Origin of the sequence: Nostoc paludosum FACHB-159, assembly GCF_014698835.1 — a bacterium.
In the GTDB taxonomy this organism is placed as follows: domain Bacteria; phylum Cyanobacteriota; class Cyanobacteriia; order Cyanobacteriales; family Nostocaceae; genus Nostoc; species Nostoc paludosum.
Window position 1 is genome coordinate 115,343 of record NZ_JACJTU010000017.1, and the last position, 43,195, is coordinate 158,537.

The 43,195-nt window shown below is 42.0% G+C and carries 44 protein-coding genes and 1 pseudogene (1 of these 45 only partly in view); 26 read left to right on the top strand and 19 right to left on the bottom strand.

All coding sequences use genetic code 11. From position 1 onward, the window contains the following. Together H6H03_RS18775 and H6H03_RS18780 are read left to right on the top strand one after the other, a co-directional pair. On the top strand, positions 1-1,075 hold the 3' portion of the coding sequence (locus tag H6H03_RS18775; protein WP_190956609.1) for an NADH-quinone oxidoreductase subunit M. The gene continues 428 nt to the left of window position 1, outside the view; only the last 1,075 of its 1,503 coding nucleotides appear in the window; its start codon lies beyond the left edge, outside the window; it ends in the stop codon at positions 1,073-1,075. Between the two features lie 118 nt (positions 1,076-1,193). After that, positions 1,194-2,324 carry a CO2 hydration protein gene (locus tag H6H03_RS18780; protein ID WP_190956610.1) on the top strand — a complete coding sequence of 377 codons (1,131 nt, stop codon included), beginning with the start codon at positions 1,194-1,196 and terminating at the stop codon, positions 2,322-2,324. A 17-nt stretch (positions 2,325-2,341) separates the two neighbouring features. Here the strand turns inward: H6H03_RS18780 and H6H03_RS18785 are convergent, their stop codons facing one another. Continuing rightward, a complete protein-coding gene (locus tag H6H03_RS18785) occupies positions 2,342-3,106 on the bottom strand; it encodes a Uma2 family endonuclease (protein WP_190956611.1) in 765 nt (254 codons plus the stop codon). A 417-nt stretch (positions 3,107-3,523) separates the two neighbouring features. Next, positions 3,524-3,712 carry a hypothetical protein gene (locus tag H6H03_RS18790; RefSeq protein WP_190956612.1) on the bottom strand — a complete coding sequence of 63 codons (189 nt, stop codon included), beginning with the start codon at positions 3,710-3,712 and terminating at the stop codon, positions 3,524-3,526. A gap of 123 nt (positions 3,713-3,835) precedes the next feature. On the opposite strand from H6H03_RS18790, the gene H6H03_RS18795 reads away from it, so the two are divergent. Next, positions 3,836-4,213, top strand: a complete 378-nt coding sequence (locus tag H6H03_RS18795) for a hypothetical protein (RefSeq protein ID WP_190956613.1) — start codon at positions 3,836-3,838, stop codon at positions 4,211-4,213. A 78-nt stretch (positions 4,214-4,291) separates the two neighbouring features. Here H6H03_RS18795 and H6H03_RS18800 read toward each other — a convergent pair whose 3' ends face one another. The 3 genes from H6H03_RS18800 to petH form a co-directional block, all read right to left on the bottom strand. Further along, positions 4,292-5,014, bottom strand: a complete 723-nt coding sequence (locus H6H03_RS18800) for a Uma2 family endonuclease (protein WP_190956614.1) — start codon at positions 5,012-5,014, stop codon at positions 4,292-4,294. A gap of 123 nt (positions 5,015-5,137) precedes the next feature. After that, positions 5,138-6,508 (bottom strand): homoserine dehydrogenase, encoded by a 1,371-nt coding sequence (locus H6H03_RS18805; RefSeq protein ID WP_390842638.1) that lies wholly within the window; start codon positions 6,506-6,508, stop codon positions 5,138-5,140. Between the two features lie 195 nt (positions 6,509-6,703). Next, positions 6,704-7,945, bottom strand: a complete 1,242-nt coding sequence (gene petH, locus H6H03_RS18810; protein WP_190956616.1) for a ferredoxin--NADP reductase — start codon at positions 7,943-7,945, stop codon at positions 6,704-6,706. Between the two features lie 1,558 nt (positions 7,946-9,503). On the opposite strand from petH, the gene H6H03_RS18815 reads away from it, so the two are divergent. Next, positions 9,504-10,508, top strand: coding sequence for a phosphoribulokinase (locus H6H03_RS18815; RefSeq protein WP_190956617.1), 1,005 nt, complete (start codon positions 9,504-9,506; stop codon positions 10,506-10,508). Positions 10,509-10,763: 255 nt separating this feature from the next. Further along, positions 10,764-12,038: a methionine adenosyltransferase gene (metK, locus tag H6H03_RS18820; protein ID WP_190956618.1), complete on the top strand. Its 1,275-nt coding sequence runs from the start codon at positions 10,764-10,766 to the stop codon at positions 12,036-12,038. A gap of 109 nt (positions 12,039-12,147) precedes the next feature. Here the strand turns inward: metK and H6H03_RS18825 are convergent. The 3 genes and pseudogenes from H6H03_RS18825 to H6H03_RS18835 all read right to left on the bottom strand — a co-directional run. After that, a pseudogene (locus H6H03_RS18825) lies at positions 12,148-12,375 on the bottom strand (Crp/Fnr family transcriptional regulator); the annotation flags it as partial. Positions 12,376-13,050: 675 nt separating this feature from the next. Further along, positions 13,051-13,506 carry a pentapeptide repeat-containing protein gene (locus H6H03_RS18830; RefSeq protein WP_190956619.1) on the bottom strand — a complete coding sequence of 152 codons (456 nt, stop codon included), beginning with the start codon at positions 13,504-13,506 and terminating at the stop codon, positions 13,051-13,053. A 297-nt stretch (positions 13,507-13,803) separates the two neighbouring features. Then, entirely contained in the window at positions 13,804-14,685 is an 882-nt protein-coding gene (locus tag H6H03_RS18835; RefSeq protein ID WP_190956620.1) for an alpha/beta fold hydrolase, read from the bottom strand. 507 nt (positions 14,686-15,192) lie between these two features. On the opposite strand from H6H03_RS18835, the gene H6H03_RS18840 reads away from it, so the two are divergent. From H6H03_RS18840 to H6H03_RS18860, 5 genes are all read left to right on the top strand, one after another. Continuing rightward, the gene (locus H6H03_RS18840) at positions 15,193-15,843 is read left to right on the top strand and encodes a DUF4142 domain-containing protein (protein WP_190956621.1); all 651 of its coding nucleotides are present in this window, start codon (positions 15,193-15,195) and stop codon (positions 15,841-15,843) included. Positions 15,844-15,889: 46 nt separating this feature from the next. After that, the gene (locus tag H6H03_RS18845) at positions 15,890-17,041 is read left to right on the top strand and encodes a glycoside hydrolase family 10 protein (RefSeq protein WP_190956622.1); all 1,152 of its coding nucleotides are present in this window, start codon (positions 15,890-15,892) and stop codon (positions 17,039-17,041) included. A gap of 323 nt (positions 17,042-17,364) precedes the next feature. Beyond that, a complete protein-coding gene (locus H6H03_RS18850) occupies positions 17,365-17,883 on the top strand; it encodes a GNAT family N-acetyltransferase (RefSeq protein ID WP_190956623.1) in 519 nt (172 codons plus the stop codon). Positions 17,884-18,004: 121 nt separating this feature from the next. Beyond that, on the top strand, positions 18,005-18,694 hold the full coding sequence (locus H6H03_RS18855; protein WP_190956624.1) for a ComF family protein: 690 nt from the start codon (positions 18,005-18,007) through the stop codon (positions 18,692-18,694). A gap of 73 nt (positions 18,695-18,767) precedes the next feature. Then, a complete protein-coding gene (locus H6H03_RS18860) occupies positions 18,768-19,223 on the top strand; it encodes a PPC domain-containing protein (RefSeq protein WP_190956625.1) in 456 nt (151 codons plus the stop codon). A gap of 134 nt (positions 19,224-19,357) precedes the next feature. On the opposite strand, the gene cobS is transcribed toward H6H03_RS18860, so the two are convergent. After that, the gene (gene cobS / locus H6H03_RS18865; protein WP_190956626.1) at positions 19,358-20,137 is read right to left on the bottom strand and encodes an adenosylcobinamide-GDP ribazoletransferase; all 780 of its coding nucleotides are present in this window, start codon (positions 20,135-20,137) and stop codon (positions 19,358-19,360) included. 526 nt (positions 20,138-20,663) lie between these two features. Here cobS and H6H03_RS18870 point away from each other — a divergent pair. From H6H03_RS18870 to psbM, 5 genes are all read left to right on the top strand, one after another. Further along, positions 20,664-21,116, top strand: a complete 453-nt coding sequence (locus tag H6H03_RS18870; protein WP_190956627.1) for a hypothetical protein — start codon at positions 20,664-20,666, stop codon at positions 21,114-21,116. 215 nt (positions 21,117-21,331) lie between these two features. Beyond that, a complete protein-coding gene (gene tgt, locus H6H03_RS18875; RefSeq protein WP_190956628.1) occupies positions 21,332-22,471 on the top strand; it encodes a tRNA guanosine(34) transglycosylase Tgt in 1,140 nt (379 codons plus the stop codon). A gap of 109 nt (positions 22,472-22,580) precedes the next feature. Next, entirely contained in the window at positions 22,581-22,718 is a 138-nt protein-coding gene (locus H6H03_RS18880; RefSeq protein ID WP_006195022.1) for a photosystem II reaction center protein K, read from the top strand. A gap of 186 nt (positions 22,719-22,904) precedes the next feature. Further along, positions 22,905-23,201 carry a 2Fe-2S iron-sulfur cluster-binding protein gene (locus H6H03_RS18885; RefSeq protein ID WP_099071961.1) on the top strand — a complete coding sequence of 99 codons (297 nt, stop codon included), beginning with the start codon at positions 22,905-22,907 and terminating at the stop codon, positions 23,199-23,201. Between the two features lie 117 nt (positions 23,202-23,318). Continuing rightward, positions 23,319-23,435, top strand: coding sequence for a photosystem II reaction center protein PsbM (gene psbM / locus H6H03_RS18890; protein WP_073639518.1), 117 nt, complete (start codon positions 23,319-23,321; stop codon positions 23,433-23,435). A gap of 221 nt (positions 23,436-23,656) precedes the next feature. Here psbM and H6H03_RS18895 read toward each other — a convergent pair whose 3' ends face one another. After that, positions 23,657-24,508, bottom strand: a complete 852-nt coding sequence (locus tag H6H03_RS18895; RefSeq protein ID WP_190956648.1) for a universal stress protein — start codon at positions 24,506-24,508, stop codon at positions 23,657-23,659. Between the two features lie 521 nt (positions 24,509-25,029). Between H6H03_RS18895 and gatB the strand changes: the two genes are divergently transcribed. Further along, a complete protein-coding gene (gene gatB / locus H6H03_RS18900; protein WP_190956649.1) occupies positions 25,030-26,505 on the top strand; it encodes an Asp-tRNA(Asn)/Glu-tRNA(Gln) amidotransferase subunit GatB in 1,476 nt (491 codons plus the stop codon). Here gatB and H6H03_RS18905 read toward each other — a convergent pair. Further along, positions 26,495-26,770, bottom strand: a complete 276-nt coding sequence (locus tag H6H03_RS18905) for a hypothetical protein (RefSeq protein WP_190956652.1) — start codon at positions 26,768-26,770, stop codon at positions 26,495-26,497. The two genes, gatB and H6H03_RS18905, sit on opposite strands and share 11 nt — an antisense overlap. Further along, on the bottom strand, positions 26,739-27,122 hold the full coding sequence (locus H6H03_RS18910; RefSeq protein ID WP_190956629.1) for a Fur family transcriptional regulator: 384 nt from the start codon (positions 27,120-27,122) through the stop codon (positions 26,739-26,741). Before H6H03_RS18910 ends, H6H03_RS18905 begins: the two co-directional genes overlap by 32 nt. Positions 27,123-27,267: 145 nt before the next feature. Here H6H03_RS18910 and purS point away from each other — a divergent pair, with 145 nt between their 5' ends. Genes purS through purQ form a run of 3 tightly spaced genes read left to right on the top strand, consistent with a single transcriptional unit; the run spans position 27,268 to position 28,413 of the window. Beyond that, positions 27,268-27,546 (top strand): phosphoribosylformylglycinamidine synthase subunit PurS, encoded by a 279-nt coding sequence (gene purS / locus H6H03_RS18915; RefSeq protein ID WP_190956630.1) that lies wholly within the window; start codon positions 27,268-27,270, stop codon positions 27,544-27,546. A gap of 20 nt (positions 27,547-27,566) precedes the next feature. Next, a complete protein-coding gene (locus H6H03_RS18920; RefSeq protein ID WP_190956631.1) occupies positions 27,567-27,743 on the top strand; it encodes a hypothetical protein in 177 nt (58 codons plus the stop codon). Next, positions 27,736-28,413, top strand: a complete 678-nt coding sequence (purQ, locus tag H6H03_RS18925) for a phosphoribosylformylglycinamidine synthase subunit PurQ (RefSeq protein WP_190956632.1) — start codon at positions 27,736-27,738, stop codon at positions 28,411-28,413. The genes H6H03_RS18920 and purQ overlap by 8 nt, the downstream gene beginning before the upstream one ends. A gap of 223 nt (positions 28,414-28,636) precedes the next feature. Here the strand turns inward: purQ and H6H03_RS18930 are convergent, their stop codons facing one another. Further along, positions 28,637-30,520, bottom strand: a complete 1,884-nt coding sequence (locus tag H6H03_RS18930; RefSeq protein ID WP_190956633.1) for an ABC transporter ATP-binding protein — start codon at positions 30,518-30,520, stop codon at positions 28,637-28,639. Positions 30,521-31,163: 643 nt separating this feature from the next. On the opposite strand from H6H03_RS18930, the gene H6H03_RS18935 reads away from it, so the two are divergent. From H6H03_RS18935 to H6H03_RS18950, 4 genes are all read left to right on the top strand, one after another. Further along, on the top strand, positions 31,164-32,186 hold the full coding sequence (locus tag H6H03_RS18935) for a tetratricopeptide repeat protein (RefSeq protein WP_190956634.1): 1,023 nt from the start codon (positions 31,164-31,166) through the stop codon (positions 32,184-32,186). Between the two features lie 146 nt (positions 32,187-32,332). Continuing rightward, positions 32,333-33,274: a GNAT family N-acetyltransferase gene (locus H6H03_RS18940; RefSeq protein WP_190956635.1), complete on the top strand. Its 942-nt coding sequence runs from the start codon at positions 32,333-32,335 to the stop codon at positions 33,272-33,274. Between the two features lie 164 nt (positions 33,275-33,438). Further along, positions 33,439-34,284 carry an oxidoreductase gene (locus tag H6H03_RS18945; RefSeq protein ID WP_190956636.1) on the top strand — a complete coding sequence of 282 codons (846 nt, stop codon included), beginning with the start codon at positions 33,439-33,441 and terminating at the stop codon, positions 34,282-34,284. Between the two features lie 164 nt (positions 34,285-34,448). After that, positions 34,449-35,465 carry a zinc-dependent alcohol dehydrogenase family protein gene (locus H6H03_RS18950; RefSeq protein WP_190956637.1) on the top strand — a complete coding sequence of 339 codons (1,017 nt, stop codon included), beginning with the start codon at positions 34,449-34,451 and terminating at the stop codon, positions 35,463-35,465. A gap of 121 nt (positions 35,466-35,586) precedes the next feature. Here the strand turns inward: H6H03_RS18950 and H6H03_RS18955 are convergent, their stop codons facing one another. Next, a complete protein-coding gene (locus H6H03_RS18955) occupies positions 35,587-37,188 on the bottom strand; it encodes a serine/threonine-protein kinase (RefSeq protein WP_190956638.1) in 1,602 nt (533 codons plus the stop codon). 608 nt (positions 37,189-37,796) lie between these two features. Between H6H03_RS18955 and H6H03_RS18960 the strand changes: the two genes are divergently transcribed. The 3 genes from H6H03_RS18960 (at position 37,797) to H6H03_RS18970 (ending at position 39,533) form a co-directional block, all read left to right on the top strand. Beyond that, positions 37,797-38,534: a DUF3598 family protein gene (locus H6H03_RS18960; RefSeq protein WP_190956639.1), complete on the top strand. Its 738-nt coding sequence runs from the start codon at positions 37,797-37,799 to the stop codon at positions 38,532-38,534. A 302-nt stretch (positions 38,535-38,836) separates the two neighbouring features. After that, positions 38,837-38,977 (top strand): hypothetical protein, encoded by a 141-nt coding sequence (locus H6H03_RS18965; RefSeq protein WP_190956640.1) that lies wholly within the window; start codon positions 38,837-38,839, stop codon positions 38,975-38,977. Positions 38,978-39,290: 313 nt separating this feature from the next. Then, positions 39,291-39,533 carry a ferredoxin-thioredoxin reductase variable chain gene (locus H6H03_RS18970; RefSeq protein ID WP_313931877.1) on the top strand — a complete coding sequence of 81 codons (243 nt, stop codon included), beginning with the start codon at positions 39,291-39,293 and terminating at the stop codon, positions 39,531-39,533. Here the strand turns inward: H6H03_RS18970 and H6H03_RS18975 are convergent. Genes H6H03_RS18975 through H6H03_RS18995 form a run of 5 tightly spaced genes read right to left on the bottom strand, consistent with a single transcriptional unit; the run spans position 39,526 to position 42,754 of the window. Continuing rightward, the gene (locus H6H03_RS18975; RefSeq protein WP_190956641.1) at positions 39,526-39,756 is read right to left on the bottom strand and encodes a hypothetical protein; all 231 of its coding nucleotides are present in this window, start codon (positions 39,754-39,756) and stop codon (positions 39,526-39,528) included. The genes H6H03_RS18970 and H6H03_RS18975 overlap by 8 nt on opposite strands. Positions 39,757-39,764: 8 nt before the next feature. Beyond that, positions 39,765-40,556: a YdcF family protein gene (locus H6H03_RS18980; protein WP_190956642.1), complete on the bottom strand. Its 792-nt coding sequence runs from the start codon at positions 40,554-40,556 to the stop codon at positions 39,765-39,767. Continuing rightward, positions 40,537-40,722, bottom strand: a complete 186-nt coding sequence (locus tag H6H03_RS18985; RefSeq protein WP_190956653.1) for a hypothetical protein — start codon at positions 40,720-40,722, stop codon at positions 40,537-40,539. Before H6H03_RS18985 ends, H6H03_RS18980 begins: the two co-directional genes overlap by 20 nt. Continuing rightward, a complete protein-coding gene (locus H6H03_RS18990) occupies positions 40,694-41,197 on the bottom strand; it encodes a hypothetical protein (RefSeq protein WP_190956643.1) in 504 nt (167 codons plus the stop codon). Before H6H03_RS18990 ends, H6H03_RS18985 begins: the two co-directional genes overlap by 29 nt. A gap of 12 nt (positions 41,198-41,209) precedes the next feature. After that, positions 41,210-42,754: a bifunctional aminoglycoside phosphotransferase/ATP-binding protein gene (locus tag H6H03_RS18995; protein ID WP_190956644.1), complete on the bottom strand. Its 1,545-nt coding sequence runs from the start codon at positions 42,752-42,754 to the stop codon at positions 41,210-41,212. Between the last annotated feature and the right edge of the window lie 441 nt (positions 42,755-43,195).

Sequence of the window (43,195 nt, forward strand, 5' to 3'; positions counted from 1 at the left end):
GTATCTGTTGATAGCGATTTGGGGTGGTGCAAAACGGGGTTATGCTGCAACCAAATTTCTCATTTATACTGCCGTTTCCGGAGTCCTGATTTTAGCAAGTTTCCTGGGCATGGTTTGGCTAAGTGGTTCCTCTAGTTTTGCACTAGCAACCTTGAACGCCAAGACTCTGCCTTTGGCAACACAACTTTTACTGCTAGTGGGAATTTTGGTAGGTTTCGGAATTAAAATTCCCTTAGTTCCCTTCCATACTTGGTTGCCAGATGCTCACGTTGAAGCTTCCACACCGATTTCCGTACTGTTGGCTGGGGTACTGTTAAAGTTGGGAACTTACGGCTTACTCCGATTTGGTATGAACTTGTTACCGGAAGCTTGGAATTATGTGGCTCCTTGGTTAGCAATTTGGGCAGCAGTAAGTGTATTGTATGGTTCATCCTGTGCGATCGCCCAAACAGATATGAAAAAAATGGTGGCGTACAGTTCCATTGGACACATGGGTTACGTCCTGATAGCGGCGGCGGCCGCTACACCTTTAAGTGTGTTGGGTGCTGTCATGCAAATGATTAGCCACGGCTTGATTTCTGCAATGCTATTTTTGCTGGTGGGCGTTGTGTATAAAAAAGCCGGTAGCCGGGATTTAGAAATCATCAGAGGACTCCTCAACCCAGAACGCGGTATGCCGGTAATCGGTAGCTTGATGATTGTGGGAGTCATGGCCAGCGCAGGTATACCCGGAATGTTAGGATTTATTTCCGAATTCATCGTTTATCGGGGTAGTTTTGCAGTTTTTCCAGTACAAACACTGCTGTGTATGATTGGTACGGGGTTAACAGCAGTTTACTTTCTGTTACTTATGAACCGCGCCTTCTTTGGACGCTTATCTGCACCTGTTGTCAACTTACCACGTGTGTATTGGAGCGATCGCCTTCCAGCTGCAATTTTAGCCTTGCTAATTGTGATTTTTGGCATCCAACCGTCTTGGTTAGCACGCTGGACTGAACCAACAATTACAGCAATGATCGATACTCAAAACGTAGTAGCAGTGTCTTTAGATAAGAGAATGGAGAATGGGAAGTAGGGAGTTGGGAGACGGGGAGATAGGGAGAGTGGGAGAGTGAAGAGGACAAGGGGACAAGGAGAATAATTCATAACCAATACCCAATGCCCCAACCCCTATACTTTATGGAGAACTAGCAATGGTAACTATTAGAAATAAATTTACTAACGAACCTTTACCTGAGTTTATTGAACGCCTCCAAAAAGGAGAGGCATTACTCACCGATAGTCCAGAAAATGTGGTGGAAGTAGTTGGTATTCTCAAAAGCTACGGCGTAGTTTTAGATGCCTATTCAATAAATCTGAATTACATTGCTGAGCATCAGTTTTTAGTATTTTTCCCATTTTTTAAATACTTTAATGGAGAAATATCTTTTCAGAAATTACTTCGTCACTGGTGGCACGATCGCATTAATTTTGAATATGCCGAGTATTGCATGAAAGCCATGATGTGGCACGGTGGCGGTGGTTTGGATGAATATTTAGATACAAAAGAATTTCAAGAAAGAGCGCAAGCCGTAATTACAGCTAAATTTAAAAATAATCCCTTAATTTTAGGCATTAATCAACTCTTTCCAGACTTTTTAACAGAACAGTTACGCGTCTCTGCCTACTACAGTGGTTTAGGTCAATTTTGGCGAGTCATGGCTGATATTTTCCTCAGCTTATCAGACCTCTACGACAAAGGCGAAATCAAATCGATTCCCCAAGTAGTAGACCATATTAAAGCAGGGTTAGTGGAAAGTGCGGCCAAGCCAATTACCTATAGTGTCAAAATTAAGGGAAAACTCTATGATATCATTCCCAAAGACGTTGGTTTGACCTTCTTAGCAGACACAGCAATACCTTATGTAGAGGCTGTTTTCTTTAGAGGAACACCTTTCCACGGTACAGTTTCATACAACGCCCAAGCTTATCAAATCTCCCCAGATCAAAGTCGATTCCAATATGGCGCATTGTACGCCGATCCTCTGCCCATCGGCGGCGCAGGTATCCCTCCTACCTTGTTGATGCAAGATATGCGTCATTATCTTCCAGAGTACTTGCATGAAATTTATCGTCGCAGTCTCCGGGGTGAAGATGATTTGCGAGTGCAAATTTGTATAACTTTCCAAAAATCGATGTTTTGCGTGACCACAGCAGCGATTTTAGGACTAGCGCCTTATCCTTTAGATACTAAAGACCCATCCGAGGAAAAAGCGAATCGAGTTTATTTTGCAAAGTGGATGAGTCGCTTAGAAACTTCCCAGTTGCTAGAGGTGAATAAATAGTTGACTTTTAGTCAAAATTATGCGTCTGGTTCAATGCCTAGAGAACGCAATTGAGCAATCAGAATCTCATTTCGTTGGCGTTCTTGTTCAGCGCGTTGACGTTCTTGTTCAGCGCGTTGGCATTCAAGTTCTGCTCTTTCATCGCCAGTCAACAACAAATTACCTTGCAAATCCCACCAACGTAACCAGGGCAATTCCACGTTTTGATAAACTCCTAGCCAAATGCCTAACTCCACTCCTAAAGGAGGTATACGATAATGTCCTCGTTCATTTGCTGCTAATAACTGGTATTGTCCACCAATGAATTCATACACTTCTATACTGGCTTTATTCACTTCATAAATGCCATAAAACGGAGGACGAATTACTTGCTCATAAATCCAAAATTTCCCCTTCCAAGGGGTTGTATCTCTTTCCTCACTCCCATCACCAGAGACGAATTCTAAGACAATTAATGGAGCGATATGTTCTCGCCAAAATACATAAGAACGGCGCGTCAATCCATCGAGTAAGGGTGGGACATTTCCTACATAAAACCAATCCGGTGCTGCTGCTCCTTTCTCTGGAGGATCTGTCAACCGCCAGTAAATACCTAAGTCTTGACCTATACAATATTGGCCTTCTGGATGTAATTGCTGGAGAATGGGTGTAATTGAGTCCGTTAGTAAGATACTTTGGGGATGCTCTTGCCAATTTTTCACAAATGTCCCGTCAGAGTCTGGTAGCTGCGTGTGATCAGGAAATGGGGTGAGATTGGTATCGAGGTTGGTTGCAGAGGCCATAAAGTTACCTTTGCACTAGCTAAAGGTTGTTTTTAGTTTAGCAAAACATCCAGTTTTGGGGAGTAGTAATAGCTGACTACCCAAATTCAATAAACGACTACCCGAATTCAATAAACGACTACCCAAATTCAATAAACGCTTGCCCGAATTCAATAAACGACTACCCAAATTCAACAAACGCTTGCCCGAATTCAATAAACGACTACCCGAATTCAATAAACGATCGCTTTGATTTCTTATACTCAATCTATGTAAAAATATTTAGACAATTATATTTATAAGCATAAAAATAGACTCTAAAAAAGGCATAAGAAAGGCGATCGCCTTCGCGCAAGAATCTGCGTAGGCGTAGCCCGTCGTAGACATCGCCTTCTTTTAACCCCAAAATCGGAGTCAAATATTATCATGGCAAAATGATTAAGTTTTCTTTTTCTTGTTTAGCGCTTCCTGGATAGCTTCTCTACAGAATTGTGCAGGGTCGTCTTGTGCTTTCACTTCATCTTTCATTTTTTCAGTAGCGCGAAAACTAATAGTAGTTGATAGTGGTTCTTCTCTTTCTGATTCAAATGGTCTTAAACTTTCTGGGTTACCTTTTGGATTAGGCATTGTATAGAAATATAAAAATAAGTCTGAAACACTCGTTTGCAACTGTTTAATGTTTATTTGGTGGTTGTCTAACTTTGGCGAGTACAGCAACCACCAATATCCCAATCAAAATGAGACAATTCTATGTTTACACGATCGGAACTCGAAATCAAAACCATTGCTGAACTACGCTTGCTGTGCCAACGTTATGGATTACGACCCACTGGAAAATCAGTGCAGAAGGTAAGCTATATTACATCGTTGATTGCATTTCCAGCGATCGCACTTAACCAGCTACAAGAAGGGAAAGGATTACGAAGATTATCATTTGGTAGTTTTCAGTCCATCGGCGGAGCACTAGATGAGATGAATTCTCCGACCACCGAACAAGCAGCATTAATCAAGGCAAGCTTAGAAGGCAAACATTTGAGCGCACCTAGTCGCTGGGAGCAGGAGAAACTGCTTAACCTGTACAAAGCTAAACTGCTGCTAGAGCAAGTTATGGACTTGTTAGCGGACTAATTTTTTCGCTAGCCTCGATAATCCTTTTGTGAGTCCTCTTCTTAGGGGACTTTTTTTTTAGTAGCTATTGCCAAATAACTAAGCTTCCGGTTCAACCCCAAGCGCTCGCAATTGTGCAGTTAAGCGATCGGCTCTTTGTCGTTCTTGTTCGGCTCTTTCATCACCAGTCAACAACAAATTACCTTGTAAATCCCACCAACGCAACCAAGGCAATTCGACATTTTGATAAACTCCTTGCCAAATACCTAACTCAACTCCCAAGCGGGTAATCGGATAATGTCCGCGTTCATTTGCTGTTAATAACTGATATTGTCCGCCAATTAATTCATATATTTCCAAGCTGGCTTTCTTCACTTCATATATGCCATAAAAAGCCGGATGAATCACCTGTTCGTAAATCCAAAATTTGCCCTGCCAAGGGGTTTTATCTCGTTCTTCACTGCCATTCCCAGAAACAAATTCCAAAGCAATTAATGGGGCAATAAATTCTCGCCACAATACATAAGACCTCCGCGTTTGTCCATCAAGCAACGGTGGTACATTTGGTACATAAAACCAATCTGGTGCTTCTGCTCCTTTTTCTGGTGGGTCTGTCAAGCGCCAGTAAATACCTAAATCCTGACCGATACAATATTGACCATCAGGATGTAATTGTTTGAGGACAGGTGTAATAGAGTCAGTAAGTAAAATGCTTTGGGGATGCTCTTGCCAATTTTTCACGAAAGTGCCATTAGACTCTGGTAGCTGCGTATGGTCGGGGAAAGGAGTCAGGTCTGTAGATAGGTCGGTTGCAGAGGTCATAAGGTATCCTCGCGCAGGAGTGCGGTTTGTTGTTGATTTTAGCAAGCACAGACTTGTCTGAAAAAACTAGGTATTTTAGCCTGCGGGAATATTTCACAAAGAGCGATCGCTATTCATGTAATCTCAAATTACCCGCAGTATGCTGGGAATGCTTTCTACCGCTTCCAGACTTTCAATTTCTGCCAAAGCTTGCCGGAAGTTGCCTTCCCGCACATCATGGGTCACAACTACAATCTCTGCTAGTTCTCCTTGAAAGCCTGTTTGCACAATTGACTCTAAGCTAACCCCATAGTTACCAAAGCAAGTACCTAATTTTCCGATAACTCCAGGTTGGTCATTCGTGAGAAAACGCGCATAAAACCGAGTTATCAATTCTGCCATCGGCACAATTTGGCTGTATTCGTGATGTCCGCAAGCTAATAATGGATTCAGCGAACCGATTTCGGATTGATTTAATTCCTTAGTGCTGACTGTTTGCGATTTTAAACTAGCGGCTAAATTCAAGATATCTGAGGCTACAGCACTGGCGGTTGCACCAGCACCTGCACCAGGGCCGAAAAACATCACTTGTCCAATGGGTTCTCCTTCCACAAGAATGGCATTATAAACCCCGTTAATGCTAGCCAAAGGATGCGCTTTTGGTACTAAAGTCGGATGAACTCTCACTGACAGAGGAGACAGGGAAAATGTCCCCGCGTCCCCGCGTCCCCTTGTCCCCCCATCCTCTTGTGAGGGTGTAATTCTATTAGCGATCGCTAACAATTTAATCACAAATCCCAACTTTTCGGCGTAGGCAATATCTGTTTTGCTGACTTGCCGAATTCCCTCGGTATACACATCTTTGAGGTTAATACGTCCACCAAAACCCAAAGATGCCAGGATGGCAATTTTATCAGCTGCGTCTAAGCCATCAACATCGGCTGTGGGGTCAGCTTCAGCATAACCCAAGCGTTGAGCATCAGCTAAAACATCGCTGAAGTTGCTGCCTTCTGTTTGCATCCGGGTGAGGATGTAATTAGTTGTACCGTTAACGATACCTGTTACAGTATGAATGCGGTTAACACTTAAAGACTGCTTCAGAGGTTGAATTACCGGAATTCCACCACCTACAGCGGCTTCTAACATGACGTATACGCCAGCTTGATTGGCTGTAGTGAAAATTTCTGCACCATAGCGGGCGATTACTGCTTTATTGGCAGTGACTACGTGTTTGCCATTATTTAAAGCTTGGAGGATGAGCGATCGCGCTGGTTCTAGTCCCCCCATAACTTCGACTATTATATCCACCGCTGGATCGTTGACAATAGCTTCTAAATCTGTAGTTAATACATCCGTAGATAATTCTACTGTACGGGGTTTATCTAGCGATCGTACTCCCACCCGGTATATTTCTATTTCTTGCAACAACGGGTGACGGCCAGTTTTATCTTGTAACAACTGCACTGTACCCGTTCCCACGGTTCCTAATCCCAGTATTCCTAGTTTCACACCCACAACTTTTGCACCCAATTTCACCAACAACAATTGTAGGTAGAGCATATAACGCCCTACCTACTGATTATCCTTCTTCCTTCGTCTTTTGTCGTTTGTCGCCTCTTACAAAGTTCCGATCTGAGGTTTCCTCAGATCGGACTTTGCACTTAGTCATTTGTCCTTTGTTTTTTGAATAACTAATGACCAATGACTAACTTAGTAGGTTTCTACGTGCCAGCGATGATCTTTCTTGAGTTGCTTCTGGTAATCACTCCAGGTGACGCCTTCTTTTGCAGCAGCAGCTGTTAAGGCTGCATCGATACCATCTTCCATACCGCGCAAACCGCAGATGTAGGTGTGGGTTTTTTCATTTTTAATTAATTGCCACAATTCATCAGCATGTTCCGCTACGCGGTCTTGAATATACATTCTACCGCCTTGAGGATTTTTCTGTTCCCGGCTGATGGCGTAGGTGAGACGGAAGTTATCAGGATATTTTTGTTGAATTTCTTCCAATTCTTCCTTATATAGAATGTTTGGACTTGTAGGTACGCCAAATATTAGCCAAGAAAATCCTTTAAATTGGTAATCTGGGTTAGCTGCTCTTTCAGCATCTTTGAACTGACGCCACAGATAAGCCCGCATCGGCGCAATACCTGTTCCGGTTGCCATCATGATAACATTGGCTTCCGGGTCGTCGGGTAACAACATTTCCTTACCCACTGGCCCTGTAATTTTCACATCTTCCCCAGGCTTGAGGAAACACAAGTGCGTAGAGCAAACACCGTAGACTGTTTCGCCACTTTCTGGGTGCTTATACTCCAGTTGGCGGACACACAGTGATACCGTCTTATCATCTACATCATCGCCATGACGAGTTGAGGCAATGGAATACAATCTGAGTTTTTCAGGCTTGCCGTTCTTGTCTAATCCTGGTGGGATAATGCCGATACTTTGACCTTCTATGTACTTGAGATCGCTACCAGACAGGTCAAACTTGATGTGCTGAACAATACCAATTCCGCCTTCTTTGACTAACGGCTCATTAGATATTACCTTGCCAATAAACGGAGCATTGGGACGGTAAGTGTTAACAGGAACGTCACCTTTTTTGGCTTTCGCTTGAGTCATGGTGTTGCCTTTCTTGTCCTTGTTCTTTAGCTGTTCTTCAGCTTTAACTTCAGTGTTACTATTCACAGGTGTGGCTTTACCATTAACTTGCCCTAAAGCAGCTACGGGCTGAATGCTAACAATAGTGCCGCCTAGACGAGTGATACGTCGCATTTCTTGATTCATGCGGTTGTAAGGCACTCTGATGAACACACTGCCACTTTTACGAATCGGGTAGTTCGTTTGATCGGTTTCTTCACTCTGACGCAGACCTACCACTTCATAGAGGAAGACGCGGCTACCTAATTGTGTGTTGGCAGCACCCTCAACAGCACCTTGATTGTTCATTCGTTCTACCACTCCGATATTTACTTAACCGTTTTTCAAAAAAAAACTATTCCCCTACCTTGCCAGCTTTAGTTTACCGGATTTTCGTTTCACAAAACTGGCTTTCTGGAAAAACGGCATCATTTATCGATGCCTTGCTAAGTACACTCACCGAAGACATGCAGGCATAGTAAAAAACACACCTGTTCACCTTCTAAGGTAAAGGATAAGTCTTTTGGAGAATGTTAATAATGAATCAATTTAATCTTTTCTTCGTTAACTACCACCGATACTTTTTTGCTAACTTTTGTCTACAAATAATAATGCTGCACAATACAGGACAGGGCATATCAATAGATGCACTTAAAAGCATCTTATCCTTGGCCTTACTTGGCGAAATCTACTACTCTCATGAAATATTCTTAGCTATATTTATTACTTCCTCATGTCTAACTACATGACTAGTACAACTTGAGCTAGGAACATAACGGCAGAGAGAACTGTGATTTAAGCAACTATAATCAGTTTTACTTGATGTGAAAAATCTGTCAACCTCTATCAGTAGGTTGCTATTACAGTTTGTAATTTTACTTTCGGGTCTCAGCCTGAATCGAATTACTGCTAATCCCTGTGTTTTTTGAGCAAAAGCAGCTGCTTACTGCATCTTTCGTAATTTCCTCGCTATTAGCAAATTTATTTGCTGTTTTATCTATAACTTGGCTACCTTGAAAATAGGGAGTAGGGACTAAAGGTGGGGAAAATAAACTTTCATTGCTTCTTGTGAGTGCAACTGATGGAGTCTCTTGCAATATTCAATATAAGAAGTTTGTATTAGTAGTATTTTCACTTAGGGTTAAAAGCGATCGCCTAAATGTATATCTGGTTATAATTTAAGCTGCCAAGAGCATTTCAAGCAGTACATCTTTTCGTCTTGGCTGTTGACTGTTGATGATTCACAAGTTAACCATCAGCCTCAACCAATTCAAAACGTAATAGCTTACTATTTTTGTCAATGAATCGTTGAATGTTAAGAACACTCAGGTACTTATTAATTTACACCCAAGAATTTTACTAATGCAAGTTAGGGAGTCATTCGTTGGATAGATTTTGGTCTTAAATATCTTGAGCCTTTAGGCGCTATAGAACTTCAGAACGTCAAAAACTTTGTCCAAGAAATTAATTATACCATTACAACTCCATCGCATAAAGTCACAACTAGCAGACAACAGAGCAGTGCAACACTTACGGGTATTATCGATCCCTCTTTGGAAATTAACAGATCAATCATCAAAATGATTAGTGAACCAAACTAATTCTTGTTGATATCAAATCTTGTATGGGATACCCCCTTCTGTTAAAATCAAATATACCACTAGGATTAAATACTTACCGGCACTTAAGATTCAGGCTAGTCTGATGAGTAGCAACTTATGAGTTTTGAGTTTGTTGTCTACTTATTGATGTCTTATAGCAGTGCTGGGTAGCAAGAACGCAGGATAAACCAAAGCGGTAAACTCCTGGCTTCAGAATCTGCTGTGTGAAAAATTATTGACACAACTTTAGTATTTAGAGGAGATTTATGACAACTAAGCCGGAACGCGTGGTACTGATTGGAGTAGCCGGAGACTCTGGTTGCGGTAAATCTACGTTTTTGCGTCGTTTGATAGATTTATTTGGTGAAGATTTAATGACAGTCATCTGTTTGGATGACTATCACTCCTTAGATCGCAAACAGCGCAAAGAAACAGGAATAACTGCGCTAGACCCCAGGGCGAACAATTTTGACCTAATGTATGAGCAAATTAAAGCGCTCAAAAACGGTCAAGCAATTGATAAGCCGATTTATAACCACGAAACTGGCTTAATCGATCCGCCAGAGCGGGTAGAGCCAAATCATATCATAGTGGTTGAAGGGCTGCATCCTTTATATGATGAAAGGGTGCGATCGCTAATCGACTTTAGCGTTTATTTCGACATCAGTGATGAAGTCAAAATTGCCTGGAAAATCCAGCGAGATATGGCTGAACGCGGTCATCGTTACGAAGATGTCCTAGCACAAATCAATTCGCGCAAACCTGACTTTGAAAAGTTTATCGAACCACAAAGAGAATTTGCCGATGTAGTTCTTCAGGTATTACCCACAAACTTGATCAAAAACGACACTGAGCGCCGAGTCTTACGGGTACGTATGCTCCAGCGGGAAGGAAAGGAAGGCTTTGAGCCAACCTACCTATTTGATGAAGGATCGACAATTAACTGGACTCCCTGCGGACGCAAACTCACCTGTTCTTACCCTGGTATGCAACTCTACTACGGTTCAGATGTCTACTACGGTCGCTACGTCTCAGTATTAGAAGTGGATGGTCAATTTGACAACCTAGAAGAAGTCATTTACATCGAAACCCATCTCAGCAATACATCAACCAAATATCAAGGTGAGTTAACTCACTTATTACTCCAGCACCGTGAATATCCAGGTTCCAACAATGGAACTGGTTTTTTCCAAGTGCTTACAGGTTTAAAAATGCGTGCTACTTATGAACAGCTGACAGCTAAAGAAGCAAAGTTAGCAGTTCAAGTTTAAAGCAGCAGGTTTGTGTCAAAGCTTGCAGGGGCACTTTTCGGAATGCCCCGCTTTTTTTTGTATTCTTCAAAACGTTTTGCGTAGAAAATAATTAGCAGAAATTTTATCTTCGTTACTTATAGTTAGTAGTTTTAATCGATCTTCAAAAGACACTAACGACTCCGGTATAAATGTTGTTATGATTTCATAAATTAGGTAGCTCAACTAAATACTCACATTTAGTTAGCGAAAATACTCAAACAAGGAGGACTACCTTTGTCTCGTCGATATTTATTTACCTCCGAGTCAGTCACTGAAGGTCATCCAGATAAAATCTGCGATCAGATTTCTGATACCATTCTTGATGCCCTACTGACACAAGACCCCAGCAGCCGTGTTGCTGCTGAAGTAGTAGTTAATACTGGCTTGGTGCTAATTACAGGTGAAATCACCACCAAAGCCAATGTAAATTTTGTCAATCTCGCCCGCAAAAAAATTGCTGAAATCGGCTATACAAATGCTGATAACGGCTTTTCTGCCAACAGCACCAGCGTTTTGCTAGCTTTAGACGAACAATCACCTGATATTGCCCAAGGCGTCAACACCGCCCAAGAAACCCGCCAGCAAGATAGTGATGAACAATTCGACACAATTGGCGCTGGCGACCAAGGTATAATGTTCGGTTTTGCCAGCAACGAAACACCAGAATTGATGCCATTACCCATCAGTCTGGCTCACCGCATTGCTCGGCGATTGGCAGCAGTTCGCAAAACAGGTGAATTGTCATACTTGCGTCCTGACGGCAAAACCCAGGTAACTGTAGTTTACGAAAATGGACGTGCTGTAGGGATTGATACCATCTTGATTTCCACCCAGCATACAGCCGCTATTGGGGAAATCACAGATGAAGCGGCAGTACAAGCCAAAATTAAACAAGACCTATGGTCAGCTGTAGTTGAACCTGTTTTTGGCGACATTGACGTTAAGCCAAATGACGAAACACGCTTTTTAGTCAATCCCACAGGCAAATTTGTTGTCGGCGGCCCGCAAGGAGACTCTGGTCTGACAGGACGGAAAATAATCGTTGACACCTACGGTGGATATTCACGACATGGTGGCGGTGCTTTCTCTGGCAAAGACCCCACCAAAGTAGACCGTTCTGCTGCTTATGCGGCTCGGTATGTGGCAAAGAATATTGTTGCTGCTGGATTGGCAGAAAAAGTTGAAATCCAACTTTCTTATGCTATTGGTGTAGCACGGCCAACTAGTATCTTAGTGGATACCTTTGGTACTGGCAAAGTAGACGAAGAAACCTTACTGGAATTAATCAAGCAGCACTTTGAGCTGCGTCCAGCTGGGATTATCCATAGCTTCAACTTACGCAACTTACCAAGTGAACGAGGCGGACGTTTTTATCAGGACGTCGCGGCTTACGGTCACTTTGGACGGAGCGATTTAGACTTACCTTGGGAACAGACCGATAAAGCCGAATTATTGAAGCAGGCAGCAAATGAGTTACTTTCGGCTGCTGCTGCTCAGGCATTAACTTAAACTGATACGAGGCTACAAAAAATTAGCTTGTTTATCTGAGGTATTGTCAAAAAGTTGACAATACCTCATTTTTGACATTTTCTCCAACCTCAAAAGCTACGGTAGCAAAGCGCCATGCAGGTACAATCTTTCCATTGACCTCTGTGCTTGGGGAATCAACTCCACGACGGTTACACTCCCGACCAAAAGCAGCGATCGCGCGAGGATGAGCTAGGAAAAAACGGGATTTGCGCCGCCGACAGAGCAATTCATCAAAATCATCTGGAGTTGGTGGGCCGGTGCGGGTAAAGATGCGTTGCTTGAGATCGGCATTGTGCAACAAGCCGAAATCAAGATTAGTTCTTTCCCCTCTGCCCCTCTGCTAACCACCATGCAAAGTTTCCTTGGCAGACTACTAAATTTACTTTATTTGCGATCGCTTGTGTTAATGCAAAAAATAGAATGCTCCTAAATCTAAATAACGAGCTATGTACGTTTGTTTGATTTGAAGTTCCTAAACTGAAAGACACAGCATATAGAAGGGGCTAAGCACCACTATAATATAGTGGCAAACTTTGACACTCGTTTTGACGCTTTGCTATTGCCGCAACCAGTTTAAAGAACTATTTAAGTCATTATTTATTTGCGATGCTGGCAGATAAATTTCCACGATTTATTGTGCTCTCATAATTTTTCATAGTTAAACAGAAAAAGCAATCCGTAGACTAAAGCAGTTAAATTAGCGCTTAAGTAATTAATTGAAAAATAATCAGACAGTTAAGACAGTTAATTCAAATAAGTTAAAACATTTAAGGCAGTTATTAAACAATAATTACTAATTGTAAATTTTTTAATAATAAAAAAATCCCTCTACCTTTATGATTGTCAAATAACTACAAGGTAGAGGGTTTTATTTATCTTAATATTTTTGGAGGTGTAGTTTTAGTGAAATTGCTTGCAAACAACAAGTTTTTAATTAAAAATCCACTAAAACCTATGTTGTGTTTATTTGAGCCTGCCTGTTGAGTTGAGCCTATTTCCAATCGGGAATCTCGGCATCTTCTCCACCAATACCGATTCCAGTGTTAAATATTTCGGCATCAGTGAGATTAAGATCGTTCATTGATGCTTTATACACATTAGAATCATGAATCGTAGCGCGAGTGAAATTTACCCCGTTGAGATTGGCTTGCTTCATATTCACATTGGTGACATAAGCTGATGTTAAGTTAGCACCTGCCAGGTTAGCACCAGTCAAATCTGCACCTTCAAGGTTCGCCTCTGCAAGGTTGGCTCCTTGGAGTTTCGCTCCTCTTAAGTCAGCACCAATCAAATGAGCGCCACTGAGGTTAGCCCCCGATAGATCGCACTGGATACATTCCCCAGTCGAAAGCAGTTTTTGTAAGTCCTGCGGATTTTCAGCTCTAACCGAGCTAATGAAAAATAGGGGAGTTGCTAAGGCTGTGGCCGCTAATAGCTGGAGTTTCATAATTTTCCCCCTTGATTATCAAGTTGCGTCCGTTCTTTACCTCACACTTCTATTATCTCACCAAACTTCTTCTGCTTACAGATTGACCTGGCAAGTTTCTTGTGTTAAAGAACCAAGGATGAGGGAAAAACAAAAAATCCGATTTATTCTAATTTTTGCCTATTTTACTGGAATAAACCTGGAAAATCCGCTGTCATTAAATTAGTGTTAAATCTTTTGAAAAACTCACACTAATCAGCAGACTTTTGCTCAATGAATAGGTATTTATACTTTGAAGATTAACCCTTTAGTTTAAGCTTAACAAATACTTTCAGTCTTAGTTTGAAGAAATTCTGCCATATACTGATTCACCAATTCTGGCTGTTCTTGTTGTACCCAATGACCACAATTAGGGATGTATTTGATTTGAAAGTCCCTCACATAGGCTGTGGTGTCATAAGTTAGTTCCTTGCCAAGGGCAGTGTCATTTTCTCCCCAAATCATTAGCGTTGGTACTTCCAAGATTCCCCGATTTGGATTGATGATTCTCTGGTCAAAAATATTGCGGTAATAGTTCAACATTGCTGTAAGAGCACCGCGTTTTGCAGCAGCATCTTTATAGGCATTAATATCTGCTTGCGTAAAAGCATTTTTATTAACTGCTGTGCCTTTAAAAGCCGTTTCAATTGCTTGGTAATCTGAAGATTGTAAAATTAATTCTGGTATCCACGGGAGTTGAAAAATAAATATGTAATAACTACGTAGTAATTGTTGGGGAGTACGTAAGCCTTGGGCAAATTTGGCAGGATGAGGTAGGTTAATGATAATTAATTGCTCTATCATTTCGGGATGGGCATAGGCAAAATTCCAAGCGATCGCTCCTCCCCAATCATGTCCAACTAAAACACATTCTTCGTATCCTAATCCTTTAATTACTCCCTCAATATCTTTGATAAATTCATCCATCACATAAGCTGATTTATCTGTTGGTTTATCACTATCGTTGTAACCCCGCAAATCAAGAGCAACGACTTTAAAATCTTGGGCAAATTGTGGTATTTGATGCCGCCAAGAGTACCAAAATTCAGGAAATCCATGTAACATTAACATCAATGGCCCTTCACCTTGGGTAACGTAGTGTAGCTTTATCCCATTGGTAGTTATGTATTCGTGTTGCCAAGAAGCTTGTATTACAGACATAATTAATAGAATTTAAATTTTATAAAGAGTAATATTACATCTAAGATAATTTTCAGCCAGACAACATCTATTGAAAGACAGTAGTAAGATAGCAATTTTTCTGAGAATTAGCTCGTTCTCATTAACCCTAGTATTACCATCGATCGCTAAGAGATGGCTTTTATTCCTTGAGTATCAAAGGAAAAGGCGACACCCTATTCAACCTACTACAAATAACTGAATTTTCGGTAACCCTCTTCAGTTATAAAGACTTCTATTCTGCGTCAAGACAAATTCAGCCGCAGGATAGGTATTTTCGGAGAACATTTTTTTTACTATGCAATCTGCACTTGTAAATCCGAGACTGAGTTTAATTAATCAGCTTTTTTTGTATTTGGTGGCGATTTAAATTTGATATCTTCAACACCAAAGATCGCATTTAACACTCATGTATGGCTAAGTTTTCCATTCTGAATTGCTGCAATTTTGCTTTGTATGATACAGCTTTATCTCAGGAGAACATTGATTATGCCTAACTTCAAAATATTCTCTACTGGTCTAGTAGCGATCGCTTTATCTGTGGCTACTGGTTGCACACCAACTACTCAGCATGACCAGAATACAACATCTGAAGTTCCACCTGTTAGAACTGAGCCTGTGCAGGCAACTGAGAGTCCATCACTATCACCAACTACACCAGGACAAAATAACCTCAGTTCACTAGACACACAGTTTATAAATGAAGCGGCTCAAGATGGTTTAGCAGAAGTTAAACTAGGCAAACTGGCGTCAGAACGTGCAACTAGCAACTCAGTAAAGCAGTTTGGACAGCATATGGTTCAAGATCACACCCAAGTGAACAATCAACTCCTACAGTTAGCAACTCAAAAAGGTGTAACGCTGCCAAAAACTCTCAACAATGAAAATCAGCAAGTCAGCCAACGCTTATCTAAACTTTCAGGTGCCCAATTCGATCAAGAATATATGAACCACATGGTTCAAGCTCATGAAAAGGATGTCGCTGCATTTGAAAATCAAGCTCAACAGGGACAAGATACAGACGTGAAAGCATTCGCGGCTCAAACGCTACCAGCTCTCCAAAAACACTTGCAAGAGGCCCGTTCCATTGCTAATCCTGGAACTGCAACACCAACACCAACTCCAACCACTACCCCATAGGTCTAAAATTCGCTCATTAAGGAACCACGATATCTAAATTCTGAAAATGGCAATAATCGAAACTCGTGGTATCTGGCTGACCACTACTGATAGTCAAGTTCTCAGATCGAAGGAAGGTATTGCCCAGGCAATGGATTTTCTTGCTGAGACGGGATTTAATGTCGTGTTTCCTGTTGTTTGGAATCAGGCAGTAACTTTGTATCCTAGTCAAACCATGCGACAGAATTTTGGGGTTGAAATTGACCCCATGTCTGTAGGACGCGACCCTTTAGAGGAAGTGGTGGTAGAGGCGCGACGAGTTGGATTGAAAGTTATTCCTTGGTTTGAATATGGTTTTGTCAGTTCCTACAACTTGAATGGTGGTATTCTTTTACAGAAGAAACCAGAATGGGCTGGGCGCGATTCTAATGGTAATTTACTCAATAAAAACGGCTTTGAGTGGTTGAATGCCCTAGACCCACAAGTGCAGGAATTCTTATTGAACTTAGTACTTGAAGTTGTCAAAAATTATGATGTTGATGGTATCCAAGGGGACGATCGCTTGCCAGCATTCCCATCTGAAGGTGGCTACGATGGACTAACTTTAACACGCTATCGCCAGGAATTCGATCGCGACCCACCATCAAATCCCAAGGATACACAATGGTTACAGTGGCGAGCAGATATTCTCACTGATTTCTGGGCGCATCTATATCAGCAAGTCAAAGCAGTAAATCCTAATTTATTAGTAGCGATCGCACCTAATATTTATGATTGGGCTTTTGTGGAATATCTGCAAGACTCCCCCACGTGGCTCAATCGGGGAATAGTTGATATAATTAATCCGCAGATTTATCGACGTGACTTTAGTAGTTATCAGGCGATCGCCCATCGACTGGTAACTCAACAGTTTACTGATGCAAATTTGTCAAAGTTAGCACCAGGAATTTTAATGAAGCTTGGCAATTATTGTATTGGTCCAGAATATTTAATACAGGCAATTGAATACAATCGGCAAGTTGGTATTCAAGGTGAAGTATTCTTTTTTTATGAAGGGTTACGAGAAAATAATAATGCCATAGCGAAAGTTTTGCGAAATGGCCCTTATGCTCAATCTGCATCGTTTCCCACTTTATCAGATTTGAGTCAAAGTAATAAAATAAATAGAAAGTCACCTGCAATTTGGCAACGAGTGGCGAGGTTTTTAAGAAATTTTTAGCATTACCGATGAAAGTTAGAGCAGAATTCAGAATTGGGAATTAAGAGAGAACAGGGAATGGGCAATACTTCTCTTTAAGGCGCTCCGATGGCGCAGCTTTCCCACTCCGTAGAGGCTGGTAAAACAGATTGATACATGGCTTTGAGACTAAGCTTGTCTAGTTTACCGATTTGCAATCTGCTGTATCACACAAGCGCTACAAGTGGAGAGAAGTAAGATAATTGCAAGCCTCAGAACTAAAATCTGCAAGAATTGCTATTTGCTGAGTAAATTGGGATATAGAGACAGAAAAATTTTCTGTGTAAACTTTACCAGCAAATGGTATGAAAAAATATTATCAAGATTTTTTAATTCGTGATTGGGTGCAAAGCGATCGCACAAGAGCTGCCCAAGTAATCAATTATGTATTATCAGAATACGGTTTGGGTTGGGAACCAAACGGTGCTGACCGAGATGTGCTGCAAGTAGAAGAATTTTATTTAGCCACTGGGGGAGAGTTTTGGGTAATTGAACACCAAAGCCAGCTAGTAGGAACTGGGGCATACTACCCCATCCAACGCGGAGAAAAAGCCGTAGAAATCCGCAAAATGTATCTTTTGCCCAGCATTAGGGGTTTAGGATTGGGGAAATATTTGTTACAACAGCTTGAAGGAGCGATCGCAGAACGTGGTTTTGAGCAAATCTGGATTGAAACTGCCAGCGTTTTAGTAGAAGCAGTCAAGCTATATGAAAGCAACGGCTACAAACCAGCAACAGGAATAGAAACAAAACGCTGCGATCGGGTCTATTTTAAGTCATTGGATATAGGGCATGGGGCATGGGGCATGGGGCATGGGGCATAGGGCATAGGGCATGGGGGAGGCAGTGCGGTCTTGGGGGTTTCCTGCATGAGCAACTGCCGTCAAGTGGCGTCATGGGGCATTGGATTAATGACTAATGATTAATGACAAAGGACAATTCTAAATGCACAGATTGACTCAAAATCTTACAAGCTTACTTAATCTTTTTCTCCAATCCCATTGCCCACTGTGTCAACGTTCAACTTCCCAGGAAATCTGCCACAACTGCACTAGACAATTGCAAAAATCTCAACGTCAAGATTCAATTTCTCTGTGGAAAGAACCACTACCAGTATTTTGCTGGGGTGAGTATGGGGGTATAGTCAAAAGGGCGATCGCGGTGATGAAATACGAGAATCAGCCCCGAATAGCCCGTCCTTTGGGGCAATGGTTAGGAGAATCTTGGTTGTTAAATTCACCCAAACGAGATAGCCATACTGTGGTAGTTCCCATTCCACTCCACGCTAGCAAGCTACATCAACGTAAATACAATCAAGCTGCCTTAATAGCACAAAGCTTCTGCGAAATAACTGGATTAAAATTGAAACTAAATGGATTAACAAGAGTGCGACAAACCCAAGCCCAATTTGGTTTATCGGTATCTGAGCGAGAACAAAACTTGAAGACAGCTTTTGCTGTTGGGCAAGAATTTCGCGATAGTCCTCCAAATGTCCCAGTACTGTTAGTGGACGACATTTATACTACTGGTGCTACTGCCAGATCTGCTGTGCAAACACTTCGTGAGTATGGAATTGTGGTCTTAGGATTAGTAGCAGTAGCCACTACCGTCAAAGACGAATCAATCCAGAATTAATGGGCAACTTGGACACAAAAGTGTATGAGTTGACCAATTTACCTTATTTTTGCGGAAAAATTGCTTGAAATTTATGGATAAAGCTTTTGCGGCGGGTTTAAAACAATTGATCGTCATTCCTGCCACGTTGCTGGCAATAGTTACAAGTGCAAGTGCAGCCTTGGCTCAAAATAAGTTATACAGTCCAATTCCCTTATCTAACAGTACTGAATTTTCCGATAGCCTTTCAGACAAAGACATTCCCACAGGTCAAGGTGGATTTGCCCGCGATTACACAGTCAAGCTAGAGAAGGGCGATAATTTAGCAGTCGATCTATCGTCCGAAAGCTTTGATAGCATTATCACACTGTTAGCACCTGATGGTTCAACTTTAGCAGAAAATGATGACGGCCCTGATGGTAGTAGCAATTCTCTACTATTTACTCGCATCGTAGAAACAGGGACTTATGTTATCCGCGTCCGATCTTTTGGAGAAACTGGGGTTGGGGCTTTTAAACTCAAGGTGACAAAATTGCAACCGATTAAATGAAGTGAAGTTAAAAGTTAGGAGTTAGGAGTTAGGAGTTAGGAGTTTGGAGTTAGGAGTTAGGAGTTTGGAGTTATGAATTTTTAACTGTTTACTCCTCACTCCTCATTCCTAACTCTTAACCTTATTCCTAACTCTTAACCTCCCACAGCAGTCAACACACAGAGAAATAGGGCTTCAGTCCACTCAACGACTGCGCCGTAGGTGTCTCCTGTGTGTCCGCCTAATTTGTGGTTGAACCAGGCGGCTGTGAAAGTGGCGATCGCACTTCCAGCAAGTATCATTGCTATTGGTAAAAATAACTGCTGTTTATCCATCAGCCACACTAAACCACTCAAGCTCAACAGCAACAACAATCCTGGTAATAAATCTTTGTAAGAACGAATGGCTTGTTTGTGAAAGGCACCTTTGCCAGTTGGTTTTAGGTAAGGATATCGGGCGATGGCTATTTGCTGTCCCCAGCGTCCCCAACCACAAGCAGCTATCAATACCAGCCAACGGTTTTCTGGTATGTCCGTTAAGGCTGTTATCTTTAATAGTACTAAGGCGATCGCTACCATCGCCCCAAAAGCACCTGTGGCGCTATCTGCCATCACTTCCAATCGCCGATTTGGATCGCCCACTGCTAAGCCATCGGCAGTATCCATTGCCCCATCTAAATGCAGTCCTCCAGTTATGGCAATCCAAAGACTGACTACCAATGCACTACGAGTTAGCACTGGCATACCAATGTAATTCATCACCGTATCTGCTAACCCTAAAATTCCCCCAATTATCAACCCTACAATTGAGGCAAGACGCGCCACTCCCCGAAAGTCTAATCCATTCAAATACGGCAGGGGAATAACTGTGTAAAATATAATACTCGCTGCCAAATCGAACAGCAGGTTTTTCCACCATTGTTGCTGTTTCATCATTTGAGTTACATTGTTAATTGCTCGATAACACTCTGAATTTCAGTAGAAATGACATCTGGAGACTTTAAAGCTTTAAATAAGATTTACTTCCATTAGAGATTATCCCTGAAAATTTTGTTATGCTGTTCTCAGTGGTAAACCAATATTCAGAAGTGCTATTTGATACAATAAGGCGCTGAAAAACGTTACAATTCCATCAAGGAGCAAAATTCGTGTTTTGTATTACTTAACAAGAAATTAGTCGATTTCGACTTGGGCGATAGGTGCAAAACTCCACATCTTTAAATTGGAGGATATCCAGCACTAACGCAGATTTTAAGAAAGCCTCAACATGGTAAAATGCCAATAGTGGAATAGGTAATCAACCACTGAAAAAAGTCTATTGCTATCTAAGAAGTAGACGGTTGTCAATAGACGATTGCCCCACAAATGATATTTTTTAAAATATTAGGGAGTAAATTAAGCTATTCAATATGACTGTTTAGCCTATGTTTTCTACTCTCCGTAGCTCAATCGCTATTTCCCTATGAGTCACCATCTACCCGACACCAGCATACCAGCTCCGTGCATTGTGAACGCGGGCATCATTGTGAATAAGCTCGACATGCGGCGATTGCTGACAGATTTAGGTCGAGTCCACTACATCTACACCCAAGAAGATAATGTACTGAGCGAGGGTGAAGGGGATGTGATGGAAGTTTTTGCAAACCCGCAAAGGTCTACCTTAGTGGCTAACCACGCACTATATTTGAATGTTTGTAGTTTTGACTATTTAGAACTCAAACAGTCTGCGGAACAAGAAACTTACTTTGATTTGATGCAAGAAGGAGTGTGTCTGAGGTTGATTCCTCGGTCAACCCCTTTGCAAGAACGACGGGAGCGAAGCTTCAATGTCAGCGCCATAGAAGCGATGATGGAGCAAGTACTTTCAGCTAGATGGGATGCAGAAATTGACGATGACTGTTCTGATTCTTTCTAAATTAAGCTAAAACACTCATGGGGCTGTCCTTAGTTGTTCGCAAAGGATAGTCTTGACTAGAGAATATGTAACTTAGACGCCGTTAGCTGAGCAACTGTTATATAAATTTTATGTAAGGCTGCGCTTTATTGATGTAGGGGCAATTCACGAATTGCCCCTACATCATGTAGTTTTGCGTAGGTTCTATAAGCGCATCTTCAAAAATTCAAAATGGTATGAGTGCCAATTTTTCATTTCAATGTCTTGCTTGCTGTAGTCAGACAAAAGCTAGAGCAGGAGTGTTTTTTACCCCTCATGGCCCTGTAGAAACCCCAAGATTTATGCCAGTGGGGACGCTAGCCAATGTCAAAACCATCACCCCTTCTCAGCTACGAGATACTGGGGCACAGATGATATTATCGAACACTTATCATCTTCACTTGCAACCAGGAGAAGCGATCGTTGCTGGAGGTGGTGGATTGCACAAATTTATGGGTTGGAATGGGCCGATGCTCACAGACTCCGGTGGGTTTCAGGTCTTTAGTTTAAGTGAGATGCGGAAAATTACTGAAGATGGTGTAACTTTTCGTTCGCCCCATGATGGGCAAATTATTAATTTAACACCAGAACGCTCCATTGAAATTCAAAATACTTTAGGGGCAGATGTAATCATGGCGTTTGATGAATGTCCGCCCTACCCCGCTACTCGCCAAGAGGTAGAAACTGCTACCGATCGCACTTACCGCTGGTTAGAACGCTGCATAACAGCTCATCAACGCACTGACCAAGCGTTATTTGCGATTGTACAGGGAGGCGTATATTTAGATTTGCGCTGTCGGGCGGCTGAAGCTTTGGCTAAGTTGGATTTGCCAGGATATGCCATTGGTGGCGTGAGTGTGGGAGAACCACCAGAATTGATGGCTGAGATTGTCAAAGTCACAGCACCACTTCTACCCCCCGAAAAACCACGTTACTTGATGGGTGTAGGTACTTATCGAGAAATGGCCATCGCCATTGCCTCTGGCGTCGATTTATTTGATTGCGTAATTCCCACGCGTTGGGCTAGACATGGGACAGCAATAGTTCAAGGCGATCGCTGGAATTTGAAAAATGCAAAGTTTCGTGAAGATTTTGCGCCCATAGATGAAACTTGTCCTTGCTACACTTGTCAAAATTTCAGCCGTGCTTACGTATCTCATTTAGTGCGATCGCAAGAGATTTTAGCTTACACCTTATTAAGCATTCACAACATTACTGAACTAATTCGCTTTACCCAGCATATTAGAGAAGCAATATTAAGCGATCGCTTTACCACAGAATTTGGCCACTGGCTTGAGGGAGATGGGGAGATAGGGGGAGAAATAACTAATGACTAATGACTAATGACCAATGACTAATAACTAATGACAAATTATCAACGACCAAACCATGTTAAGATATTTCTCAATTATTAACGCTGTGTTGGATAGGTGGATTTAAACAAACATGGAAGCAGCACTTTTATTAGCAAAACTGCCTGAAGCTTACCAAATCTTCGATCCTTTAGTGGATGTTCTCCCAGTTATTCCCGTATTCTTTTTGTTGCTCGCTTTCGTTTGGCAAGCAGCCGTAGGGTTTAGGTAAGTTAATTGATTTTTCAATCTTTTTATTAGGACAGGTACAATGCCTGTCCTATTTTTATAATCTATATTTTTTAAATTAACATTTATTAATATTTTGTAATGAATTATTATAATAAGTAAGATATGAGTCAAGCCATGTCAATATTAAGCCTTGAAAGCCAAGCCGAGAGTCAAGGAGGAATCAATTATGGGTAATATCAAATTTGTTAAAGAAAATAAAGAAGTAGTGGCGGCCGATGGTGCCAATCTCCGGCTCAAAGCGATTCAAAATAACATTGATATATATACATTGATTGGAAAAATGACCAATTGCGGTGGCTACGGTCAATGTGGTACTTGCATTGTCGAGATAGTAGAAGGACAACAGAATCTTTCGCCCCGTACAGATGTAGAGAACCGAAAATTAAAGAAAAAGCCGGAAAATTACCGTCTTGCGTGTCAAACTTTAGTAAACGGGCCTGTCAGTGTAGTCACAAAGCCTTAAGTTTTTTGGAATTATCCTTCGCTAGCATTTAAGCAAGTAAAAAATTTCAGTCAACTCTGCCATCGATGATGATATCCTAATGTTGTTGATTAAAAATTTAAGAGAGGCTTTCTTGCCATGCAAGTTAATGACCTGGGGTTCGTAGCGAGCATTTTGTTCGTACTTGTGCCCTCTGTGTTTTTATTAATTCTGTACATCCAAACTGCTAGCCGCGAAGGTGGAAAAGATACTTAATAGCTTGTGTATAAAATAAACCCCTGCACAAATAATGTAGGGGTTTTTTTTTATTTATGGATGTGCCCAGTAGTAGAGACAAAATCTGGGTTGTTTAGTATCTACAGCAGATTTCAAGAAGCGTGAAGTACAGCATCAAGTTTTAGTAGCTAAGCCCAAAGCCTATTCTAATTTTGAATTCTGCTGTCAGTCCGACATTTTGATACTCAGCACTCTTTACTTTAAGCGATGGTTCGTGCTAGCAATACTGGGCAAGTGGCATTAACTCGGACATAATCAGACAAAGATGTACCGATGAGTCGGTCGATATCAACAAAACTCTTAGCGATGGACGGACGACGGTCTGGAGAACCGAGCAATAATAAGTCTACATTCAACTCCTCTGCTAACCGACAAATTTCTTCACCAGGTTTACCACTACTGATATAACAACGAGGTTTGATGCCGTATTTTTCAGCTTCTACAACTGCGGCTGCCAAAACTGGATTTTTATCAGCAGTAACCTGAGTTATTTCTGATTTTTTACCGCCAAAATCTGTGGCGATATTTGCCAAAATTAACTCACCACCCTGAATGTCTCGCAACAAAAACAGTGCCAATTTCAAGCAGTTTTTCGCTGCATCAGAATTGTCTATTGCCACCATAATGCGCTTAATCCTTTTGACATAAATGTCATCTTTTACCAGCAACATGGGGCGAGAAGATAGTTGGAAAACGTATTGGCTGACTGAGTTGGATAAAATCGATTGTAGCCGCTTGAGTCCGCGTGAACCCATAATAATTAAATCAGCGTCGATTTCATCAGCTACTTGACAAACTACATCCTTAGGGTCACCTTGGCGCAAAATTGAAGAAACCTGGCTAGGATCTAAGTTTAAAATTTGAATGGCATTAGCTAAAATTTTACCGCCATCTTCCCATTTAGCTGTCATGGTAGCAGCAGTACTTTGGGCAGGAACAACATGCAAAACTGTAACTTTTGCAGATTGAATTGAAGGGATTTCTTTGAGGGTTTTGAGCATTTCTTCCGCATGTCCCAATCCCGATACAGCCAGCAAAATTTTTTGTATCATCGTTCCGTGATTTTTGTTAAGTTTACTTTTGTTTTCGTTATGATTGCTTGCTTGAGGTCGGGTTTTCACCGCCTGATTTGAGAATCTAGTTAGTAAGTTGGCACAAATAAATTTTGTTTTGTAGTATTAAACATTTAAACAAATGTTTAATTTTATTTGCACCTAGTTACTTAATTTCTCAACTAGACTTCAATGATTAAGCATACTCTCAATTTAGCTTGATAAACTTAATAAATTATGATGTTAGTTATTATTTTTAATCTATATTAATTTTTTTTAATTAGAGGGTAGTTAAGTCTTGCAAAGAAATACCAAACCAATCCTTGAGGAACATTTATTTAGTCAAACTATATGGTATTGCAGAATTCAGAATTAGAATAGGCTCTGTGTGTAGTTAGCATGACCCAGAGAGTATAGTTTTTTCAAGTCAGGATAATTCACCAATTAACCGTCTTCAGGGCACTCCAGACGCCGCTACAATAGTACCACTAGAAAGGATTATGCCCAAATTCAGTGATATTATGACCTCTGCTACAACTGTAAAAACTGAGTACGAAGCGATTATTGGTCTAGAAACCCATTGTCAACTCAGTACTAATACCAAGATTTTCTCTACTAGCTCTACGGCATTCGGCGCTGACCCCAATACTAACATAGACCCGGTTTGTATGGGTTTACCTGGGGTTTTACCTGTACTAAATCAAAAGGTATTAGAGTATGCTGTCAAGGCTGGTTTGGCACTGAATTGTCAAATCGCGAAATATAGTAAATTTGACCGTAAACAATATTTTTATCCAGATTTACCGAAAAATTATCAAATTTCTCAATACGATCTACCGATCGCTGAACATGGTTGGTTAGAAATTGAGTTAGTAGATGCTGAGGGAAAACCTACCCGCAAACGCATTGGTATCACACGTTTGCACATGGAAGAAGATGCTGGAAAATTGGTACACGCAGGTAGCGATCGCCTTTCCGGTTCTTCCTATTCTTTGGTAGACTACAACCGCGCGGGTGTACCGTTAGTAGAAATTGTCTCGGAACCAGACTTGCGTTCTGGAATCGAAGCTGCTGAATATGCCCAAGAACTACGGCGGATTGTCCGGTATCTCGGTGTGAGCGACGGGAACATGCAAGAAGGATCTCTACGTTGCGATGTCAACATTTCCGTGCGTCCGGTGGGACAAGAGAAGTTTGGCACCAAAGTAGAAATTAAAAACATGAACTCCTTTAGCGCCATCCAACGCGCCATTGACTACGAAATTGAGCGGCAAATCGCAGCCATCGAAGCAGGGGAGCGCATTATCCAAGAAACTCGTCTGTGGGAAGAAGGCGCACAACGTACAAGCAGTATGCGGGTGAAGGAAGGTTCCAGCGATTATCGCTACTTCCCCGAACCAGATTTAGCACCAATTGAGGTGTCAAACGAACAGTTAGAAAAATGGCGCAGCGAACTACCAGAACTACCAGCCCAAAAACGCCATCATTACGAAAGTGAATTGGCGCTTTCAGCTTACGATGCGCGAGTGTTGACAGAAGATCGTCCTGTATCCGAATATTTTGAAGCAGCGATCGCTGCTGGTGCAAATCCCAAAGCTGCTGCTAACTGGATTACTCAAGATATCGCCGCATACCTCAATAAGCAAAAACTCAATATCACTGAAATTGCCCTGACTCCCAGCAATTTAGCTGATGTCATCACCCGCATTGAAAACGGCAAAATCAGTAACGCCCAAGCTAAAGAAAAGTTGCCGGACTTACTCAGTGGTATTTCTCCAGAAAAAGCCTTTGCTGGCCAAGAACTAATCACCGATCCTACCGTACTAGAACCCATCGTTGATGAAGTCATAGCCGCCAATCCCAAAGAACTAGAAAAGTATCGCAACGGTAACACCAACCTCAAAGGCTTCTTTGTCGGACAAGTTTTGAAAAAGACAGCCAAACGCGCCGATCCGAAACTGACTAACGAATTAGTCGAGAAAAAACTCAACGGCTAGAGTGGGGATTGGGGACTGGGGACTGGGGACTGGGGAGTGTGGGGAGTGTGGGAGAGAGGGGAGTGTGGGGAGTGTGGGGAGTGTGGGGAGTGTGGGGAGATAGGGGAGTGTGGGGAGTGTGGGGGGAAAGAGAATTAATGCTTCCCCATCCTCCCACACCTCCCACACCTCCCACACCTCCCACACCTCCCACACCTCCCACACCTCCCACACCTCCCCATGCCCAATGCCCTTTACAAACTTTGACATTGGCTACATAAGCCAAAAAACTCTAGGGTGTGGTAAAAAATTTTAAATTTATGGTTGGTTTCTAACTGGTCTTCTAGGTTATGGACTGGGCATTGATTAATTTGAATTGAAGTACCGCATTGCAAACAAGTAAGGTGGTGTTTATCTTGCTGCGTTAGACTGTAAAGGGCTTCACCGTTAGCCAAATTCCGCATTTGTACCATGCCTTCTAGTTTTAGGGCTTCTAGGGAACGATAAACCGTTGCTAAACCCATACCTTGATTGCTGTTGCGTAGTTCTACATAAATATCCTGGGCAGAAATGCCTTTTTTGATGCTTTTTAGCAGGTTCAAAATACGCTCTTGACTGCGGGTGCGTATGACTGTCATAGACAATTATTTAAATATGCCACTGTAATTTGAAGCTGTTGGAATGACTAATTAATAAATTAACTCTAACTGCTTCGTAATCTTATTTTCACTCAGTTGGAACAGAAAGTTATAGTATAGCGATCGCAGCATTCAGCAAAAAGCCGTGCAAAGGAAGTATCTAGCCAAAATTCACGTGACACTTCGTCCTTCAGTCTTAGACCCTGCTGGTGTGGCTGTACAATCCGGTCTTCAGCAGCTGGGATACGATAACGTTGAGCAAGTAAGGATTGGTAAGTACATTGAACTAATTATCGTCTCGCCGGATGAGAAAAAAGCGCGTCAAGACCTCAATAACATCTGTGACCAAATGCTATCAAATCCGGTAATTGAAAATTATCGCTTTGATTTGATTGAAGTCGAATCACAGACGGGGGTGTTTTAGGGACTGGGGACTGGGGACTGGTGACTGGGAACGGAGAGCAGAGGAGCAGAGGGGTAGAGGCGCAGAGGGGAAATACTATTGTCACTTCTCCCCATCTCCCCATCTCCCCATCTCCCCATCTCCCCATCTCCCCATTCCCCAGTCCCCAATCCCCAATCCCCAATCCCCAGTCCCTAATTCAATTGACTAATGACTAAATTTGGTGTTGTTGTTTTTCCGGGTTCTAATTGCGATCGCGATGTCGCTTATGTCACCAGAGATTTGTTAGGGCAACCAACTCGCATGGTTTGGCATCAAGACACAGACATTGCTGATTTGGATGTTGTTGTGATACCTGGTGGCTTTAGTTACGGGGATTATCTCCGCTGTGGTGCCATCGCCCGGTTTTCGCCTGTGATGCAGCAGGTTATCGAACACGCCCAAAAGGGTAAGTTTGTCCTCGGTATTTGTAATGGCTTTCAGGTATTAACTGAAGCTGGTTTATTGCCGGGGGTGTTGACTAGAAATCGAGATTTGCATTTTATCTGCGATCGCGTTTCTATAAAAGTTGAGCGTACCAATCTACCTTGGACGCAAGGTTATGAAGGTGAAGAAATCATCACTTTGCCCATTGCCCACGGCGAAGGACGATTCTACGCTGACGCAGCGACTCTGGCAGCAATTGAAGATAACGGACAAGTCTTGTTTCGCTATGCAGGAGAGAATCCCAATGGTTCATTAAACAACATTGCGGGCATTTGCGATCGCCAAGGTAATGTTTTGGGAATGATGCCGCATCCAGAAAGGGCGTCTGATGCAACGTTGGGCAATAGCGATGGCTTACGGTTGTTTCAAGGATTGTTAGAGAAAGTGGCGGCGTTGGTTTAAATGTGAAAGTGCGGCAACTTCAGTCATTAGGTACTGGAGTTGCTATTTTATAGCAGGCAAAAGCCAACAGGCTTAAAACTCTATTGCCTATTGCCTATTGCCTGTTCCCTGCTATAAATGTCATCACAGATATGGCGATCGCTTTCTGCCTTCGGGTTATTCTCAAGATAATCACGCGCTAGGTTTGGCATAACACACCCTAGAATAATTTGATTTTTACTTTCTAAGTTCCTAACATCTGCAAGTTATGTAAAGTGGCATAAAGTCCACCTTGTTGTAGTAATTGTTCGTGACTTCCTTGTTCGATTAATTCACCGCGCTTCAAAACAAAAATCCGGTCTACATTGCGAATTGTAGACAAGCGGTGAGCAATAATAATCGCCGTGCGCCTGAACAAAAGCTGGTCTAATGCTTCTTGAATTAAAGCTTCTGTGCCAACATCTAAACTAGCGGTGGCTTCATCTAATACTAAAATTTGCGGATCGCGAATGGCTGCACGAGCAAAGGCTAAAAGTTGCTTTTGTCCGCTAGAAATATTTGTGCCTCTTTCTCGCAGTTGAGTATCGTAGCTATTGGGTAACTCTTCTATAAACTGGGCAATATTAGTTTTTTCTGCTGCTTGCTGAATCTGTTCAATTGTATAACCATCTCCTAAAGAAATGTTGCTTTTCACATCACCAGCAAACACAAAACCGTCTTGTAAAATTACTGCCATGTAACGCCGCAGTTCTGCTTGTGGCACTTCTTTAATATCTATACCATCAATGAGAATGCGTCCTTGGGTGGGTTCGTAAAGACGGCATAAAAGCCGAATAATAGAAGTTTTACCTGCGCCTGTAGGGCCGACTAATGCGACTTTTTCACCAGGATGAATGGTGAAATCTAAATCTTTAATTACATAATCATCGTTTTTATAAGCAAACCAAACGTGTTCAAAACGAATTTCTCCCAAGTCAGGTGGAGAAGTTAAATCTGGAGATTCAAAATTTGCAACTATTTCGTCGATGTAGCCGAATTTAGCATCAAGAATTGAGTAGCGCACATTAGTCCGATCGCGAATTTCTATCGGTTCATCTAATATATCGCCGACGCGTTCAATGGCAGTGAAACCAGCTTGAATTACGGTAAATTTTTCGGCAAAGTTCCTTAATGGGTCAAATAATCGTTGGGCATATAAAATAAATGCTGATAAAGTACCAAAAGTCAATTCTTTATCTAAAAGCATCAAACCACCCAACCATAAAACACCTGCGATCGCCACCAGTCCAATCCATTCTAAAGTGGCGGAAACAGCTGAATCATAAAAGATAGTTTTATCTACTTGCTGAGTGTAGCGGCTATTAGTAGCACGAAATAATTGGGCATTAAATTTTTCTCTGCGGAACAACTGCACTACGTTAATGCCAACTACATTTTCTTGTAGTTGTGAATTGAGTATAGAAAGTTCTTCCCGCCCTTTGTAATTAGCTTTGCGATACTGTTTTTGTAAGTAAATTGTCACCCACGTAATCGGTAACAGCATCAATAGTAACAAGCAAGCAAGTTGCCATTGAATAGAAAGCATTAAAGCTATAATCACCAACATTGAGAACAAATCGGACACAATACCGATCGCCCCAGTAGAAAAGACATCGCCTAAGACTTCTACATCACTGGTAATTCTGGTAATTAATTTACCTACGGGTGTGCGATCGAAAAACCGTACCGCTAGAGATGTTACATGGTGGAATAAGTCTTGGCGAATTGCTGTGGTGATTTGTTGCCCTAACTTCTGTACGAGATAACCCTGATAGCCTGTAAACACCAATCGAATGGCGATCGCAATCAGCAATAACCCTTCTAAAATATTTAGTGCTTGCGAGGACGGGCGATTCTTTAAGAATTCGTAAGTACTCGGTTCCTCGCGAATCAGGGAAATAATTTGTCCAATTAACAGCGGTTGTACGGCATTAGCGACGGCGATCGGCACGAGTAAGAACATCGAAAGTGCCAACAGTCCGCCATTGCGACGGGCATAAGGCACTAAACGCAGAAACAACCGCCAGTCATTTTCACCGCGACCGTGTTGTGTGTATGATTTTTTCTTGAGAGATTGGTAGATGCTCATAATAAGAGCATTATATTCATGTTTGCCAAAAACACACTTTTAATACTTGTGAGTTCGATCGCATAGTCAAACACTATACAATAATAATTTATCTGTTTTCACTGGTTTACATTTTGCGATCGTCAAGTATCCAGATTTGCCTCTCATGAGGTTTGTTCACCTTAGATAAAGACAACAGCGAACTCTTAAGGTTAGGATCTGGGTTTTAAACTCTGTCCAACACAATCGCCCCAAGGGACGGGGTTTTTGACCCACCGATGGGCACTTGGAAACTCAACAGTCAACAAATCTTAATATCTCAATCCACATTTTTACTGTTGCCCGTTGCCTTTTCCCTCAACCGAAGGCCGGTAAATCTTCTTGAGATTAATAAATAGGCTTTACAGATATCTTGCAGAAAATTATATCAGCTCGCCTACGTAGGCGGCTTGATATTACAAGGATCGCAGTTCAATACTCACTGCGGTATTTGTATTAATCGCTTCATGGGTATGCTTTTAAGTATGAAACAATACCATACTTCTCTCTTTACGTCTTATATCTAAAGGTAGAAGATAAAGGTTAACTCAAATTTGGGAAACCTAAGAGAAGTTCATCCCAAGAAATATCTCGCCTATTTATCGCAGAGTGCAACTGAGGTCAGATGACGCAATCTTTAAATCCAGTCAAACAGTGGGAACAACGTCGCGATCAAGCAAACCACTATTACCAAAGGGGAAAATTTCAAGAGTATCTCGATCTTGTGACTCAGAATTTACAGCTAGCAAGAGCAATCCCAGACCGAGTTAGAGAAGGTTACACATTGAACGACCTTGGTTTAGCTTATCTGGGTTGCTGGCAACCTCAAAGGGCATTAGAGCGGTTTGAACAAGCGCTTAGTGTTGCTGTTGAAATCGGTAATGCTTGTGCACAAGCAACTGCACTGAGCAATCTGGGTTCTACCTACAGCCGTCTTGGACGCTTTTCCCAAGCACTGGAGTATTTTGATCGAGCGCTTCTCATCTTCAGGCAACTGCAAGATATTCAAGGAGAAGTTTCTACTCTCAATGATGTAGCCTTGATTTATACCCGATTAGGCGAACCGAAACGCGCATTGTTGCTACAAAACCAAATTTTGACAATGCGTCGATTGCTAGGTGACTTTTCTGGTGAAGCAACGACTTTAAATGGCATTGGATTTGCCTACAGCGTTTTAGGCAAGTTCGACCAAGCTCTAGAATATTTTCAAGCAGCACTGCCGATTCAACGAGCTGTGAAGAATTTAGTTGCTGAAGCAACCACCTTGAATAATATTGCTTCAGTCTATAGCGATTTAGGACAACCCAAACAAGCGCTGTTGCTTTATTATCAAGTTCTTTTGACACGTCAAGCCATTGGCGATCGCTCTGGCGAAGCAACAACCCTTCACAATATTGGTTTTACACACAGTATCCTCGCTCAGCATCGCCAAGCTATGAAGTTCTACAAACAAGCCATTGTCATTTACCAACAACTGGGCGATTCGCTTGGAGAAATTTCCACTTTGCTAAATATGGGAAGCCTTTACGCCACAACCAAACGCAAAAAAATGGCACGATTGTGCTATCAAAATGCCCAAGAGTTAGCTGAGAAAATTGAACATCAGCCACTCTTAGAAAAAGTAGAGCAGTTCATAGATTCTCTATAGCCTTATTGACAGGCAAGAGCAGAGAAAAAAGTTTAACTCGCAAACAAAATCTGCCGATGTAGGGTAGCACAGCTGTGCTACCCTATCCTATGAGTTTAATTCCCTAAAAATTGCACTAATCACTAATGTAGGCAGTTATTGAAAAGATGAGTGTTTCTATTAGGTTACTTCAAGAGAATGAATTAGCTGCTGCTGACCACATTTTTCGGTTGGCTTTTGGTACTTTTATCGGATTACCTGAACCAACTGAGTTTTACGGGGATGCTGCTTACATACACCATCGATGGAAAGCCAACCCAAGTTCGATATTTGCTGCTGAGATTGATGGAAAATTAATCGGGTCTAATCTAGCAATAAATTGGGGAAGCTTTGGCTATTTTGGACCGTTGAGCGTTCATCCTGACTTTTGGAACCAAGGAGTAGGACAACATCTTATTGAAGCTGCGATCGCTTACCTCACTCAATGTAATACTTCGATGATTGGACTGTTTACTTTTGCCCAAAGTCCTAAGCATCACATACTATATCAAAAATTTGGCTTTCGTCTGCGTTTTCTAACAGCAATTTTGGCAAAACAAGTACAACAATTAGAGCCAATACCACAAATAAATAGATATTCACAGATCAGTGAGAATGAACGAACCCAAACTCTCAATGCAATTGTTAAACTCACTAATTCTATTTATGAAGGACTAGATTTATCAGGAGAAATTCAGACAGTTCAAACTCAAGAACTTGGCGATACAGTATTGTTATGGGATGACGCAGGCTTGTCAGGATTTGCAGTTTGTCACTATGGAGCAGGTACTGAGGCTGGTAGTAATACTTGCTTTGTCAGGTTTGGTGCTGTATATTCTGGGAACAATGCAGGCCAACGTTTCGAGCAGTTATTAGATTTGTGTGAAGCTTTGACCTTGGCTCAAGGAATGTCATGTTTAGTAGCTGGCGTGAATACCAGTCGAGACGAAGCTTATCGCAGAATGCTGGCTCGTGGTTTTCGCAGTGAAATCATCGGAGTAGCAATGCATAGGCCTAACGAACCGGGATTCAATCGCCCAGATGTGTTTGCACTGGATGATTGGCGATAGTATGGGGCATGGGGGGCAGAGGGGCAGGGAGAAAGAATTCAAAGACTAACCATTTGTATCATGCATTTTGTGAAATGGTATAACAGTCAATATTCCCAATGCCCAATGCTTAGTATTGCTACTTAATAGCTAAAATACTGATGGAAAACCCAGCGGAATCTATCGTGTCTAATAACAGTACTAAAGTTTGGTTGATTACTGGTAGTTCTAGCGGCTTTGGGCGTAATTTGGCTCAAGCAGTACTTAAAAAAGGCGATCGCTTAATTGCCACTGCCCGTAAGCCCGAACAACTTCAAGATCTCGTCAATCAATACCCAGATACAGCTAAGGCAGTTTCCCTAGATGTTACCAATCCCATCCAAGTCAAAGCAGCAGTAGATGAAGCAGTTAAGGCATTTGGACAAATTGATGTGCTGGTTAACAATGCTGGATACGGCTTAATTGGAGCGCTAGAAGAGGTCAGTGACGAACAAATTCGCCGCAACTTTGATACCAATCTTTTCGGTGCAATTAATACTATTCGGGCAATTTTACCAATCATGAGACAGCAAAAAAGTGGGCATATCATTAATATGTCTGCAATTGCTGGATTCAGTAACGAACTAGGTTTTTCTATCTACGGTGGTGCTAAGTTCGCCTTAGAAGGGGTATCAGAAGCCTTACATGGCGAAGTTGCGCCTCTGGGTATTAAAGTGACCATTGTCGAACCAGGGCCTTTCCGTACTGATTTTATTGGGCGATCGCTTGACCGCGCTGCCAATAGTATGGACGCCTACAAACCAACTGTGGGAAAATTCTTAGAGTTCCTCGAAAAAATTGAAGGTACTCAACCAGGCGATCCAGAAAAAGCAGCTCAAGCATTAATTAAGGTGGTGGAATCAGAAAATCCACCGTTGCGCTTAGTGCTAGGTAAGTATGCCTACAGCAAGTTCCGCAATAAAATCGCTTCTTTGACTGCTGAGTTGGATGCATGGGAAGCAGTGGCAGCAAATACTGATTTTGAAAGTTAAAATCGGGCATTGGGTATGAAAAGAAGCTCCAACAGCACGGGGAAAGCAAGGGGGAAAATGAAAAATTACTTCTTTCACCTCTGCTCCCTGCTGAGAGCTTCACTGCCTCAATATCCTCCTCATTTCCCCATGCCCAATGCCCCATTCCCCATTCCCTATTAGCTATGAAAGTTTACGAAATTCAAAGCAATGCTGGCATCGATGCCCTTGCATTAGTCCATCGCCCTGAACCAAAACCCGCACCCGGCGAAGTTTTGATTCAAGTCAAAGCAACATCTTTAAATTACCGCGATTTGCTCGTGGCTGAAGGAGCCTACGGTGCTGGACAGAAATATCCGTTAATTCCCATGTCTGATGGTGCGGGGGAAGTTGTGGCGGTGGGAGAAGGCGTGACGCGGGTGAAAGTAGGCGATCGCGTCGCTGCTACTTTCTTCCAAGACTGGATTTATGGCTCTTTAACTAGAGAAAAAATGAAATCCGATCTCGGAGGTGGTATCGATGGAATGCTGGCTGAGTATGTCGTTTTACACCAAGACGGTTTGGTAATTCTACCAGACCATTTATCCTACGCTGAAGGTGCAACTTTGCCTTGTGCAGCAGTCACAGCGTGGCATGGATTGGTAACAAAAGGCAACATTGGCGCAGGTGATAGTGTTTTATTACTCGGTACTGGCGGCGTTTCGATTTTTGCTCTCCAATTTGCGAAGATACACGGTGCTAGAGCGATCGCTACTTCTAGCAGCGATGAAAAGTTAGCACGAGTCAAACAGCTTGGTGCTGATGAAACAATCAATTACAAAACAACACCAGATTGGGAAAAGCAAGTTTACCAATTAACTAATCGCATCGGTGTAGATCATGTAATTGAGGTAGGTGGCGCAGGAACTCTACCAAAATCACTACAAGCAGTTCGCATTGGCGGACGTGTTAGTTTGATTGGCGTTTTGTCAGAAAGAGGAAGTGAAATTGATCCCATGCCAATACTTTTTAAAAGTTTAACAGTTCAAGGAATTTATGTTGGCAGTCGGGAAATGTTTGAAGCAATGAATCAGACAATACAACACCATCAAATAAAACCGATTATCGATAGAATTTTTCCATTTGATGAAGCGCGGGAAGCATATCGTTACCTCAAAAGTGCAGCTCACTTCGGTAAAGTTGTTATTAGCATAAATTCATAAAACAGCCTCACCAAGAAATAGTATTAGGACATAAACCAATCATAAAAATTCCATAAAAATTGACTTTCAAGCCTATTGCCTATTGCCTGTTGCCTACTGCCTATTAACTATTGCCATCGTCCTAATCTAACGTCTGTTTTTCTAACTTCTGTTCTTTTTGCGTTTGACTCTCAGTGGGTGAATTTTGCTTTTCCAGTGTTGGCACTACAACAGTAGAAGGATCTGTGGCTGGGGGTCTGAATTCCCGTGGCAGTGGTTCTGATGGTATTACTACGGAATTTGCAGGAATTACAGGTTTAGGAGGAGCAGAATTTTCATTAGAGGTTGGCGAGTTATTATTTGGTGATGTTGGCGCAGAAGTTTTGCGAGATGAGCGAATTGCCCGCAGTTTTTCGACTAGCGTGGGTGTAGGAGCAACGGTAGGCGAAGGCGAAGGTGCTGATTGTTCAAAATTACTGCGTTGTGATTCTGTTGTGGGGCTGCTGCTAGAAGATTCTGCCTGGGAAGAAGGACGATTACGCCGACGCTGCCTGACATTAGAGATGGGTGCAGATTCGCTTTTTGAGGTGGTGTTCTCTGGATTTCTAGAGGAGGCTGAATTAGGTACTTTGGCAGCTGGTTCTTGAGTAGGCTGTTGAAAAAGTGGTTTGGCGGTTGGCTGCGGCTGAGATTTCGGTAACATGCTAGTAATGCCAAAACCTGCTGTAGCGGCAACTATAGCTACACCCATACCAAGAAATATTTTAGATGACTGCTGTTTTGGAGCGTGTGAAGTTTTCTTGGCGTTGGCACTAGCCTTGCCTTCAGGCATCGCTTTTTTGCCACCTTTGCCAATGAGAGTTTGTGGCTGTTGAACAGATAAATTAATAGTTTGCACCGCAGAAGTGGGTAAAGCTTGAGGTGCAACATTCACCCCACTCCCTGGTAGCAATTGCAGCCACTCGGCAACAGTCGCCGGACGAAAACGAGATTCTACAGCCATACCACGCATTATTGCTTGGTTGACAGCAGCACTCAAATGTGGTTGCAGTTCGCGGGGGGATGGCATTTGTTCGCGATCGCGCAATAATGCTGGCATGGGAACTTGAGCTGTTAACAGTGCATACAAGGTTGCTGCTAAACCATAAACATCCGTGGCAGGTGTGCGTGGTGCTTGGGTTAGGTACTGCTCAATGGGGGAATAACCCTCAGAAACTAAACCCGTATGAGTCTGTCTCACTCCGCCATTAAATTCCCTGGCAATGCCAAAATCAATCAATACTACTTCCTGAGTTCCTTGGCGCAAGATGATATTATCTGGTTTAATATCCCGGTGCAGCAAACCGTTATTGTGTACTACCTGCAAGGCTGCGCCAATTTGCTGAATATAATGAATTGCTGTGACTTCAGGCAAAGGTATTCCTGGTAATACAAATGCGTCGCCCAAAGTTTCCCCAGGAATGTATTCCATCACCATGTAAGGCAACCCAGCTTCCACAAAAAAATCGCTGACTCGGACTATGTTTGGGTGGATACAAGTAGCTAATCGTCTGGCTTCATCTTGGAATTGGCGCTCGAACTTGGCAAAATCAGGATGTTGTCGCAGCCGTTCATTGATGGTTTTCATCACCACTTCCTGACCCAAGTAGTGATGCTTAGCTTTGTACGTAATGCCAAAGCCACCACGCCCTATTTCTTGGATTAGGGTATATTTTCCATCTTGTAAAATTGTGCCTGCTAACATAGAGAGTCCTGAGTCTTGAGTGAGCAGATAACTAGCGAATCTTAAGTCTTGAGGGATTTCTCAAAAATTTTCCCATATTTTTTGAAAAGGCAAGACTATTGCCTGTTTATTTACGGGATGATTTAGTTTTTGGAATTCCCTGGGCAGGAAAAACCTGCCCAACGATCGCAATCAGCTATTACGCTTTTAAATTGCACGTTCACTCATGAGGTTGGTTAACTGTTGACGGTTGACAGTTAACCATCAACAGCGAACAGCCAACATGAAAAGATTTGCCGCGTTAAATGTAAGGGCAATATTGTTTTATCTTTTTCATAGGATAACGCGACGTGAAGAAATCCTGAAGTAGGAAACATACTCAAGTTGTCTTTTACCTCCGTAATCTTAGGGAGGAATTACGACTTGACTAGCCGCTTGCTACAACCTCAAACAGCAACCTACCCTAGATTACTTAAAATTTTTTATATATAGCATTACTAAATTAATCGTTGAGGTAGGCAATAGGCAATCTTATTTTTTCACGAATGCTTGTGGATTGCTATATCATTTATGATTCCTATATGATTATCGTTGTTGATAGAAAATAATAACCTGGATTATAGCTAACAATGAATTCAGACACAATAACAAATGCCCAACTTCAAAACTGGGAGAATTTTTGCAGTCATCTTGGAGACTGGCATGGAACTTGGAACGTTTATAACTTAGAGGGTGAATTAATTAGGTCTCATCAATGTATCAGAAGCTTCCATTTAAGCAGTGATGGCAATGAAATCAATCATCAAAATTATTCTACCTATGCTGATGGAACAAATAAATTAGAAACCTATGGCCCTCATAAAAAACCTCATCTTAAATCTCTTCATTTTCACAATAGTTTTTCATGGGGTTCTCAAGAAGTAAATCCTGGCTCAATGTTCTTTTTTGAGACTGGTTTTAAGCATCAAGATACGCGTAGAAGTGCAGTCGCCAGATACAACGAAAATAACACTTTAGATATTCTGATAATTTCCGAACATCTGGGAGGTATAGTTGATGAACCTTCTCTACCTACTGCAAATCAATTCAGTGGTTGGCAAGGAACAATAACCAAGATGAAGCCTGACTGGATAGTATCACCCGCAGTCCCAACTTCATGGATAAAACTAGAAGATTTAAATAAAAATTATCTCAGCTTGCACTTGAAAGATGGCGTATCAATAAGTATCCCACGATATATAAAAAGCGAAACAGAGTTTTTTTTGGCGGTAGAATGGCTTGTAAAGCCTACTTTATTGCTTCGAGGTATTCGCCATTTCAATATATCTGGATTTACCAGCTTTAACTTAGAAATATTCCAGCGTTGATACCAAGAATAGAAAAAGAAGTATAAGGCTACTATTTGATTTTCCAAAATACAAGTAGGCTATGTTAGCGCCGAAAGTACGACACAAAGTTTCAAAAAATGGTGCGTTAGGATGAAATCCGTAACGCACCCTACTGGCGTGGCACAGCTAAAATGTTGCAATAAGTTTTCTTGTAGTGTGGGCATCTTGCCCGCACTGGACGGGCGAGACGCCCATCCCACAAGAGTTTTCTAATTGTCAATTTCCAATTTTTTTAACCCCTGAATTCTTTACGGCTAATAGCCAACAGCGAAAACAATTTCATGTACACTTGGGCAAAGCTCAGCGATCTGGTGAATTTATACCGCAATTGGGCAACGCCTAAAAAATCCCAAGGAGCAAAGCAGCCAAATTCTCTAGCAATACCCAATGCCCCATGCCCACCTACTACTAAAAATTGGTGAGAGAGTTGACCTGGGGAACATCCTAGAGTGAAGATAATAGGGTTATATCTGTTGCCAAAGTACTAAAGATATCTGATATCGCTTGATTTTTTTTTCGTTTCCCTGGTTTTGGGGTAAAAGCGGAGCATGAGGCCGATACACCTTAATGCGGCAAAAAACTTAGAAAAGTATGCACGGAATGGCTAAAACGTGCCTGGACGCGGAGGGTTCAATGCGCCGTCGCACCCCTGTGAAGCGTCAAGAAATAGCTGATTAAATCAAATTTGAGGCGATTTAATCATATATTTTGTAGCAGATACTTGTGGAAAAGCAAATGCTAGGTGTAAATGTTGTTATGAAAGTTGGCGATCGCGTGCGCGTTAAAGATTCGGTGGTAATCTATCATCATCCAGAACATCGAAATCAGCCTTTTGACCTCAAAGGCACAGAAGGCGAAGTGATAGGTATTGTCACTCAATGGCAAGGTAGACCTGTAAGCGCTAATCTGCCGATTTTAGTGCAGTTTACTAAAAAATTTAAAGCTCATTTACGTGAAAATGAATTAGAAGTCATTTAATTGATCGGCGGCGAAACCACTGGAAAATATTCAGTTCGCCGCGCATTTTTTGTAAGTCTTGTCGATTACGTTCTGCTGTAGAGTAATACCATTCACAATAACGCCGAAACTCTGCCCGCGTCTGAATTTCATGATAAAACTGATGTGTTGTTTGGTAAGCGGCAAAAGCTTCGTCAATTTGGGGTGGAGGCGATGGAATAATATAAGGTAAATTTTTAGACATAATCTTAATTAAAGCCAACCGCGTAACCAATACACGAAAGAACCAATGTACTCTTTTAAACCTGTGGTAAATTGGTGCAGGTTGTCGGTATCAGGTAATAAATTCAGTATAGCGGCTTTGGGAGTGCTGCCGAGTTCTTGCAGTTCGCCCTCACTGACGAGAAAATCAGTCGGTGCAGGAATAACGTTAATTCCTTGACGTTGAAAAATCTTGAGCGATCGCGGCATATGCATTGCCGAAGTGACTAATAATACTTTTTTAATCCCACGCGCTTCCAGAATTTTTCGGACATTTACAGCATTTTCATAAGTATTTAAAGATAATGGTTCCTGAATAATTACCTGGGATGGAATACCAATAGATGTGAGGATTGTTGCCATATCTGCTGATTCTGGCGAACCGCTACCACGCCAATCGATGCGCCCGCCGCTGAGGATGATTACGGGTGCTTTTTTTTGGCGATAAAGTTGGGCGGCGTAAATGACGCGATCGCCTGATTCACTCAAATCAACGGTAGGTCTGGGAGGAAAGGCTGATTTGGTAGCGCCACCCAAAACCACAATCGCTTCTGCATTGGGTATTTGGGCTGGGGTGAGATTTTGCCATTCTAGCGATCGCACTAGGGATTTAGCAATCCAAGCATTGCTGCAAAACAGCAGTAAAGTTAGTGCCAGAGTAATGGCGATCGCTGCGATGCGCGGCCGTTTCCACAATGTGACTAATGCTACTATCAAACTTACACAAGCCAGCCCTAGTGGATAAAAAAATAGTGGCAGTAATTTAGAGAGGTATAAAAACATATTGGGTATTAGGGACTGGGGACTGGGGAGATGGGGGAGTCTGGGGAGTGTGGGGGGAAAGATTTCTTCCCCATCCTCCCACACCTCCCACACCTCCCACACCTCCCACACCTCCCACACCTCCCCATGCCCAATTACTATCTTTGCCAAAACCTGAAATTAACACTTCCACTAGTACGACGGGAACGGCGGGTGGGTCTTCTTGTTTGGCGTTTGTTGATCCTTTCGTTGGATTCTTCAGTTGCAGTTTCTGGTGATTCTTCAACTTGCAGTTGAGTTTTAGCTTCTTCTTTACTTCCCCACCAAGCAGTAATCCAACCTCCACCCAAAGCGGCTATTGCACCCAGGAAGATACTCATCGGTGCAGGATACCCCAAAGATACAAAGCCAAGCATGAAAAATAACCAATATTTCAATCCTGTATCAACGCCATCAGAGGAGGCTACAGTTGGGGCTTGAGAGCTATTATTGGTTGCATTTGTAATCCAGCTTAAGATGAAACCCCCCAATATTCCTAAGAAGATGCTCAGGGGTACAGCCGAGCCGGTCATGATTAATATAAATGTTAGAAATGCCCCAAATAATAGTTGAGAAAAGAAGCTCGGAGAAATAGTGAAAAAGTCGTTCTTTTTGTCTGCCATAAAGTAAAAAAGCTATTGGGGAATTACTGCTTTTAATTGTGCCTGTTGTGGCTGAGTTGTATCCAAAATCTTTACGTATGTTTTTTCTTCTTCAGTGAAGGGTTCAGCTTGCTTGAGTTGTGAGTCTAACAAATCGGCAGTGGCATCAGCAATATCGCCAGTGCGGTTTTTCAAGCGGTCTTGTAACACTTCCAGGGGTGCTGTGCATTGGATAATCTGGAGAGGAAGTTGGTGTTTTGTAGCTTGGGCGATCGCTTCTTGCCGTAGCTGTTGTTTATCATACTTGGCATCTAAAATTACAGCAAAACCTCGATCAGCCAGTATAATCCCCAATGACAACAAGCGCGTGTAAGTTTTCTCTGTCATTTCGGGTGTATACAAATCATCGCCGCCTTTTTCCCACAGAGGAATTCCCCCTAAATGCTTCCGCACTGCATCAGAACGAAGGTGAATTGCTCCTAGTTCGCGGGCTAAAAGTCTTGCTGTTGTACTTTTACCAGAACCAGACAACCCCGACATCAAAATTAGTTGCCCCTGTTTTGGTTTAGTATACTCCCAAGCTTGTTTGTAATACTCAGCAGCGGTTTTTGTCGCTTCTTCCTTCACCGTCGCAGGTACACTGGCATCGTCTAGCAAAAATGAAGTTACCTTAGCTCGGACATAAGCTTGACGGCTCAAATACAACGGCAATACCTGTAAACCTTCCCAGTCTCCAGTTTGCTCAATGTAGGCATTCAAAAATGCATTACCCAAATCTTTGCGTCCTCGCGCTTCCAAATCCATCACCGTGAATGCCACATCATACATCACATCCACAAAACGAAATGGCTCATTAAACTCAATGCAATCAAACAGTAAGATTTTATCGTGCCACAGAGCAATATTTTTCAGGTGTAAATCCCCGTGACATTCACGAATATAGTTGCTCTGGATTCTGCTAGCAAATAATTCTGGACGTTCGGCAAAAAAACGATCTGTATATTCCTTTGTTTCTGTAAACTGCACCTGAGTCTGGGGGCCACCGATATATTTTTCAGTTTGCTGATAATTTTCATCAAACGCAGCTCGGACATTTGGCACTTCACCAAAACCGCGAATATAATCATTCGTCTCCGCTTTGGCATGGTATTGAGCCACCACCCGTCCCAACTCATCTAAGTGTGTTTCATTTAACTTACCTTGTTCAAATAGCGTGCTTAATAGCGCCTCTTGGGGAAATTGACGCATTTTCAGGACATATTCTGCCACTTCTCCTGTTCCCCCTAGTTGGTATTGCTCCCCTACCAGAGTAATAGGCAAAACTTCTAAATATAACTCACCTGCTCCCCGTTGATTTAACCGTAACTCTTCCTGACAAAAATGCTGCCGCTTCTCTAAAGTCGAAAAGTCCAAAAAGCCGAAATTAACCGGCTTTTTCAACTTATAAGCGTAATCTCCAGTCAGCAGCACATAAGAAATGTGAGTTTGAATGAGTTGAATAGATTCTGTTACCTCATGGGGATAAAATCCAGGCTCCAACATTTGCTCAATAAAAGCCGGAAGAGTTACTTCTGTCATTTCTTAGCCTCTGCGCTCTCTGCGCCTCTGCGGTTCAAATACCAAAAAACCAGGAGTTTCCCCTGGTGACATCAAAAATTATTACATAGTTTATCTAGCTTATAAAATAATAAAACCTTGGGCAAAAAACAGCGATCGCAAATCCTATCCGAGTTTCTTTATGCCACTCAAAAGCCCACTTTGAATTACCTAAGCGTTAACCATAAGTGGTCAACAGCATGAGTAACTGTGCAACTTACAAGTGTAATAACTGAAGTATTGATTTGCTGAATTTATATCGTTAATATTTTCGGATACTGTTGCTGAATCTAGTCTCAAATACTTACTTTTACTGTAATACCAATTTAATATGAAGCTGCATATAATAGGGAGAAGCCATCTCCTAAGTTTAAATAGCCATGAGCCGCCCGTTTAAGATTGAAATTGCAGAGAGCGAAGAGG

Coding starts and splice junctions, on each gene's coding strand:
- H6H03_RS18950 (WP_190956637.1), top strand. CDS start 34,449: ATGAAAGTTTACGAAATTCAAAGCAATGCTGGCATCGATGCCCTTGCA.
- cobS (WP_190956626.1), bottom strand. CDS start 20,137: ATGATGAAACAGCAACAATGGTGGAAAAACCTGCTGTTCGATTTGGCA.
- H6H03_RS18935 (WP_190956634.1), top strand. CDS start 31,164: ATGACGCAATCTTTAAATCCAGTCAAACAGTGGGAACAACGTCGCGAT.
- H6H03_RS18870 (WP_190956627.1), top strand. CDS start 20,664: ATGAGTCACCATCTACCCGACACCAGCATACCAGCTCCGTGCATTGTG.
- H6H03_RS18800 (WP_190956614.1), bottom strand. CDS start 5,014: ATGACCTCTGCAACCGACCTATCTACAGACCTGACTCCTTTCCCCGAC.
- H6H03_RS18895 (WP_190956648.1), bottom strand. CDS start 24,508: ATGATACAAAAAATTTTGCTGGCTGTATCGGGATTGGGACATGCGGAA.
- H6H03_RS18880 (WP_006195022.1), top strand. CDS start 22,581: ATGGAAGCAGCACTTTTATTAGCAAAACTGCCTGAAGCTTACCAAATC.
- H6H03_RS18860 (WP_190956625.1), top strand. CDS start 18,768: ATGGATAAAGCTTTTGCGGCGGGTTTAAAACAATTGATCGTCATTCCT.
- H6H03_RS18970 (WP_313931877.1), top strand. CDS start 39,291: ATGCTAGGTGTAAATGTTGTTATGAAAGTTGGCGATCGCGTGCGCGTT.
- H6H03_RS18990 (WP_190956643.1), bottom strand. CDS start 41,197: ATGGCAGACAAAAAGAACGACTTTTTCACTATTTCTCCGAGCTTCTTT.
- H6H03_RS18845 (WP_190956622.1), top strand. CDS start 15,890: ATGGCAATAATCGAAACTCGTGGTATCTGGCTGACCACTACTGATAGT.
- purQ (WP_190956632.1), top strand. CDS start 27,736: ATGACTAAATTTGGTGTTGTTGTTTTTCCGGGTTCTAATTGCGATCGC.
- H6H03_RS18975 (WP_190956641.1), bottom strand. CDS start 39,756: ATGTCTAAAAATTTACCTTATATTATTCCATCGCCTCCACCCCAAATT.
- H6H03_RS18995 (WP_190956644.1), bottom strand. CDS start 42,754: ATGACAGAAGTAACTCTTCCGGCTTTTATTGAGCAAATGTTGGAGCCT.
- H6H03_RS18785 (WP_190956611.1), bottom strand. CDS start 3,106: ATGGCCTCTGCAACCAACCTCGATACCAATCTCACCCCATTTCCTGAT.
- H6H03_RS18830 (WP_190956619.1), bottom strand. CDS start 13,506: ATGAAACTCCAGCTATTAGCGGCCACAGCCTTAGCAACTCCCCTATTT.
- tgt (WP_190956628.1), top strand. CDS start 21,332: ATGAGTGCCAATTTTTCATTTCAATGTCTTGCTTGCTGTAGTCAGACA.
- H6H03_RS18955 (WP_190956638.1), bottom strand. CDS start 37,188: ATGTTAGCAGGCACAATTTTACAAGATGGAAAATATACCCTAATCCAA.
- H6H03_RS18780 (WP_190956610.1), top strand. CDS start 1,194: ATGGTAACTATTAGAAATAAATTTACTAACGAACCTTTACCTGAGTTT.
- H6H03_RS18795 (WP_190956613.1), top strand. CDS start 3,836: ATGTTTACACGATCGGAACTCGAAATCAAAACCATTGCTGAACTACGC.
- H6H03_RS18885 (WP_099071961.1), top strand. CDS start 22,905: ATGGGTAATATCAAATTTGTTAAAGAAAATAAAGAAGTAGTGGCGGCC.
- petH (WP_190956616.1), bottom strand. CDS start 7,945: ATGAACAATCAAGGTGCTGTTGAGGGTGCTGCCAACACACAATTAGGT.
- H6H03_RS18980 (WP_190956642.1), bottom strand. CDS start 40,556: ATGTTTTTATACCTCTCTAAATTACTGCCACTATTTTTTTATCCACTA.
- H6H03_RS18835 (WP_190956620.1), bottom strand. CDS start 14,685: ATGTCTGTAATACAAGCTTCTTGGCAACACGAATACATAACTACCAAT.
- H6H03_RS18940 (WP_190956635.1), top strand. CDS start 32,333: ATGAGTGTTTCTATTAGGTTACTTCAAGAGAATGAATTAGCTGCTGCT.
- H6H03_RS18840 (WP_190956621.1), top strand. CDS start 15,193: ATGCCTAACTTCAAAATATTCTCTACTGGTCTAGTAGCGATCGCTTTA.
- H6H03_RS18930 (WP_190956633.1), bottom strand. CDS start 30,520: ATGAGCATCTACCAATCTCTCAAGAAAAAATCATACACACAACACGGT.
- psbM (WP_073639518.1), top strand. CDS start 23,319: ATGCAAGTTAATGACCTGGGGTTCGTAGCGAGCATTTTGTTCGTACTT.
- H6H03_RS18815 (WP_190956617.1), top strand. CDS start 9,504: ATGACAACTAAGCCGGAACGCGTGGTACTGATTGGAGTAGCCGGAGAC.
- H6H03_RS18965 (WP_190956640.1), top strand. CDS start 38,837: ATGTACACTTGGGCAAAGCTCAGCGATCTGGTGAATTTATACCGCAAT.
- gatB (WP_190956649.1), top strand. CDS start 25,030: ATGACCTCTGCTACAACTGTAAAAACTGAGTACGAAGCGATTATTGGT.
- H6H03_RS18855 (WP_190956624.1), top strand. CDS start 18,005: ATGCACAGATTGACTCAAAATCTTACAAGCTTACTTAATCTTTTTCTC.
- H6H03_RS18790 (WP_190956612.1), bottom strand. CDS start 3,712: ATGCCTAATCCAAAAGGTAACCCAGAAAGTTTAAGACCATTTGAATCA.
- H6H03_RS18910 (WP_190956629.1), bottom strand. CDS start 27,122: ATGACAGTCATACGCACCCGCAGTCAAGAGCGTATTTTGAACCTGCTA.
- H6H03_RS18850 (WP_190956623.1), top strand. CDS start 17,365: ATGAAAAAATATTATCAAGATTTTTTAATTCGTGATTGGGTGCAAAGC.
- H6H03_RS18960 (WP_190956639.1), top strand. CDS start 37,797: ATGAATTCAGACACAATAACAAATGCCCAACTTCAAAACTGGGAGAAT.